This is a genomic window from Thiohalocapsa sp. ML1 (genome assembly GCF_001469165.1).
Lineage (GTDB): Bacteria > Pseudomonadota > Gammaproteobacteria > Chromatiales > Chromatiaceae > Thiohalocapsa.
The window spans coordinates 1-55,778 of record NZ_JABX01000033.1; the positions used below are offsets into that span (position 1 = coordinate 1).

At 68.1% G+C, this 55,778-nt stretch carries 54 protein-coding genes and 1 tRNA gene; 17 read left to right on the forward strand and 38 right to left on the reverse strand.

Annotation, left to right across the window (positions count from 1 at the left end):
* Nucleotides 1-196, forward strand: a 196-nt coding sequence (locus ML01_RS18630; protein WP_156427841.1) for a PEP-CTERM sorting domain-containing protein, incomplete at its 5' end; no start/stop codon positions are given.
* A 46-nt stretch (nt 197-242) separates the two neighbouring features.
* Here the strand turns inward: ML01_RS18630 and ML01_RS29010 are convergent.
* Complete coding sequence (locus ML01_RS29010) at nt 243-599, reverse strand: hypothetical protein (RefSeq protein ID WP_216819228.1); 357 nt, start codon at nt 597-599, stop codon at nt 243-245.
* Between ML01_RS29010 and ML01_RS18635 the strand changes: the two genes are divergently transcribed.
* Entirely contained in the window at nt 571-1,092 is a 522-nt protein-coding gene (locus tag ML01_RS18635) for a DUF6399 domain-containing protein (RefSeq protein ID WP_156427843.1), read from the forward strand. The two genes, ML01_RS29010 and ML01_RS18635, sit on opposite strands and share 29 nt — an antisense overlap.
* A gap of 112 nt (nt 1,093-1,204) precedes the next feature.
* On the opposite strand, the gene ML01_RS18640 is transcribed toward ML01_RS18635, so the two are convergent.
* The gene (locus ML01_RS18640) at nt 1,205-2,041 is read right to left on the reverse strand and encodes a Uma2 family endonuclease (protein ID WP_058556907.1); all 837 of its coding nucleotides are present in this window, start codon (nt 2,039-2,041) and stop codon (nt 1,205-1,207) included.
* Between the two features lie 137 nt (nt 2,042-2,178).
* Here ML01_RS18640 and ML01_RS18645 point away from each other — a divergent pair, with 137 nt between their 5' ends.
* Complete coding sequence (locus ML01_RS18645) at nt 2,179-2,379, forward strand: hypothetical protein (RefSeq protein ID WP_058556908.1); 201 nt, start codon at nt 2,179-2,181, stop codon at nt 2,377-2,379.
* 277 nt (nt 2,380-2,656) lie between these two features.
* Here ML01_RS18645 and ML01_RS18650 read toward each other — a convergent pair whose 3' ends face one another.
* The 11 genes from ML01_RS18650 to ML01_RS18690 all read right to left on the reverse strand — a co-directional run bounded on the left by ML01_RS18650 (nt 2,657) and on the right by ML01_RS18690 (nt 9,988).
* Nucleotides 2,657-3,271, reverse strand: coding sequence for a 2OG-Fe(II) oxygenase (locus tag ML01_RS18650; protein ID WP_058556909.1), 615 nt, complete (start codon nt 3,269-3,271; stop codon nt 2,657-2,659).
* Nucleotides 3,268-4,077, reverse strand: a complete 810-nt coding sequence (locus ML01_RS18655; protein ID WP_058556910.1) for an NRDE family protein — start codon at nt 4,075-4,077, stop codon at nt 3,268-3,270. The genes ML01_RS18650 and ML01_RS18655 overlap by 4 nt, the downstream gene beginning before the upstream one ends.
* 93 nt (nt 4,078-4,170) lie before the next feature.
* The gene (secF, locus tag ML01_RS18660) at nt 4,171-5,127 is read right to left on the reverse strand and encodes a protein translocase subunit SecF (RefSeq protein WP_058556911.1); all 957 of its coding nucleotides are present in this window, start codon (nt 5,125-5,127) and stop codon (nt 4,171-4,173) included.
* A 12-nt stretch (nt 5,128-5,139) separates the two neighbouring features.
* Nucleotides 5,140-6,996: a protein translocase subunit SecD gene (gene secD, locus ML01_RS18665; protein WP_058556912.1), complete on the reverse strand. Its 1,857-nt coding sequence runs from the start codon at nt 6,994-6,996 to the stop codon at nt 5,140-5,142.
* A 142-nt stretch (nt 6,997-7,138) separates the two neighbouring features.
* The gene (yajC, locus tag ML01_RS18670; protein ID WP_058556913.1) at nt 7,139-7,468 is read right to left on the reverse strand and encodes a preprotein translocase subunit YajC; all 330 of its coding nucleotides are present in this window, start codon (nt 7,466-7,468) and stop codon (nt 7,139-7,141) included.
* A gap of 337 nt (nt 7,469-7,805) precedes the next feature.
* Nucleotides 7,806-7,949 (reverse strand): hypothetical protein, encoded by a 144-nt coding sequence (locus ML01_RS29015; protein WP_156427844.1) that lies wholly within the window; start codon nt 7,947-7,949, stop codon nt 7,806-7,808.
* 144 nt (nt 7,950-8,093) lie between these two features.
* Complete coding sequence (locus ML01_RS18675) at nt 8,094-8,534, reverse strand: DUF29 domain-containing protein (RefSeq protein ID WP_058556914.1); 441 nt, start codon at nt 8,532-8,534, stop codon at nt 8,094-8,096.
* A 159-nt stretch (nt 8,535-8,693) separates the two neighbouring features.
* Entirely contained in the window at nt 8,694-8,912 is a 219-nt protein-coding gene (locus ML01_RS27600; protein WP_082674430.1) for a type II toxin-antitoxin system VapC family toxin, read from the reverse strand.
* Nucleotides 8,913-9,055: 143 nt separating this feature from the next.
* Complete coding sequence (locus tag ML01_RS27605) at nt 9,056-9,235, reverse strand: type II toxin-antitoxin system VapC family toxin (RefSeq protein WP_082674431.1); 180 nt, start codon at nt 9,233-9,235, stop codon at nt 9,056-9,058.
* Nucleotides 9,232-9,423, reverse strand: a complete 192-nt coding sequence (locus ML01_RS18685; protein ID WP_254045310.1) for a type II toxin-antitoxin system VapB family antitoxin — start codon at nt 9,421-9,423, stop codon at nt 9,232-9,234. The genes ML01_RS27605 and ML01_RS18685 overlap by 4 nt, the downstream gene beginning before the upstream one ends.
* Before the next feature lie 301 nt (nt 9,424-9,724).
* Nucleotides 9,725-9,988: a hypothetical protein gene (locus ML01_RS18690; RefSeq protein WP_058556915.1), complete on the reverse strand. Its 264-nt coding sequence runs from the start codon at nt 9,986-9,988 to the stop codon at nt 9,725-9,727.
* A gap of 889 nt (nt 9,989-10,877) precedes the next feature.
* Here ML01_RS18690 and ML01_RS31440 point away from each other — a divergent pair.
* The 3 genes from ML01_RS31440 (at nt 10,878) to ML01_RS29020 (ending at nt 13,208) form a co-directional block, all read left to right on the forward strand.
* A complete protein-coding gene (locus ML01_RS31440; RefSeq protein ID WP_371258224.1) occupies nt 10,878-11,141 on the forward strand; it encodes a UPF0175 family protein in 264 nt (87 codons plus the stop codon).
* A gap of 86 nt (nt 11,142-11,227) precedes the next feature.
* Nucleotides 11,228-11,641, forward strand: a complete 414-nt coding sequence (locus ML01_RS18695) for a DUF3368 domain-containing protein (protein ID WP_162268059.1) — start codon at nt 11,228-11,230, stop codon at nt 11,639-11,641.
* A gap of 760 nt (nt 11,642-12,401) precedes the next feature.
* The gene (locus tag ML01_RS29020) at nt 12,402-13,208 is read left to right on the forward strand and encodes a hypothetical protein (RefSeq protein ID WP_058556917.1); all 807 of its coding nucleotides are present in this window, start codon (nt 12,402-12,404) and stop codon (nt 13,206-13,208) included.
* Nucleotides 13,209-13,435: 227 nt separating this feature from the next.
* Here ML01_RS29020 and tgt read toward each other — a convergent pair whose 3' ends face one another.
* Together tgt and ML01_RS18710 are read right to left on the reverse strand one after the other, a co-directional pair.
* Nucleotides 13,436-14,536 (reverse strand): tRNA guanosine(34) transglycosylase Tgt, encoded by a 1,101-nt coding sequence (gene tgt / locus ML01_RS18705; protein ID WP_058556918.1) that lies wholly within the window; start codon nt 14,534-14,536, stop codon nt 13,436-13,438.
* The gene (locus tag ML01_RS18710) at nt 14,526-15,266 is read right to left on the reverse strand and encodes an HAD family hydrolase (protein WP_058556919.1); all 741 of its coding nucleotides are present in this window, start codon (nt 15,264-15,266) and stop codon (nt 14,526-14,528) included. The genes tgt and ML01_RS18710 overlap by 11 nt, the downstream gene beginning before the upstream one ends.
* A 147-nt stretch (nt 15,267-15,413) precedes the next feature.
* On the opposite strand from ML01_RS18710, the gene msrA reads away from it, so the two are divergent.
* Nucleotides 15,414-16,058: a peptide-methionine (S)-S-oxide reductase MsrA gene (gene msrA, locus ML01_RS18715; protein WP_058556920.1), complete on the forward strand. Its 645-nt coding sequence runs from the start codon at nt 15,414-15,416 to the stop codon at nt 16,056-16,058.
* Between the two features lie 340 nt (nt 16,059-16,398).
* Here the strand turns inward: msrA and queA are convergent, their stop codons facing one another.
* The gene (gene queA, locus ML01_RS18720; RefSeq protein WP_058556956.1) at nt 16,399-17,442 is read right to left on the reverse strand and encodes a tRNA preQ1(34) S-adenosylmethionine ribosyltransferase-isomerase QueA; all 1,044 of its coding nucleotides are present in this window, start codon (nt 17,440-17,442) and stop codon (nt 16,399-16,401) included.
* A gap of 295 nt (nt 17,443-17,737) precedes the next feature.
* On the opposite strand from queA, the gene ML01_RS18725 reads away from it, so the two are divergent.
* The 3 genes from ML01_RS18725 (at nt 17,738) to ML01_RS18735 (ending at nt 18,775) form a co-directional block, all read left to right on the forward strand.
* Nucleotides 17,738-17,824 (forward strand) — tRNA-Leu (locus ML01_RS18725).
* 65 nt (nt 17,825-17,889) lie between these two features.
* Nucleotides 17,890-18,306, forward strand: a complete 417-nt coding sequence (locus ML01_RS18730) for a hypothetical protein (protein WP_058556921.1) — start codon at nt 17,890-17,892, stop codon at nt 18,304-18,306.
* A gap of 31 nt (nt 18,307-18,337) precedes the next feature.
* Nucleotides 18,338-18,775, forward strand: a complete 438-nt coding sequence (locus tag ML01_RS18735; RefSeq protein WP_058556922.1) for a nuclear transport factor 2 family protein — start codon at nt 18,338-18,340, stop codon at nt 18,773-18,775.
* A gap of 153 nt (nt 18,776-18,928) precedes the next feature.
* On the opposite strand, the gene bchJ is transcribed toward ML01_RS18735, so the two are convergent.
* From bchJ to bchF, 13 genes are all read right to left on the reverse strand, one after another.
* Nucleotides 18,929-19,546, reverse strand: coding sequence for a bacteriochlorophyll 4-vinyl reductase (gene bchJ, locus ML01_RS18740; protein ID WP_058556923.1), 618 nt, complete (start codon nt 19,544-19,546; stop codon nt 18,929-18,931).
* Between the two features lie 142 nt (nt 19,547-19,688).
* Entirely contained in the window at nt 19,689-21,062 is a 1,374-nt protein-coding gene (hemN, locus tag ML01_RS18745; RefSeq protein WP_058556924.1) for an oxygen-independent coproporphyrinogen III oxidase, read from the reverse strand.
* Between the two features lie 483 nt (nt 21,063-21,545).
* Nucleotides 21,546-22,469, reverse strand: a complete 924-nt coding sequence (puhE, locus tag ML01_RS18750) for a putative photosynthetic complex assembly protein PuhE (protein ID WP_254045312.1) — start codon at nt 22,467-22,469, stop codon at nt 21,546-21,548.
* Between the two features lie 309 nt (nt 22,470-22,778).
* Complete coding sequence (gene puhC, locus ML01_RS29700; protein ID WP_162268060.1) at nt 22,779-23,237, reverse strand: photosynthetic complex assembly protein PuhC; 459 nt, start codon at nt 23,235-23,237, stop codon at nt 22,779-22,781.
* Between the two features lie 64 nt (nt 23,238-23,301).
* The gene (gene puhB, locus ML01_RS18760) at nt 23,302-23,991 is read right to left on the reverse strand and encodes a photosynthetic complex putative assembly protein PuhB (protein ID WP_058556926.1); all 690 of its coding nucleotides are present in this window, start codon (nt 23,989-23,991) and stop codon (nt 23,302-23,304) included.
* Nucleotides 23,988-24,758, reverse strand: coding sequence for a photosynthetic reaction center subunit H (puhA, locus tag ML01_RS18765; protein WP_058556927.1), 771 nt, complete (start codon nt 24,756-24,758; stop codon nt 23,988-23,990). The genes puhB and puhA overlap by 4 nt, the downstream gene beginning before the upstream one ends.
* A gap of 24 nt (nt 24,759-24,782) precedes the next feature.
* Nucleotides 24,783-26,237: a PucC family protein gene (locus tag ML01_RS18770; protein ID WP_058556928.1), complete on the reverse strand. Its 1,455-nt coding sequence runs from the start codon at nt 26,235-26,237 to the stop codon at nt 24,783-24,785.
* Nucleotides 26,234-26,947, reverse strand: coding sequence for a magnesium protoporphyrin IX methyltransferase (gene bchM / locus ML01_RS18775; RefSeq protein WP_058556929.1), 714 nt, complete (start codon nt 26,945-26,947; stop codon nt 26,234-26,236). Before bchM ends, ML01_RS18770 begins: the two co-directional genes overlap by 4 nt.
* A gap of 45 nt (nt 26,948-26,992) precedes the next feature.
* Entirely contained in the window at nt 26,993-27,952 is a 960-nt protein-coding gene (gene bchL, locus ML01_RS18780) for a ferredoxin:protochlorophyllide reductase (ATP-dependent) iron-sulfur ATP-binding protein (RefSeq protein ID WP_216819229.1), read from the reverse strand.
* Nucleotides 27,949-31,695 (reverse strand): magnesium chelatase subunit H, encoded by a 3,747-nt coding sequence (locus ML01_RS18785; RefSeq protein ID WP_058556930.1) that lies wholly within the window; start codon nt 31,693-31,695, stop codon nt 27,949-27,951. Before ML01_RS18785 ends, bchL begins: the two co-directional genes overlap by 4 nt.
* The gene (gene bchB / locus ML01_RS18790) at nt 31,670-33,229 is read right to left on the reverse strand and encodes a ferredoxin:protochlorophyllide reductase (ATP-dependent) subunit B (RefSeq protein ID WP_058556931.1); all 1,560 of its coding nucleotides are present in this window, start codon (nt 33,227-33,229) and stop codon (nt 31,670-31,672) included. The genes ML01_RS18785 and bchB overlap by 26 nt, the downstream gene beginning before the upstream one ends.
* Before the next feature lie 10 nt (nt 33,230-33,239).
* Nucleotides 33,240-34,469 carry a ferredoxin:protochlorophyllide reductase (ATP-dependent) subunit N gene (locus ML01_RS18795; protein WP_058556958.1) on the reverse strand — a complete coding sequence of 410 codons (1,230 nt, stop codon included), beginning with the start codon at nt 34,467-34,469 and terminating at the stop codon, nt 33,240-33,242.
* Nucleotides 34,470-34,537: 68 nt separating this feature from the next.
* On the reverse strand, nt 34,538-35,062 hold the full coding sequence (gene bchF, locus ML01_RS18800) for a 2-vinyl bacteriochlorophyllide hydratase (RefSeq protein ID WP_058556932.1): 525 nt from the start codon (nt 35,060-35,062) through the stop codon (nt 34,538-34,540).
* Between the two features lie 382 nt (nt 35,063-35,444).
* Here bchF and ppsR point away from each other — a divergent pair, with 382 nt between their 5' ends.
* Nucleotides 35,445-36,857: a transcriptional regulator PpsR gene (ppsR, locus tag ML01_RS18805; protein ID WP_254045313.1), complete on the forward strand. Its 1,413-nt coding sequence runs from the start codon at nt 35,445-35,447 to the stop codon at nt 36,855-36,857.
* A 138-nt stretch (nt 36,858-36,995) separates the two neighbouring features.
* Here ppsR and ML01_RS18810 read toward each other — a convergent pair whose 3' ends face one another.
* Together ML01_RS18810 and ML01_RS18815 are read right to left on the reverse strand one after the other, a co-directional pair.
* Complete coding sequence (locus ML01_RS18810; protein ID WP_082674435.1) at nt 36,996-37,580, reverse strand: Uma2 family endonuclease; 585 nt, start codon at nt 37,578-37,580, stop codon at nt 36,996-36,998.
* 713 nt (nt 37,581-38,293) lie between these two features.
* On the reverse strand, nt 38,294-41,926 hold the full coding sequence (locus ML01_RS18815) for a DNA methyltransferase (protein ID WP_058556934.1): 3,633 nt from the start codon (nt 41,924-41,926) through the stop codon (nt 38,294-38,296).
* Nucleotides 41,927-42,114: 188 nt separating this feature from the next.
* On the opposite strand from ML01_RS18815, the gene ML01_RS18820 reads away from it, so the two are divergent.
* The 3 genes from ML01_RS18820 (at nt 42,115) to ML01_RS18830 (ending at nt 46,572) form a co-directional block, all read left to right on the forward strand.
* A complete protein-coding gene (locus tag ML01_RS18820) occupies nt 42,115-43,968 on the forward strand; it encodes a diguanylate cyclase (RefSeq protein ID WP_082674436.1) in 1,854 nt (617 codons plus the stop codon).
* A 303-nt stretch (nt 43,969-44,271) separates the two neighbouring features.
* Entirely contained in the window at nt 44,272-45,216 is a 945-nt protein-coding gene (chlG, locus tag ML01_RS18825; protein WP_058556936.1) for a chlorophyll synthase ChlG, read from the forward strand.
* Between the two features lie 90 nt (nt 45,217-45,306).
* A complete protein-coding gene (locus ML01_RS18830; RefSeq protein ID WP_058556937.1) occupies nt 45,307-46,572 on the forward strand; it encodes a geranylgeranyl diphosphate reductase in 1,266 nt (421 codons plus the stop codon).
* Between the two features lie 212 nt (nt 46,573-46,784).
* Here ML01_RS18830 and ML01_RS18835 read toward each other — a convergent pair whose 3' ends face one another.
* Entirely contained in the window at nt 46,785-46,997 is a 213-nt protein-coding gene (locus ML01_RS18835) for a DUF2892 domain-containing protein (protein ID WP_058556938.1), read from the reverse strand.
* A 131-nt stretch (nt 46,998-47,128) separates the two neighbouring features.
* Here ML01_RS18835 and ML01_RS29705 point away from each other — a divergent pair, with 131 nt between their 5' ends.
* Together ML01_RS29705 and ML01_RS18840 are read left to right on the forward strand one after the other, a co-directional pair.
* On the forward strand, nt 47,129-47,284 hold the full coding sequence (locus ML01_RS29705) for a hypothetical protein (protein ID WP_162268061.1): 156 nt from the start codon (nt 47,129-47,131) through the stop codon (nt 47,282-47,284).
* Nucleotides 47,285-47,449: 165 nt separating this feature from the next.
* A complete protein-coding gene (locus tag ML01_RS18840) occupies nt 47,450-48,868 on the forward strand; it encodes a BCD family MFS transporter (RefSeq protein WP_058556939.1) in 1,419 nt (472 codons plus the stop codon).
* 1,201 nt (nt 48,869-50,069) lie between these two features.
* Here the strand turns inward: ML01_RS18840 and pufA (ML01_RS18845) are convergent.
* The 3 genes from pufA (ML01_RS18845) to ML01_RS18855 form a co-directional block, all read right to left on the reverse strand.
* Nucleotides 50,070-50,342 (reverse strand): light-harvesting antenna LH1, alpha subunit, encoded by a 273-nt coding sequence (gene pufA, locus ML01_RS18845; protein WP_058556940.1) that lies wholly within the window; start codon nt 50,340-50,342, stop codon nt 50,070-50,072.
* Between the two features lie 65 nt (nt 50,343-50,407).
* Entirely contained in the window at nt 50,408-50,554 is a 147-nt protein-coding gene (pufB, locus tag ML01_RS18850) for a light-harvesting antenna LH1, beta subunit (RefSeq protein WP_058556941.1), read from the reverse strand.
* A 403-nt stretch (nt 50,555-50,957) separates the two neighbouring features.
* Nucleotides 50,958-52,874, reverse strand: a complete 1,917-nt coding sequence (locus ML01_RS18855) for an FAD-dependent oxidoreductase (RefSeq protein ID WP_058556942.1) — start codon at nt 52,872-52,874, stop codon at nt 50,958-50,960.
* A gap of 334 nt (nt 52,875-53,208) precedes the next feature.
* Here ML01_RS18855 and crtY point away from each other — a divergent pair, with 334 nt between their 5' ends.
* Nucleotides 53,209-54,390: a lycopene beta-cyclase CrtY gene (gene crtY, locus ML01_RS18860; RefSeq protein ID WP_058556943.1), complete on the forward strand. Its 1,182-nt coding sequence runs from the start codon at nt 53,209-53,211 to the stop codon at nt 54,388-54,390.
* Nucleotides 54,391-54,594: 204 nt separating this feature from the next.
* Here the strand turns inward: crtY and pufA (ML01_RS18865) are convergent, their stop codons facing one another.
* The 3 genes from pufA (ML01_RS18865) to ML01_RS18875 form a co-directional block, all read right to left on the reverse strand.
* Complete coding sequence (pufA, locus tag ML01_RS18865) at nt 54,595-54,849, reverse strand: light-harvesting antenna LH1, alpha subunit (protein WP_058556944.1); 255 nt, start codon at nt 54,847-54,849, stop codon at nt 54,595-54,597.
* Between the two features lie 26 nt (nt 54,850-54,875).
* Nucleotides 54,876-55,019 (reverse strand): light-harvesting antenna LH1, beta subunit, encoded by a 144-nt coding sequence (pufB, locus tag ML01_RS18870; RefSeq protein WP_058556945.1) that lies wholly within the window; start codon nt 55,017-55,019, stop codon nt 54,876-54,878.
* A gap of 222 nt (nt 55,020-55,241) precedes the next feature.
* Nucleotides 55,242-55,688 (reverse strand): hypothetical protein, encoded by a 447-nt coding sequence (locus ML01_RS18875; RefSeq protein ID WP_058556946.1) that lies wholly within the window; start codon nt 55,686-55,688, stop codon nt 55,242-55,244.
* Nucleotides 55,689-55,778: the final 90 nt, after the last annotated feature.

Below are 55,778 nucleotides of genomic sequence, written 5' to 3' on the forward strand. Positions count from 1 at the left end.
TACCTACAATAACGGCTTCTTCAGCACGTCCGGGGGCTCGACGTTCGAGACTGGCGGCAATCTTCAGTACACGTTCCAACTGACCGGCGCCGAGCCCACGCCAGCACCCGCGCCGCCCACGTTGGCCTTGCTTGCGCTCGGCGCCTTGGTCGCAGGCGTCACGCGCCGCCGGCATCGCCGCGCCGCGGCGCGCTGATCCACGCGTGAAAGGCCGGCTGCGGAGCGCTGGCTTTCCAGCCGGCTCACCGCCGACGCGGCGCACTGGGATCGCCGGCTTTCCAGCCGGCTCGCCGCCAGCGCGGCTCGATGCCGCGTCGGCGGCGTCTGCGCTGATAAGAGGGCACATGCGCGGTCGTCCGCCCGGCCGCGCGGCATGAGCAACCGCCCGGCTCCAGCGCCGCAGATCGCGCGCCGGGGGCATCGAGCCCCCGGCACGCGAAGCCGGCTGAAAGCCGGCGCTCCCAGTCCGTGCCGGCGCGGTGTCGAGCCCGCTTGTCGGGCATATCGCGCGGCGTCAGTTCCTTGGCCTTGTCCATCGCCCATTGCAGGGCTTTGCGTGCGATCGTCTCGTTGGCGACACTGACCTTCTTCTTCGCCACCATCCAGGCCAAGGTCGAGGCCTTGGGATTGGCCCCCGAGCTCGAAACGCTCGTGCACCAACAGCTCGTCCCGGCGATCTATCTGGAGCGGGTGGCGGCGCGCGGCACCCGCGCCGAGCGGCGCCACGAGCTGCACCGCCGCTCCCGCGAGCTGTCGGCGCCGTTGCGCCAGCCCGACTCGCCGCTGCAACACCTCGACGCCGAGCGGCGCCGCGAGATCGAGACCGTCGCCGCCGAGTGCGGCGACCTCTTCCAGCGCAACAGTTCCTGCGTGGAAGGGCGCAATGGCCAACTCGCCCTGCATCACCACGGCAAGCACCGCCTGAGCAACCGCAAACTCGACGTGCTCACCGCCGTGCACAACTACTTCATCCGCCGACCCGATGGCACGACCGCGGCGGAACGGGGTACGCAGGCCGGACCGTTTGCCGCGGAATTGCGTCAGGTCGGCTTAGATGCCGAACTGCTCCGGTTGGGCTACAACGGCCCATAGCAGGCGGCGGCCATCCGCACGCTGCTCGCACGGCTGGCGGCACCAGGCAGCGAGCTGACCACGCATCAATGGCTGCAGCAGCGCGGCGCCCCGGGGGAATTGGCGGTGACGTTCAGCGGCCGTCGCTGAGCTGAGCCCGCAATCGGGCCAGCTCGGCCTCGGCGGCGTCCGCACGCTGCTTCGCGAGCGCCGCGCGTTGCGTCTCTGCTTCAGCGCGTTCCCTCTCGGCGTCAGCCCGTTCCCTCTCGGCTTTAGCGCGTTCGGTCTCGGCCAGCGCGCGGGCTTGCGCGACTTCGGCGGCCTGCTCGGCGCGCTGTGCCTGGTCCAGAGCCCGCTCCTGGCGCAGCAGCAGCAGGTTGCCTTGGGCATCCATCCAGCGCAGCCAGTCCATGGTGACGCCGCGATAGTCGCCGTGCCAGAGGCCGAGATTGAGGCCCAGGCTTGGCACCGGCAGGCGACCGCCGGCGTCCGGCAGCAGCGGCAAGTACCGGGTGCCCTGGAGCAGGAAGCCGGCGCGGTCTTCGGCATTGTAGGGGTCGAACCAGTAGTAGTTCGGCACCCGCAACTGGTCGCGGTAGACCTGCTTCTTGACGCCCTTGTCGATCTGCGCAGTGCTTTCCGACAGTAATTCGATGATGACGTCGGGGGCCTTGCCCTCCTGCCAGACCACCCAGCTCTTGCGCTCGCCGGGGCGCACACCGACGGCGACGTAGACATCGGGGCCGCGGAAGTCGCGGGCACGCATGTGCTGGGTGTTGAAGTACAGGAACTGGTTGCCGTTGACAACAACGTCGTCGCGCTCGGCGGCCCAGGGCTCCAACCCTTGGAGTAGGAGGTCCATTTGCAGCAGGTGGCGTTGTGACTCCATCGGCATCCCGTCGTCGTAGGGGAGGTCGTCCTGAGTCGGGAGTCGCGGCAGCTCCTCGACCTGTTCGGCGAGGGTGGACATGGTGGTGGACGTGCCTGGTGATCCGTGGTTGCCGTAAATTATCAACCAAACCCTGGCTGTTTTCATCGCCGAGGCGCCGGGAACGCGAATGTGCCGAGACCGTCTCCGCCCTGGCTGGCGCGAGCTTCCACGAGCGCATGGCCGCGAGCCCGCTCACGGCGGCGGGGCTGCCGGAGCTAATCGCCACCGACGCGGCGGGCTATGTCGCGCTGGCGGCCGGATTGGCGCAGAACCCCCAAGCGCCTCGCCGAGCTGCGTGCGACGAGGCGGGCTTCACGGCAGCGCTGGAGGCGAGCTACCGGCAGGTCTGGCGGCCCCTGCTGCGGCGGCTTGGCTGACCGCGGGCGGATGCATCGCGCGCATTCGGCACGTCGTCGTACTCCCTACTCCGTACTCCGTACTCCGTACTTCCCACTCCGTACTTCCCACTCCGCACTCCGTACTCCGTACTTCCCACTCCGTACTCCGTACTCCGTACTCCGTACTCCGTACTTCCCACTCCGTACTTCCCACTCCGTACTTCCCACTCCGTACTTCCCACTCCGTACTTCCCACTCCGTACTTCCCACTCCGTACTTCCCACTCCGTACTTCCCACTCCGTACTCCGCACTTCTTCACGCAAACACAACCCAAGTGGTGGCGATGTACTTGACGCCCGCATCGAGCCGATTCGCCCGATGCTCATGCGTCCAAAAGGGCGGAAACAGCACGAGCTTGCCCCGCTCGGGCCGGACGCTCAAGTGCTGGTAGAGAAACTGGGTCTCGCCGCCGGGACCCGGCACGTCGTTCAGGTACCACAGGGCCACGAGCTGGCGCTGGCTCAGCTCGTGGCTGCCGCCATCCACATGCCAATGGTAGAACTGGCCCGGCAGGTAGCGCTGTACCTGGTAGCCGAGATCCTTGAATGGCCCCTTGAAGTACGGATAGGTCTCGCGAAACTCCCGCATCGCCGCCGCCAGCGACTGGAACAGCATCCGGTCGACGTCCTTCCAGTCCTCCTTGTTGCTGACGACGAGGTCCATGGTCTGCTTGATGGAGGCGTTCTCTTCCCGGAGCTGGCCGACGCGACCCGCGTACTGCTGCTCCGGGTTGGCCTCGAAGCGGCTCACCACCTCGTCGCAGAAGCTCGGCGGCAGCGCTCCGCGCCGCTCGAAGATGAAGCTGCCGGGCGCAAGCTCGCGCAGCGTCGGCAGCGGCGGGATGGGGCGGTCCGGGTCGAGCGAGGTCATGGGTATGCTCCGGCTTGGGGTGCGTCCGCGGGGCCGATGTCGACCTGCCGATACGCAACCCGGTCCGGCGGTCCGTCCGCGTGCAGGAAGAGCGGCAGCGCATCGAAGCCCGGGTAGGCTGGGATCGCGACCAGGCTGCTCGCGACGGTGCCGTAATCGGCGCCTGCGACGGCAATGCCGTCCAGGTTCATCGCCGCACGGCGCTCGGCCGGTCCTGCGGTGTCGTCGGCGCGTTGACCAAGCAGCGCGGTCCATGCTTGCCAGTCACCGCCGTCGGGCGCAAGCTCGGGCACTGCGGCAGCACGAAAGGCGGGCAGGAAGCGCGCGATGCGCGGCTCGGCCGGATCATTGAGCTCCGCCGCCGTCAGCATGTGCAGACCGGGCGGCACCGGGTGCACGCGGATCTCGCCGTCGCCACCATGGCGCAGCCAGTAGCAGTCTTTGGGGTCGGCGACGATGAGATTGAACGGCCGGTAGGCGTCCGGATGCAGGTCGGCGAGCGCCCCGGCGGCGGCGCTGGCCTCGGCATGGTCGAGCGCCTCCAGCACCAGCTCGCCGCGGCTGCGCCGGCCCGGCGCCGGCCCGAGCGTGCCGGTACGGTTCAGCACCGTCGCAACGACGCCGTGATCGTTGACGCCGAGCCAGCTACCGTCGGCCTCCAGGTCCAGCCCCGCCACCACCTCCGGCCGATCCGGCCAATGCCGCGCCGGCGGCCGCGACGGCCGCCCGCGCAGCTCGTCCCGGTTGCCCGCCAACAGCAGCGGCCAGACATGCCCGGGGCGGCGAAGGATGAGGACAGAGCACATGGGGGAGAGGTGCTAGGTGCTAGGTGCTAGGTGCTTTGGTTGACCTAGAGCACCCAGCCCCTAGCCCCTAGCCCCTAGCCCCTAGCCCCTTCTTCATGGTCTATCGTCCACCACCTCGCCCTCCTTCACCGGCGGCGGCGGCAGCAGGTCCGTCCTGCTGACACCGAGCCAGACGGCAATGGCCGTGGCGATGTAGATGGTGGAGTAGGTGCCGATGACGATGCCGATGATGAGCGCGAGCGAGAAGGACTCGATGGCCTGCCCGCCGAGGAAATACAGCGCGAGCAACACCAGCAGCGTTGTTCCGGAGGTGATGATGGTGCGCGACAGGGTCTGGTTGATGGATCGGTTCGTGATTTCCATCACCGTGCCCTTGCGCATCTTGCGGAAGTTCTCGCGGATGCGGTCGAAGATCACGATGGTGTCGTTCAGCGAATAGCCGATGACCGCGAGCACCGCGGCAAGCACGGTCAGGTCGAACTCGATCTGGAAGAGCGAGAACATGCCGACGGTAAAGAGCACGTCGTGAATCAGCGCCGCGACCGCGCCCACCGCGAAGCGCCACTCGAAACGCACGGCGACGTAGATCAGGATGCCGATGAGCGCGAACAGCACGGCGAGTCCGCCCTGCTCGCGCAGCTCCTCGCCCACCTGCGGGCCGACGAACTCCACCCGGCGCAGGTCCACCTGGCCGCTGATGGCCTCATCAAGCACGCGAAGGACCTCGTCGCTGCGCTGTGCACTGGCCGCCTCGCCCTCCGCCACCGGCGGCAGGCGGATCAGAATATCCGTGCGGGAGCCGAAGTACTGCACCACCGCCGCCGGGAAGCCGCCCTCGCCCAAGGCGTTGGTGACGGTCGCAATCTCCACCGGCTCCTCGAAGCCGAGCTCGATGACCGTGCCGCCGGTGAAGTCGAGCCCGAAATCGAAACCGCGGAAGAGGATGGAACCGAGACAAATCAGCAGCACGACGCCGGAGAGCACGGCGGCGATGTACCGCTTGCCCATGAAGTCGACATCGAGCTCCTTTAGGATCTGGACGTGGGACATGACTGAGATCCTTCAGATGGCGAGCTTTTGCACGCGGCGACCACCGTAGATCAGATTGATCAACGCGCGGGAGCCGAGAATGGCGGTGAACATGGAGGTCAGGATGCCGATGAAGAGCGTCACGGCGAAGCCCTTGATGGGCCCGGTGCCGAAGCTGAACAGCACGATGGCGGCAATGAGCGTCGTGATGTTGGCGTCCACGATGGTGGACAGAGCCTTGTCGAAACCTGCGTGGATGCTGGCCTGGGGGCTTGAGCCGTTCCTGATCTCCTCGCGGATGCGCTCGAAGATCAGCACGTTGGCGTCCACGGCCATGCCGACGGTGAGCACGATGCCGGCGATGCCGGGCATGGTGAGCGTCGCCTGCAGCATGGACAGGATGGCGACAATGAGCACCAGATTGACCACCAACACCACGTCCGCGATTAAGCCGAAGATGCGGTAGTAAAGCGCCATGAAGACCACGACCAGCGCCAAGCCGATCACGACGGAGCGAAAACCCTGGTCGATGTTGTCCTGCCCCAGGCTCGGGCCGATGGTGCGCTCCTCGACGATCTCGATGGGCGCCGCCAGCGCGCCGGCGCGCAGCAGCAGCGCCAGGTTGTGCGCCTCCTGGGAGCTGTCGAGACCGGTGGTCTGGAAGCGCCGGCCGAAGGGCTCCAGGATGTTGGCGATGCTGATGACCTCCTCGGTCCGCGCCCGTTCCTTGACGGGCTCGCCGTCCACCATGCGGGTCACGGTGCGGCTCTCGATGAACACCACGGCCATGGGTTTGCCGACGTTCTCGGTGGTGACGTTGCGCATGCGCCGGGCGCCCTGGCCATCCAGATTCACGAACACGGCAGGCGAGCCGGACTGCTGGTCGAAACCGGCGGAGGCGTCGGTAATCTGGTCGCCGGTCACGATGACGCGTCGGCTGAGCAGCACGGGCCGGCCGTCGCGTTCCCGATAGAGCGCGGAGCCCACCGGCACACGGCCGTCGAGGGCATCCTGCACGTCGTGCTCGGTGTCGACGAGCCGATACTCCAGCGTCGCCGTGGCGCCGAGCAGCTCCTTGAGCCGGCCCGGGTCCTGCGCGCCGGGAAGCTGCACGATGATGCGCCGGTCGCCCTGGCGGGCGATGATCGGCTCGGCCACGCCGAGCGCGTTGACGCGGTTACGCAGCGTCGTGATGTTCTGCTCCAGCGCGAAGTCCTTCACCTGCTCCTGGATCGCGGGCGGCAACGATGCGTAGGCGAAGAAACTGCCGCCATCCTGCCCAGCCTCGACGGTCAGGTCGCGAAACTCCCGGCGCATGATCTTCTGTGCCTCATCCCGCGCCGCTTGCTCCTTGAAGCGCACGGCGATGCGCCCGCCATCGCGGGTGATGGTGAGGTAGCGAATCTTCTCCTTGCGCAGCTCCGTGCGGATGTCGCCGGCGTAGCGCTCCAGCGACTGGCTCACGGCCGCGTCCATGTCCACGTCGATGAGCACATGAATGCCGCCACGCAGATCAAGGCCGAGGAACATCGGCTGCGCGCCGAGGGCCGAAAGCCAGCCGGGCAGGTCCGGCGACGTGGTCAGCGCGCTGTTGAAGCGGTCGGCCAGCGCCTGCTCCATCACCTCCCGACCGCGCAGTTGCTCGCTCGGGAGCGTGAAGCGCACCAAGAGCTTCTCGCCCTCCAGGGACTCGATGTCCTTCACCGGCACATCGGCGTTCTTCATTGCCGCGGCGATCTCCGGCGCGCTCGCCTCGGTGACCGGGTTGTTGCGCGTGCCGGACACCTCGATGGACGGGTCCTGCGAGAACAGATTCGGCAGCGCGAACAGGAGCCCGCCCAGCACCACGGCCAGGATTAGCAGGTTCTTCCAGAGCGGATAGCGGTTCATCGTTGAGGCTTCTTCGGGGCTTCCATGGAAAGGGAGGACGGTGGCGAGCGCAGGCGTGGCGGCGCGCCGGGCGTCATGCACCCGGCCGTGGCGCAGGCGCCGTCAGGGGGCCGTCACCGAGGCAGAGGCGAGGCGGCGGCGCTCATAGCTCCTTGAGCTGACCCTTTGGCAGCAGGACCTCGACGGCGGAGCGGCGGACCTTGATGCGCACATTATCGGCGACCTCGAGCTGCGCGAAGTTCTCGCCCAGCTCCACGATGCGCCCGGCCACACCGCCCATGGTGATGACCTCGTCGCCCTTCGTGAGGCCTTCCACGAGCTTCTGGTGCGCCTTCTGGCGCTTGATCTGCGGGCGGATCATCAAGAAGTAGAGAATGACGATGAGGCCGATGGGGAACAGCAGCCCCAGCAGCGGATCACCGGCGGGCGCGCCCCCGCCCTGGGCCATGGCGTCGGAGATGAAAAAGCTCATGATATCTTCCTCGGTTACCGCGCACAGCGCGGCTCAGCGGCAAATCGAGCCGCGCATTATCGCATAACCGGCGGCGGCGCCACTGCGGTCGGTGGCGAAGCCGTGGATCGATCCAGGGGCGCGGCGCGCACGCGCCCGAGCTCGCGCAGCGCATCACCGCGATAGGCGTGCCGCAGGGCGGTGTCTTGCGTTTGGACTTGGACATCGGGTTGTCAGGGTCTCGAACAGGGCGCCTGTCAAACCGCCAGGCCCCCACCGCGCAGGTCGCCCCGGCGGCTCGATGGCGACCGTTCAACCCATGGCGCTGCACCGATCGGCGCAACGACCGGCGGCACCTTCAAGGTGTCGTCTCCTCGGTTGGCAGCTCGTCCCCGACCCGCGGCGGCTCGCCCCCGGCCTTGGCCAGGATGCGGTCGAAGTCGGCGAGGTCGGCACGCGCCGCACGCTCGCGGAAATAGGCCTTGGTCCGCAACGCTGCCATCTTCTCCAGCGCGCCGTGGTGGTCCGGGGCGCCTCCAGCACCCCTTGCGCAGCACTCGCCGCGGCGGCCGCGTCGCCCGCGTGGAGACTGGCGAAGCCGCGCTCCAGCACTCGGCGTGGGTCCGCCGGCGCAGGCCGACCTGCATCAATCGGCAGCATCGGGCAGCCAGTCCTCGTTCAGCACGTCGTCGATGGAAAACGGGCAATGCTCGGGGAACCGCTCCGGCGGCAACCCCGTTTGCCTTGCGGCGGCACGCCGCGCCTTGTGGTAACAGACAGCAAGCTGCTCCGCGGGGTAGCCGCGGAGGCTCGGGCTGTCTTCCAGGGCGAGCTGCAACTGCAGACGGGCGTCGGCGATGGAGTCGAGCCAGCTATCGGACCGCCGCTGCGGCTGAAAACGCCACTTCAGCAAGTGGAGCAAGAGCCGCGTGAGCTGACTCGAGACACCGCGCCGCTCGCTCTTGCTCAAGTCTTCCACCTCCTCGGCCAACTGCTCGGCGTCCAGCTCGTCCCAGCGATGCTCGCGGAGCAGCCGCGCGGTGCGCGCCAGCCAGGCGTGGAAATCGGGGGGATGCTCGACGTTCATGGTCTTCGCCTCGGTGGGTAAGACGGTCCCACGGACCATAACGCCGGGGCCGACAGCCGACAAGGCGCCTTACCCACGTCGGGGGTCCATCGGGGCCCGCGGGCCGGACCGGTTCGCCCCGCCATCGCCGATGCGGTCGCCGAGAGCGCAGGCTGCCGCTCAGTCGTCCGAGCACGGCACCCCGACGATGTCGGTACGGGAAAAATCGTCGCCTTTGAACAGCAGGGGCAGACCGCGCACCTTGGCCAGGGCATAGCTGAACACATCGCCGAAATTCAGCCCGGCCGGGCGCCCGCTGCCTTTGCCGTAGGCGACGAAGGCGGCGAACGGCCATGGCGACCAGCGCCACCCCGGAGGATGAAAGGCGCTGCTCGCCATGGCCGTTTCCCTCACCCCGGCCCTTTCCCAGTGGGAGAAGGCGACTACGGCGCGCGCTGCGCGCGACTTTCATGGTAACGCGGCATCGGCTTCCGCCGCTCCGGGCGGCACGATCTCGAAGACCGGCAGCCGCAGCAGATCGTTCAGCAGCACGCCTGCGCGCTCGCCGCGGCGACCGTGCGGGTCTCGACTGCCGAGACGCTGCTGAGCAGAACCTTGTCGGCCTCTTGTATGGTCCGGACGAAGGCTTGGCGCTCTGGCTCGGCAAAGACGATCGCAACCAGCGCCGAGGTATCGGCGACGATGACGCCGGCGGCGCTCACCGGGGCAGGCCCTGACGATCCCAATCCAATGGATCGAAGGCGTCGGCGCGCTCGGGGATGCGGTGGATCTGATCGAGCAGGGCTGTCATCCGGGCGGCCGAGCTCGCCGGCGCGACGGTCTCGGCGAGTAAACGGTCGACGGCGCGCTCGACAGTGGCCGTCTTGGACAGACCGGTCAGCTTCGCCAACTACTCCACCTTCTGGACGACGGTCGGGTTTGCGATCTGAATCGGCATCTGAGCGCCCGGATGTTGAGATCAATGCACTCAACATACAGCCGCGAAGCGGGGTGGGCAATCGGCGATGATCGGGGCTGTAGGGTGGGCACAGCGCCCGTGGGCGCATCGACGAGCGCTCGTCAGTGATGGAGCGACGGACACGCAGCGCGTTTGCCCATCCTCGATTGCGCGACGTTAAAGGGGCAGAACGCCCCTGCCCGATGGCCGGCGAGACGCCGGCAGTCTCGGGGAGCAGCCCCCCGACGACCGTTCAGCCGCGGCGGCGCCGGCGCACCACCGCCAGGCCGAACAGCCTGGCGCCCATCAGCCAGAGCGCGCCGGACACCGGCACGGTCTGCGGTCGGCGCGGCCAGTTGACGATGTTGGCGGTGTCGATGCTGCCGCCGCCGACAGCCGCGAGCAGGCCGGCGTCGGCCAGGGTCTGCAGGTTGGCGAAGGCGTCGGCATTCGCAACGGCCTCGGCGACGTTGGGATAGGGCGTGAACTCGGCCAGAGGCGGACACCCAGCGGACACCCTGACAGGGATTGCACCGACCCACTGTTGGCGACAGCGTCCGCAAGCTGCGCTTGCAGCGTCTCCGCCAAGCTCCGCGGGAGCGCTTCCACCGCCTCGCGGCGCTGCGGTCGCGGGCAAAGAGACCTCGGCACCTTCGCAGGCCGAGGCGCAGGCGCCTTGGCACGCCGGCGCACCGGCACCAGACGCCCAAGGGCCGACGACAGCTACGCTAAGCTTACGCCAGTGCAACCCAGATCTCGCGAAGCTCGACCGCGGCGGCTCCCCAGCCACTCACCAGCGGATTGCCAAGGCACCAAAAGCAGCACGCGTTCCGGCCGGGAGTGCTTGACCCCGCCGAAACGAACCAGCAGCGCGCGGGCCATCAGGCCGCCCGCAGCAGAAACTCCACCCTCCGTCTGGTGACACCGCTCCAGCGGTGTCACCCGTCTGGCGGCGCTCCGCGCCGAGACCGGCCGGGCCGGTGCCACGCGTGCGGATGCGGCGCGGCGGTTTGTTTCCCGGGGCGCGGAGCGCCGGGAGCGCCGTGACACCGCTGGAGCGGTGTCACGAGTAGAATTTTCAATCAACGGCTTATGACCAAGACCCGCGCCCAAGCCGAGCGCCGGCACGCGCCCACGGCACCGTAAGGCATTCCGACAGCCGGCCTTGCCCTCCGCCGCGACCGCGCCGATCACCCCGCCTGGAGCCGCCACGCTGCCGGGGTTATGCTCTGGCCGCGCCAACCTCCCGCGGACCGACCCGCTCGCCGGATTCCGCCAGAGCCGGACACCCTCCCGGGGTTTGCATCGACCCACTGTTGGCGATAGCGTGTGGACTACGCACCGTAGACTAAGCTTGAGAGGGACACCATGCACGCGGTGAACGTTCGCGGTCTGAAACGCAATCCATCCGCCGCGCTCCGGCAAGCCGAAGACGCACCCGTCCTGGTACTGAAGGGGGACCAGCCCCACGCGCTCCTGGTCTACCTGGATGCAGACACCTTGGGCGGCGATCATGGCGTGCGCCCGCCCTCGCCGCCGCCTTGTTCAAGGACGGCGTGCTCTCGCTGGGGGCCGCGGCGCGGGTCAGCGATCTCGCCTTGCAGGACTTTCTCGCTTACCTGACCGACCTCGGCATCGATGTCGTGCAAGCGGATGAGACGACGGATTAAGAGGTCGACGCACTCGATCCATGGCTCGCGTCGTAATCGCCGACGCGGGTCCGCTGATCGCGTTCGCATCCGCGGAGCTGCTGTCGTTGCTGCAAGCCCTGTTCGGGCAGGTCGCCATCACCGAGGCGGTCCGGGCCGAATGCGCGGCGAAGCTGGGCAAGGACGCGCAAGCCATTGTCGACGCCATCGCGGCAGGCTGGATGGAGGTCCGCTCCGCCCGCGCCTTCGGTACCCAGACGCTGTCGCCGAGCCTCGGCGCCGGCGAGTCTGCATCCATCCGACTGGCACTCGAGCAGCCGCGCGACAGCCTGCTGATCCTGGACGACCGCATCGCCCGACGTTACGCCCTCAAGGCCGGACTCGCGGTGGTCGGTACTGTCCGCCTCCTCGACATCGCGCAGCGGCGCGGGCTGATCGATGAGGCGGCAGCGGTGATCGAGCGGATGCCGGACATGGGCTATCGCATTTCCGCGCTGTTGCTCGCGCACATCCGCACGTGACCGCGACGCGCCGTGCGTACATGCTCCGCAGACCCAGCAAGAGCCCGCCGGCGGGTGGAGCACGGGCGGCGGAACGCGCCTGAGCCCGGCGGCCGGCGGGCCGCCGACGCGCCGGGTGCAGGCGCGCAACGACCGGTCAGCCGCGGGGGCGCCGGCGCACCGCGGCCAGACCGAACAACCCGGCACCCGTCAGCCAGAGCGCGCCGGGCACCCGCGGACGTGGCATCGAAACGGCGGCCGAGCCGCTGAATGGTCGCCGCCGAGGCGACAGTCAGCGACCGGCGCCGCAGCAACGCACCCGTGTAGCCGCTGTGCTCACGATGCCGCTGCCGCCTGCCGGGTTCCTCCGGCACCGAGCGGCGCTTGAGCCCTTGCCGCGGTCCCCGCGTGATTGCCACCGCAGAGAAGGAGCGTGCCGGCCGCCCTCGTGGGCGCTGCAGCGTGATCACGCGGATGTGCTCAGCCTAGCGTGCAAGTCGGAAACTGCAAGGCGGCGTGCTCGCTGCCCCAACTGCCGCGCGGACATGCGCATCATCACTTTCGTGACCCGGGCCGCCTCGGTGCAGCACATCCTTGCCCAAGGGCGTCCGGCCGGGGCTGGTCTTGCGGTCCTTGCGGGGTCGGGCCAGCATGGCCCGACTGCACCGGGCGCCGCTGCCTCGACCGGCGGTATGATCAAGACCGCGAAGGGATCAGCCAACGCGGCAAACATGCTGTTGTGTTCATTCTCCAAACCCGGTGCGCCGGGGAGGGTACACCGTTGTCGATCGATCTCGTGTCGAATTACTCGGCCCTGCGCTCCGATCCGCCTGCGAGCGGTGCGCCCATCCCGGGCAGCGGTCCGTTGCGGCACACCGTGGTGCTGTTCGGCGGCTGGGGTGGTGAATGGGCCGGCGGCGATCCGCTGCCGCAGCAATCCGCATCCGGCACCGGCCGTGTGGCGGAGCGGGTACGCCAAGTAGGGCGCAACCAGCGCATGCTCGGTGCCGATCTGCTGGTGCGTGCCTACCACGGCTCGCTCGTGTTTACCTCAGGCGCAACGAGCGCCGATCGGGACATCGCCTCCCGTTTCGACCCGCGTGCGCAGCTGATCGTTTACGGCTACAGTGCAGGCGTATCTGAGGCGCTGTCGCTTGCCTGGAGCCTGTGGCAGAACCGGACCTTCTACGACACCGGCACGGGTCGGTTTCGGGGCAGTTTCAGCGGCGGCCCCTCGGCGACGGCGGGCTACGTGCGCATCGACCGGCTGATCACGGTGGACGGAGCAGCCGGACACTTCTCAAGCCAGATGTTCCGACGCATCCCGCCGAACGTGCGTCGCAACCTCAACCTTTACCAACTTCATCCTTCGCCCATAGGCTCCCACGGCGGTCCCAACGAGGCTCACAACAGGCGCGCTACGGACGTCGTCAACCGCGATCTGAGCAGCTTGTATACCCGGAACCCGGGCGACGCCCACTCCAGCATCGATGAGGACACGACGCTGGAGGTCTTGGAAACCATCTGCAGTGCCATCGGTTGCCAGGCCCTGCCGCGGGTGCTTCCGCAGGGATTGGCTGTAGGCTGAGAGAAGCCCGCGTTGATGGGGTAACGAAACGGGCCATGCGCCGCTGCAGCTCGCGGATGTGCTGCTGCACGCTCGCGCAGCTCGATCTCATACACGGCCGCCGGCTTGCCGAGGCTCTGCTCGACCAGCCAGTCGGCCATGTTGGTCTTGATGAAGTCGATGTCTTCTCGGGTCAGGGTCCTCGGGTCAGGGTCATCGCGCGCTCCTGCGGGTCCACGGCACCTAGTCTAGCGCAGGCACCCGGCTCGCGATCCCGGCAGGTCCGCGGAGCCCAAGGTGCCGGATGCGATGGCGTCGCGCAGCCGCCGCATCAGGTCTTGATAGAAGGCGAGGTTGTGGATGGTATTGAGCCTGGAGCCCAGGATCTCTTTGCACTTGTCGAGATGATGCAGGTAGGCGCGGCTGTAGTTGCGGCACGTGTAGCAGGCGCAGGCAGGGTCGAGCGGGCCGGTGTCGTTGCGGTGCGCGGCGTTCCTAATGCGCACCGTACCCTGGCTGGTGAACAGCCAGCCATTGCGGGCGTGGCGGGTCGGCATGACGCAGTCGAACATGTCGATGCCGCGCTCGACGGCCTTGACGATGTCCGCCGGTGTGCCGACGCCCATCAGGTACCTCGGACGCTCCGCAGGCAAGCCGTCCGCCAGGTGGTCTAGCACCCGGAGCCGGTCTGCCTCGGGCTCGCCGACGGAAAGCCCGCCGACGGCGTAGCCGTCGAAGCCGATCTCCACCAGCCCGTCCAGGGAGCGGGTCCGCAGCTCCGGGTGCATGCCGCCCTGCACGATGCCGAACAGCGCGGACGGGTTGTCGCCGTGCGCCAGCTTGCTCCGCGCGGCCCAGCGCAGCGACAGCTCCATGGACGTGCGCGCCATGTCCTCGTCGGCGGGATACGGCGTGCATTCGTCGAAGATCATGACGATGTCGGAGCCGAGCGCGCGCTGCACCGCCATGGACTCCTCCGGTCCCATGAACACCGGGCTGCCGTCCACCGGCGAGCGAAAGTGCACGCCCTGCTCGGTGATCTTGCGCAAATCGCCCAAGCTGAACACCTGAAAGCCGCCGGAGTCGGTCAGGATCGGCCGTTCCCAGTGCATGAAGCCGTGCAGGCCGCCGTGGGCCTCGATGACGGCGGTGCCGGGCCGGCCCAATAGGTGGAAGGTGTTGCCGAGCACGATCTCGGCGCCGATGGATTCCAGCTCCTCCGGCGTCATGGCCTTGACGGTGCCGTAGGTGCCGACGGGCATGAAGGCCGGCGTCTCCACCGTGCCGCGGGCGAAGGTCAGGCGGCCACGGCGGGCGTGGCCGTCGGTGGCGAGCAGATCAAAGCGCATCGGCGGCTCCGGGGCCGGCGTCGAGCCAACGCACAAGGCCATGCAGATCGCGCACTTCGAGCAGCGGGGGCGGGAGATCCTCGGGCCAGGCCTGGTCGGTGCGGTTCACCCACACCGCCGCGATGCCGAGCCCGCGCGCGGCATGCACGTCGCGCACCGGATCATCGCCCACGTGCAGGGTCGCGTCGGGACCGACACCCGCCCAGTCCATGGCCAGGCGGAAGATGGCGGGGTCCGGCTTCGCGGCGCCGGCCTCGACGGCGGTCAGCGCCCGGTGGAAGGCGTTCCCCAGCGGCGTCTCGGCAAGCTCGGCGTTGCCGTTGGTCACGGCGATGAGGCAATGGCGCTCCCGCAGCCGGGCCAGCACGGGTGCCGCATCCGCATAGGGCTCGACTTGGTTGCGATGGCGGCGGAAATGGTCCATCGCCGCATCGGCGAGCGCGACGTCGTACCGATGCTCTGCCAGCAGCGCCCGCAGCGACAGCAGGCGCACGGCCGTGACGTCGTGCGCGATCTCCGGTCGCGCGGCCATCAGCGCTTGGCGGTGGGCACGCAGCGCCGCGGCATCGAAGCGCTCGATGAGCCGCGGCGCCTGTTCCGCCAGCCAGGCGATGAGCGCCGCTTCCGCGGCCTGGATGGCCGGCGCGCAGGGCCACAGCGTGTCGTCGAGATCGATGGTGATGAGCCGCGGCGCTCCGGGCGCGGGGGCGGCGGCGGCGGGAGCTGGCATGGGCGGCGCTTGCCTTGGGATGCGAGGGACGGCGCCCAATTCTGCACGCGAGCAGAGGTCGGCGAAAGCGCCAAGGCCAGCTTCCGGCCAACGGCAACCCGCGGCGCGCCTCAACCGAACGCCAGCGCCTATCATCGGAGACAGATCATGTTCATGTTCCGCAGCAAGACCGAGATGCCGAACGCCGACAAGGCGTTGCCCGGCCGCGACACGCCGATGCCGATCACCAACCGGCATTTCGTCAACGGCAATCCGATTCGGCCGCCGTTCCCCGACGGCACGGCGCTCGCGCTGTTCGGCATGGGCTGCTTCTGGGGCGCGGAGCGGATGTTCTGGCAGTTGCCGGGCGTCTACAGCACCGCCGTGGGCTATGCCGGCGGCTTCACGCCAAACCCGTCCTATGACGAAGTCTGCTCGGGCATGACCGGCCACAACGAGGTGGTAAGGCTGGCCTACGACCCGGCGGTCGTCGACTATGAGCATCTGCTGGCCACCTTCTGGCAAGGGCACGACCCGACCCAGGGCATGCGCCAGGGCAACGATACGGGCACGCAGTATCGCTCCGGCATCTACTGCGCCGACGAGGCACAGCTCGCCGCCGCCCACGAGAGCCGTGCACGCTATCAGCAGGCCCTGGCGCAGGCGGGTCACGGCACCGCCATCACCACCGAGATCCTGCCCGCGCCGCCGTTCTACTACGCCGAGGAGTATCACCAGCAGTACCTCGCCAAAAACCCGGGCGGCTACTGCGGGCATGGGGGCTGCGGGGTTCGCTACCCGGCCGCGGCCTGAGCCCGGCCGCCGACGCCGGACACGGGCGCCGTTGCGCTTCGTCATTGATGTCCGGTCAATAGATCGACAGCCTTTGCGCAACCCTTGTCAACATCTGGACAACCCGCATGAATGTCCGCCCAGACCCGACAGCGACCGCCTTCACACCGGCAGCACGGGTTGACAAGTCCATCGGTATTTAAGAAACTGTTGATGTACTGAAGATTTGCAGTTCTTCAGTGCACTCCTCCATCCTCCTTTGGTGGTAATTTTGAAGCGCGGCGCCAGCCGCGCTTTTTTTTTGCTCTTTCATCAACGGCTTTTGTCACCGCGCGTGGTCCGGCGACAGACTTGAGCCGAGTCAGCCCTGCGCCTCGCCCGCGTCCCGCCGGGTCAGGAACATCGCATCGCCGTAAGAAAAAAAGCGATAGCGCGCTTCCACCGCGTGTCGATAGGCCGCCATCACCGGCGCGTAGCCGGCGAAGGCGGACACCAGCATCAGCAGCGTCGACTCCGGCAGATGGAAATTCGTCAGCAGCGCCTCGACGACGCGAAAGCGATAGCCCGGACGGATGAACAGCCTGCTGTCGCCGCGATAGGGCTGGAGTTGGCCCGACGCGGCGGCGGTCTCGAGGCTCCGCACCGTCGTCGTGCCCACCGCCACGACCCGTCCGCCGCGCGAACGGGCCGCGGCGACCTGTGCGCAGACCTCCTCGCTCACCTCCAGCCACTCGGCATGCATCAGATGCTTGTCGAGATCGTCCTCGCGCACGGGCTGGAAGGTGCCGGCGCCGACGTGCAGGGTCACGTGCGCGCGCGCGACCCCCATGCGCTGCAGGCGCTCCATCATGGCGCTGTCGAAGTGCAAACCGGCCGTCGGTGCCGCAACGGCGCCATCGCGGCGGCTGTAGACGGTCTGATAGCGCTCGCGATCCGCTGCGTCGTCCGCGCGGTCGATGTACGGCGGCAGCGGCATGTGTCCGTGGCGCCGCATGAGCTCGGCGAGCTCCACCGTCTCGCTTGAGAGCTCAAACAGCCCCTCGCTGCGACCGACCACCAGCAGCGACTCGCCATCCGGCAAGCGCAGCCGCGTGCCGGGCCGCGGCGCCTTGCTCGCCCGCACGTGCGCGACGACCCGCGTCGGCGCGAGCACCCGCTCCACCAGGATCTCCACCCGCCCGCCCGTGTCCTTGTGCGCAAAGAGCCGCGCCGGCAGGACGCGGGTGTCGTTGAAGACGACCAAGTCCTCCGCGCGCAGCAGCGCCGGCAGGTCCGTAAAGAGCCGGTCTTGGTGTTCGCCGCTCGGGCCGTCGAGCACCAAGAGCCGGCTGGCGCTGCGCTCCGGCAACGGGCGCTGTGCGATGAGCTCGGCGGGCAGGTCGAAATGGAAGTCGCTGCGTTGCATGATCGTAGATTGCTTGACGGCGCCGAATGTTTGCAGATGAATCGAGTTTCGACGGGCGTCGGACTGGCGAGGCGCGTCGGGATTGGGATTGGGATCGGGATCGGGATCGCGATCGGGATCGGGATCGGGATCGGGATCGAAATCGAAATCGAAATCGAACCACATGCCAACCGATCCCGATCCCGATAGCGATTTCGATAGCGATGAGCGCCACGCGTCGGTGGAGGTGAAGCTGAGGTGAAGCCTCGCTAGATTGCTTGCGCGCCGTCGGGCGCGCTATTATGTGCCGTTTAGCGCCGGGGTGGCGGAATTGGTAGACGCAGTGGACTCAAAATCCACCGGTGGTAACACCTTACGAGTTCGAGTCTCGTCCCCGGTACCATTTCGACGGCAACCTGCAAGCGTTGCGGCTCGCCGGCGCCAGCCGAGTCCGAGTCCGCGTCCGCAATGAAACAGCAGGCACTCGAAGACCCGACGCTCGCCCCCTACACACGGGCAGTGCTCGGCCGGATCGATCCGGACGTCCTGGCGTCGCTGACGGAGCATCAGTTTCGCAGCATCCGCGATGCCATTGACCTGAGCCGCCCCATCAGACGGCACAGCATCGATTTCCGCGGTGTCGTGCCCTTGGGCTTCGCGCGCTGGTACTTCGTGCTGCTCGCGGGTCGTGACCGCCGCGGCGACACCCGCACCGAGGAGGCTCGCCTCAGGCAACGGCTCCAGAGCGCCTTGGGCACGCTGCTGTTCATCGGCGCCCTGCTGATCCCGCTGGCGGCGCTGCTGCTGCTGTTCGGCTACGCGCTGAAGAGCTTCATGGGCGTGGACATCATCACCGACGCCCACCTCATCGACATGGTGCGCTGAGGTCCAACGGCACCGCCTCCCGGAGCGAGTCATGTCCGCCAGCTTGAAGACACCTGAAGCGGCGGAGCACGCCTTCTATCTGGCCTTTGCGAACACCGATCTCGGTGCCATGGCCCGGGTCTGGGACGCCGACGACGTGCGCTGCATCCACCCCGGCGGCGATGTGCTGACGGGCGCCGCGGCCGTGCTCGAGAGTTGGCGCGAGATCTTCGCCGGTGCGGCGGCCCCCACGGTGCGCCACCGTCTGCTGCACCACGCCGACGCGGGCGCCATCAGCATCCACCTCGTGGAAGAGCGCATTGGCCCGCCGGGCGCCGATGCCGCGGGATTGACGCGGGTGCTGGCAACCAATGTCTATCGGCACACGGCCAGGGGCTGGCGGATGGTGCTGCACCACGCCACGTTGCCGCTGGTGGAGGAGCAGCCCGACGCCCCACGAGGCGACGAGCACCATCGACTGCTGCACTGAGGGGCTCCGGCACTCGATTGCTTGACGGCGCCGACTATTTGCAGGCGCGTCCAGTTTCACGTCGACACGGCGCTTGCAGGCAAACGGGCCAAGGGCCAAGGGAGCCCTCCTCGGCCCTCGGCCCTCGGCCCTCGGCCCTCGGCCCTACCGCAGCTACCAGCGCATCTCGAACAGGCAGGCAGGCGCACCTTGCGCCTGGCAGGCCACCTCGCGCACCTCGGTGCGCCGGTGCACCAGGGTCCGAAACAGGCGCTCGAAGGCGCCCGTGTAGAAGTCGCAGACCGGTTCCTGCGCCTGGCTGCCGCGACAAATTGGACAGCCCGCGATGCTGACCTGCACGCTCCGGCCCGCGGGCTTGCTGAACGCGAACTCGCCGCTGCCCGAGAAGGTCCACGCGTGCCGCGCAACGGCCTTGAGCAACATGCGGCTCGCCGGCGCCGCCGGCAGCAGCCGCAGCACCCGCTGCGCCGGCCCCGGGATGCGATGGGCCAGCAGATAATCGCCAGTGCGCAGCCCCGCATCGAATGACACCGCCCGCGCCTCCGTGAGGCCGAGTCGCAGCCGCAACGCGCGCTGCAACGCAATCACCTCCCGCTCGTCGACCATCTGCTCCGGCGGCGCGGCCAGGTAGTGCGCGAGCCCCGCGTCGGCGAACACATCGATCGCGCTGCCGAAGCGGGCGTTCAGCGCCTCGGCGACACGGGTAATGGCGTTCGGACCGATGCGCGCGGGGCTCGCGGCGTTGTTGTCGGGCTGGTGCGGGGTGTTCAACGTGTTGTGGGGCGTCGGTCGGGCTGGTGGCGGCGGTGATGGATGGGCGAGCGCGCAGCCGGGCGGGCGCGGTCGAACAACGACGCCGAACCGCCGCCCGGCATGAGGCCGGCGTCGCGCAGGCGGCGGCAGCCGCGCCGCTTCAGTCGGAATGAGAGAAATGCCAACGCGCTCGGTCCCAGTGGAAATACGCGTCCTGCTCGGTGCAGAGCTCGCGCAGGAAGAACCGACCCGCTTCCGTCACGCGCAACCCGTCCGGCAGCACATCCACAAGACCGTCGCCGGCATAGGCGGCGAGCCGCTTGTACTCGTCGTCGAGGCAGCCGCTGGCCATGGCCAGCGGCAGCTCGAGGTTGCAGATCAGGTGCGAGAGGGCATCGCGCCGACGCCGGTCCAGGTCGCTCAGCTTGTGACCACGATCAACGGCGAGCCGCCCCGCATCGACGCGCTGCTGCCAAAGGGCCAGATCCGGCTGGTTCTGCAAGCAGGTGCCCATGATCTCGCCCACCGCGCCAGCGCCGAGTCCGATCAGGTGCGTGCTCGGCATCGAGGTATAGCCGATGCAGTTGCGATGCAGGCGCCCTTCTGCCTGGGCCTGCGCCAGATCGTCGGTCTCGAGCGCAAAGGTGTCGAGGCCGATCCAGCGATAGCCGGCCTCGGTGAAGCGGGACACGGCGTAGCGGAACAGGTGCTCGCGCTCGGCATTGGTCGGTAGCTCGTGCACGTCGATGGCGTACTGGTGCGCGCCGTCGAGGGTCTGCCGAGCGTAGCCGAAACAGGCGACGCGGTCGGGTGACAGCTCCAGCACCGCCTCGATAGTGCGGGTAAAGGCCGCCTCGGTCTGCAGCGGGAGGCCGTAGATCAGGTCGAAGTTGATGCTGTCGAAGCCGATCTCCCGCGCAAGCCAATACACGTCTCGGATCAGCTCTTCGGACTGGATGCGGCCGATGGCCCGCTGCACATCCGGGTCCAAGTCCTGCACGCCGAAGCTGATGGTGCGATAGCCGAGCGCGTGCAGCAGCTCGAGCTGACCAGCCGAGGCCCGGCGCGGATCGCACTCAATGGAGAGCTCCGTATCGGCAACGATGTGGAAGCGCCGCTCCAGCATCTCGGTGAGCCGGCTCAACTGGGCCTCGCTCAAATAGTTGGGCGTGCCGCCGGCGAGGTGCACCTGAAGCAGGTCGCGGTTGCCGTCGCCGTCGCCGTCAATGCGCGCTGCGATCATCGCCATCTCGCGATCAAGCGTATCCAGGTAGGCATCCATGCGGGCGCTGTCATGGGTGACGGTCGTATTGCACCCGCAATAGAGGCAACGGCCGGCACAGAAAGGGATGTGCACGTAGAGCGACAGCGTGTCCGCGGGCTGTGCCGCGACCTGGGCGAGCGCCCGCGCGTACTCCGCGGGATCGTATTCATGCGCGCCGAGGGCTGGGGGCTGTACGGCATCGAATCGCCTCCCCCTGCCCGTCAGCCGTTGCACAAGATCCGGAGACAGGTGGGCGGAAGCAGTGGACATGGATGGACGGCCTCTGTGGTTGCGGGTGGCTGATAGGCAGGCGCCGCTGGCGCTGCACCCAAAGCACACGAAGTCGGGGCCTTCCTGGCCCGGGAGCGACCCGCCGACACACTCCGTGGCGAAAGCCGCCTGGGCGGCAGCCACATGCCGCCTACGCGCAGAGGGCGGCGGAGTCTTGAGCCGGTATTGTGGACCCTGTCGTCATTCGTCGTTCGCGTTTTTCCCTCACCCGCTCGACTTCCGGCGATGCTGAGCGGGCAGCCCGGAGGCATTCGACCGGGCGCGTGACCGTCCTTCGTTTTGTTGTTGTCGCCGTGAGTCGGCCGCACGGATTGCCGCATGCGGCGAGTGCGCCGGCTGCCACGCCGTCGTGGGGTCGTGGCGATCTAAACTTAGACAAGCCTGGGGGAAGCGTCGTTGATGCAAATCAAGGGGTTTGCCCAAGGCACGCCAACGCGGCGGATCTGGCGATGACCACCACGGTTATGCCCTCCCGGAACCCAAGGCAATCCCGGGGCTCGCATCAGGAAAACCACTAGACGCGACCTGGGCGCGCTTCGCGCTCGACCACCTGGCCGTTCGTCCCGGGTTGTCGGACTCGGTCGGCGGCATCGGCTCCTCCCTCGCACTTGCCGTCGCCGCGGATGCGTCCGCCTCGCTCGGCCCGAGCGCCCAGCGCCAGAGCGCACCATCGGCCACCGGCAACACCAAGAGCCAGTGCTCAAGGATCGCCAGCGCCAGCAGCGTCGCAACGAGCAGCAGGGCGCTTGCGCCGAAGCCCCCCGCCGGCAACGCGAGCGCCCGGTCCACGAGCAGGCACATGATCACCGTCGCGACGCTGACCGATACCGGGAACAGCAGGTTCATCGGGCGCTTCGGCAGATAGCTCGTCAGGAACCGGATGCGCTCCGGCAGCCATTCCTCGTTCAGGTTCGGCACGCCCAGGAACAGGTTCAGCTTGGCGCTCCAGCGCATCAGCCACAGGACCACGAAGGTCCAGGTGCCGACCGGATTCACGCTGCCCCAGGTGATCCAGATCATGAGCGCGCAGGCGGCGACGATGGCCAGCTCGTGGTAGATGCTGGTCGAAAGCGCGAGGCCGAAGCGCCGCCAAAGCGTGCAGCCGTCCGGGCAGGGCGCTTTGCGCGGGCCGGTGATGAAGCCCATGAAGTAGCTCATCTCCATCCAGCCCCAGATGACCACACCCGCTGTAAACGATACATAGACGGCCAGCACCGTCGCCACATCGCGCATGACGAGCAGCACGCCGAAGGCCGCAACCATGGCCAGCGTCGCACCCGCCAAGCTCCACGGATAGGTGCGCTCCGGGCGCTGATCGAGATACAGGATCACGCCGGTGCTGAACCACCAGAGGAACAGCGCGTAGCCGACCGCGATCCCGTACATCAACATCGCGGTGGCGTTTACCGACCCGGCGCGAGGCGCAGACCCGCCCGCGCCGCGGTAGGCTTGGCGGCGGGCAGCGCTCCAGCGGCAGGCAGCGGCGCACGCCAGCTCGTGGCCAAGCTGCAAAGCGTGCGGCAGCCCGCCGACGGCGAAGCCCCATACGGACGGTGCCGCAGCGGGCTATGCGCCGGCAAGGTCGCTTTGGTCATCCGGTTCGTCCTCCAAAATCCGATGCTTGTAGTTATGGACCGCGCAGCAGTGACGAGCACCGCCACCCGCAAGCGCCAACGCCGCGTGGTCAGCACCACCTCACTGCGGGTCTGGCTCCGCGCGGAGCAGGCGGGCGAATGCCTCGGTATTGGTGGGGCCGAAGGCGCGCAGGTCGATGCGCCGGCCGGTCAGCGGATCTTCGAACAACAGCACCCCGCCTTCGCGCAGCGACAGGAGGTAGGGCGCGTCGATCGGCGCGTCGTAGGCCTTGCGCTCACGCACCATGCCGCGCATGACACCGAGCACGAAGCCGTCGATACCGGAGCGCAGCTCGGCGACGGTACCGTTCTCGCCGGCGATCCGCACCACCGCGCCACCGGCGCCGTCGTCGATGAAGACGAGCTCGCGAAGCTCTACCACCGGCGGCAGCGGCGTCTCCGTGCCGCCGACGCCGGTCACCCGAACCAGCGCCGCAGCCAGGATAACGAAGCCGATGAGCAGCGCGGCACCGATCAGGACAGCCCGCGGGAACGGTCGCCCCTCGAAGGGATCACTCACGGACACCCCCTTGCGCTCTGCGCGATCAGGTCCCCCGGCCCACCGGACAGCGCTCGCAGGCTCGTCATCGGCCGGCTGCTTGCGCGGCGTTGAGCGGCGGCGCATGACCACCGCCGTCCTCCGCGGCCGTCCCGCTCGCGGGGTCCCCTTCCCCGGCCTTTTCCATCTGCTCCTCCGCCGTCGCCGCGCGCAGCGCCTCGGCGAGGATGTCTGCGGCCTTGTCAACATCCGGCACGCAACGCAACATCGGTTGCGCGTCGAAGAAGCGCCACGGTCGCACATTCGGCCACATGATCAGGAAATTCACGCTGTGGCCGTCACCCAGCACCATGGGGATGTCTCCGACGCCGTTCGCGTAGCGTCGCAGGCCCGCACTCACGACCGCCTTAAACGGGATGTTGACCGCCATCGGCACGGCGACGCCGAAGCGGATCACGACCCGCCGATCGGTGATGCTGTAGATGGTCGAGCGCGCAAACGCCCACGCCATCAGTGCGAGGATGCCGACTGCCATCAGGCACAGCAAGAGCAACCACAACCCCGACAGCAAAGCCACCTTCACCGACTCGCCCGCTGCCAGCACATAGCCGATGCGGAAGACGATCAGAAGCCCGAAGTAGACGGCGACCGTGCGGACATGAAATGCCCGCACGGCAAGCGCGCCCCACTGGGGCGCGCCCTGCCAAAGGAGCTTCTCACCGTCCGGGAGATGCCCCGGCAAGCCGGGAACCGGCTCATACTCGAACTCACTCACAGATACGGCTCCACCCGATCCGGCGTGGCATACAGCTTGCCGCCGCCCAGATACGCGGAGACCTTATCCTCTTCGGCCAGCGTAATCTGGTCGTAGCTCTTCAGCGTCGGCGCATCCTTGAACTGCGCACCGGTGATGCTCGCGACCTCGATGACGCCCTTCTTGCCGCGCACGTTGCACAGCGGCATCGGGGCCAGCACGCGCTTGCCGCCGGCGTCGATCTCGACGTAGCGGACCTGCGGCTCGGCCGTATCCACCCAGAGCTCCTTGCAGACACCGCCCTGCTGGCCGTCGCAGCCGATGACCGGCCAGCCGCGCGGATCTGGGTCACTCTTGGCGACGCTGAAATGCTTGGCAACCCGCAACGGGCGGATACGCGGCTCGCCGGCCTCGGTCAGGTCGGGCGAGTCCGCACGCACGGCGTAGGAGCCGGGGCCGACGGCGGCCAGCATCGGGTTGCCGGTGGGCGTCAACGCAGCACCAGGGAAGGGGGCGATGGGCTTGGCGTTCAGCTTGTACTGCGCAGGCTCCGGACCCGGCTTGATCACAACGGCGCCGGTGTGTTGCAGCTTGAAGGTTTTCGGCTTCGGCAGCGGCGGGAAGCCCTCCATCAGCGTCGTGCGACCCATCCGCTGCGACTCCACCGGATAGCCTTCCCGCTTGTCTTCCTGGCGGATGTAGAAGATCAGCGCGAAGAAGAAGAACCAAAACACATACAGCACGAGCTGCGCGACATCGATGTAGTTGGTGATGGCACCGACAGGCATGGGATACCTCCATTGGCCGGATGACTAGGGCAGCTCGGTAATGCCGAACCGCGATGATGACCGCGCACCATTGCCGCCGCCGTGGGTGACCAGCGGCCCGATTGCGATCAGGGTAGCGAACAGTAAGACGATCTCCAGGTGATAGACGACGGCGTAGCCCACGGCCGGACCCATCAGCACGGGTCCGAAAACCCCTTCGGCGGCGAACATCCCGATCAGGTCGCGCAACGCCCCGCCGAAGGCGACCGCGACACCGTACGCAGTGGCCTGCACCGCGCCCCAAGCGCCGAGCGCAAGACCGCTGTGCCCGCCTTCGGCCAGTTCCATGGCCGCGGTGAGCGTACCGACGGCGAAGAGTCCGCCGCCGAAACCGATGAGCAGGGTGCCGACCCGGAACAGCCAAGATGAGCCCAGCGGATCGGAAAAGATGACGGCCGTGAACGCGACGATGCCGATCAACACGCCGTTGGCGGCGAGCCGGTGGGTCTCGGCACCGCGCGTCAGCGAGCGCGCCGCCAGGCCGAAGGCCACGAGCGTCCCGAAGGCCCAGATGGCCGTGAGCCGCGTCGTCTCCGCCACGGTGAGCCCGAGCACCTGCGCGCCGTAGGGCTCGAGCAGGATCTCCTGCATCGTAAAACCCGCGGTGCCCAGGCCGAGCGCGATCAAGAGCCGCTTGGATCGACCGGCCGCCAGGAAGGCGCGCCAGGTGGCGAGGAAGCGCGGCCGCGGCTTGCCCGACTCGCGCTCGCGCCGCATCTCCGCCGCGCGCTCCCGATCCCAGCGCTCCTGCTTCCAGAGTGCCACCACGTTGAGCACGATGGTGAGCACCGCGGCGCCCTGGATGACCTGGATCAGGCGCATCTCGCTAAAGTCCGTCAGCAGCAGGCCGAACAGCAGCGCACTGGCGAGCATGCTGAGCTGAAGCGCGACGAACAGCAGCGCCACCACGCGCGGGCGGCTCATCTTCGGCGCGATATCGGTGGCGAGCGCGAGCCCCGCGGTCTGTGTGGTGTGCAGTCCCGCGCCGGCGAGCAGGAAGGCCATGGCAGCGCCGAGCTGGCCGACGATGGGCGGCGCATTGCCACCCTCCGAGAGCAGCAGCAGCGCAAAGGGCATGCAGGCGAGGCCGCCGAACTGCATCAGGCTGCCGAACCAAAGGTACGGAATCCGGCGCAGCCCAAAGGCGGAGCGATGGTGATCGGACCGGAAGCCGATGAGCGCGCGCATCGGCGCAAACAGCACCGGCAGCGCCACCATCAGCGACACCAGCCACACCGGCACGCCCATCTCGACGACCATGACCCGGTTCAGTGTGCCGTAGAGCAGCACCATGGTCATGCCGACGGAGCCCTGGAACAGCGCGAGTCGCAGCAGCCGCGGCAGCGGCAGCTCGGCGGTGGCGGCATCCGAGAAGGGCAGGATCCGCGGCACCAGATCCCGCATCAGCCAGCGCCTGAGCTCGGCCGGATAGGCGGTCATGGGCCGATCAGCTCCATCGCCTGCGAGGTGTAGAAGCCGCGCTGGATCAGCCGCGTGCGACCGACCTGCCAGCCCTGCGGACCGAGCTTGGCCTCGATGCCGCGGCGCAACGTGCGCTCCGCGACGGGCACGATGGCCGGCGAGCGGTCACCGCGCGGGAACCACTGCCCGACCGCGTGCATCAGCGCCAACAGCGGCGTGCGCGGTGCAAAGGTGAAGAGGCAGCGCTCCGTGGCGCGGGACGCGAGCCCGGCGATGGCCCCCAGGGCATCCGCGCGCTCGTAATGGATGACGCTGTCCATGGACACAACATAGTCGAAGTGCGCGGCGGCGGTAGGTCCGCCCGACGCGAGCATGTCGCCGACGAGGAAGTCCACCTGCCCGGCAAACTCCGCCGGCAACCGCTCGCGGGCGTTCTCGACCAGCGTCGGCGATAGATCCACGGCCGTGACCTCCGCCCCGCGCCGCGCCGCCTCCAGCGACAGCATGCCGGTGCCGCAGCCCGCGTCCAGGAGCCGCTTGCCGGTCAGGTCGGCGGGCAGCCAGCCGAGCAGCGTCGCGCGCATCTCGTCGCGCCCGGCGCGCACAGTGGCGCGGATGCCGCTGACGGGGGCATCGGATGTGAGGCGCTTCCAGGTCTCGGCCGCGGTGCGGTCGAAATAGGCCTCCACTTCGCTACGGCGCGCTGTGTAAGACGTGCTTTGTTGCATCGGTGTCTTGTCTGGCGCGGATGGCTGGTCGCTCAAGCGCTGCCCTCAGTCGAAGCCCAGGAAATCGAACAGGTCGCGGTCGCGCATCGGGGTCACCGACATGGGCTCGGTGCCCGCCAGCAGCGCCGCGGCGAGCTGTAGGTATTGCTGCTGCGCCAGCTCCACGTCCGGGCAGCGCTCCATCTCAAACAGCGTCGCCTTCTTGAGCCGGGAGCGGCGGATCACATCGAGATTCGGCAGGTGCGCCATGGTCCGCAGGCCCACCGCCTCGTTGAAGCGATCGATCTGATCCGTCTCGGCGCTGCGGTTGGCGATGACGCCGCCGATGCGGACCTTGTAGTTCTTGGCCTTGGCCAGGATGGCCGTGGCGATGCGGTTCATCGCGAAGATCGAGTCAAAGTCGTTGGCCGTGACGATGAGCGCGCGGTCGGCGTGCTGCAGCGGGGCGGCAAAGCCGCCGCAGACCACGTCGCCGAGCACATCGAAAATCACGACGTCGGTATCGTCGAGCAGGTGGTGCTGCTTGAGGAGCTTTACGGTCTGGCCGACCACGTAGCCGCCACAGCCGGTGCCGGCCGGCGGCCCCCCCGCCTCCACGCACATGACGCCGTTGTAGCCCTCGTAGACGAAGTCGTCGAGGCGCAGCTCCTCGGGGTGAAAATTCACGGACTCCAGCACGTCGATGACCGTCGGCACCAGGCACTTGGTCAGCGTGAAGGTGCTGTCGTGCTTCGGGTCGCAGCCGATCTGCAAGACGCGCTGGCCGAGCTTCGAGAAGGCCACGGACAGGTTCGAGCTGGTGGTGCTCTTGCCGATGCCGCCCTTGCCGTAGACGGCGAAGACCTTGGCCTTGCCGATGTTCACGTCCGGGTCGAGCTGTACCTGCAGGCTACCCTCGCCGTCCAGGCGCGGGTCGAGCTTCGGCCTGGCGGCGGCGCGGCCCGCCGCGGCGGCAGCGCCGCCGCCGCCGCCGAAAATGGTGCTTGGAAGGTCGTCTAAGGTCACGCGGCCACCCCTTCGGTGATGCCTTCCAGGCGGTCTTCGAGCTCTTCACCGGCGCGACGCAGGGCCTCCAGCGTCGCGGCATCCGGCTGCCAGTAGTTGCGCTCGTGCGCCTCCAGAAGCCGGTTCGCGACCTTTGCGGACGCGGTGGGGTTGAGCGCCGCGAGCCGCTCGCGCATCTGCTCGTCCAGCACGAAGGTCTCGGTCATGCGCTGATAGACCCAAGGCGCCACCTGGCCCGTGGTCGCGGACCAGCCCATGGTGTTGGTGACATGCACCTCGATCTCGCGCACGCCCTCGTAACCGTGCTTTAGCATACCCTCATACCACTTGGGATTGAGCATGCGGGTGCGCGTCTCGAGCGCCACCTGCTCGGCCAGCGTGCGCACCTTGCCGTCGCCGCGGGTCTGATCGCCGATGTAGACCGGCACGGACTTGCCCTTCGATGAGCTCACCGCGCGGCTGATGCCGCCCAAGGTGTCGAAGTAGTGATCGACCGTGGTGACGCCGAGCTCGACGGAGTCGAGGTTCTGATACGCCAACTGCACGTCGCCGAGCACGGACTTGAGCAGATCGGTCTGCTTCACCGGCACGCCGGAGCGCCCGTAGGCGAAGCACTTGCGCCTGGTGTAGGTCTCGGCCAGCTCGTCCTCGTCGTCCCAGCCGCTGTTGTCGATGAGATGGTTGACGTTGGAGCCGTAGGCACCGTCGGCGTTGCTGAACACGCGCAGCGCCGCCGTCTCCATGTCGCAGCCGTTGGCCTCCTGGTAGGCCAGCGCATGCTTGCGCACATAGTTCTGCTCGACGGGCTCCTCGGCGATCGCTGCGAAGTACGACGCCTCGGCCAGCATCTGGGTCTGCAACGGCAGCAGATCGCGGAAGATGCCCGACAGCGTCATCACCACATCGATGCGCGGGCGGCCGAGCACCTCAAGCGGGATCAGCTCCGCGCCGCAGACGCGCCCGTAGCTGTCGAGCCTGGGCTTGGCGCCGATCAGCGCCAGCGCCTGGGCGATGGGGCCACCCTCGGTCTTTAGGTTATCGGTGCCCCAGAGCACCAGGGCAATAGACTCCGGCAGCGGGTTGCCGTCCTCGCGGTGGCGGTCGAGCAGGAGCTGGGCATGCTTCGCGCCTTCCCGCACCGCGAAGACGCTCGGCAGGCGGAACGGGTCGAAGCCGTGCAGATTGCGCCCGGTGGGCAGGATCTCCGGCGTGCGCAGCAGGTCGCCGCCCGGCGCCGGGCGCACGAAGCGGCCTTCGAGCGCGCGCAGGATTGCGGGCGTTTCGTGATCCTCGGACATGAGCTTGTCATAGCCGGCCAAGTCGGCCATGAGCTTCATGTTGTCCTCGGTGACATCCATGCCGCCCTTCTGCAAGGCCAGCGCCGGCGCGCCGCCGCCGACCAGCGCGGCGACGGCCTCGCGGGTCACCTGGCGCGGCACGCAACCCTCGGTCCTGCCCTCGGCGACGGCCAGCAGCAGATCCACGCGCTCCTCGGCGCTCGGCGGCTCGCCGACCACGTGCAGGCCGTGCGGGATCAGCGTGTACTCCAGCTCCAGCAGCTCGTCGTTGAGCCTGGTGATGCGGGCCTCGGACTCGGCGTTCCAGTCGGCCTCCCCGTCGGCAGCCAGCTCGGCGAGATCCACCTCGGCGGCCTGCGCCTGGATCAGGGCAGCCAGCTCGTTGCGCTCCGCCACCGGCGCGTCCGGCCCCAGCGTGCGCCAGCGCTCGATGGACGCCTTGAGATCCGACAGCCCGCGATAGAGCCCGGCGTTGGCGATGGGCGGCGTCAGGTAGCTCACCAGCGTGGCGGCGGCGCGGCGCTTCGCGATGGTGCCCTCGGAGGGGTTGTTCGACGCGTACAGATACAGGTTCGGCAGATCGGCGATGAGCCGGTCCGGCCAGCACGCCCCGGACAGGCCCGCCTGCTTGCCGGGCATGAACTCCAGCGCCCCGTGGGTGCCGAAGTGCAGCACGGCGTTGGCGCCGAAGTCCTCGCGCAGGAAGCGATAAAAGGCGCTGAAGGCGTGCGTCGGCGTGAAGCCCTTATCGAAAAGCAACCGCATCGGGTCGCCCTCGTAGCCGAAGCTCGGCTGCACGCCGACGAAGACGTTGCCGAACTGCTCCCCGAGCACGAACAGCGACGCGCCGTCGGAGAGCTGCTTGCCGGGCGCCGGCCCCCACTGACCCTCGATCTCGGCGAGGTAGGGCTCGCGCTGCACATGGTCATCGGTCGGGATGCGCGTGTAGACGTTGGCATGGGCGCCGAACTGCGCGCCGTTGCCGTTGATGATGCGCTCGCGCAGCTCATCCACGTCCGTCGGCAGATCAACGCTGTAGCCCGCCCGCTGCATCGCTCTGAGCGTGTTGAACACAGACGCGAACACGGCGAGATAGGCCGCGGTGCCGGTGTTGCCCGCGTTGGGCGGGAAGTTGAACAGCACCAGCGCCACCTTGCGCTGCGACGTCGGCGTCATGCGCAGCGCCACCAGCCGCTCGACGCGGCCCGCCAGCGCGTTGGCGCGCTCCGGATGCGGCTGCATGTCGCGGGAGTGGTCCGCCGGGGCCTCCGCCGAGCGACCGCCGAAGACCATGGGGCCGGTGGAGCCGTCGAGCTCGGGGATGGCGACCATCATCGTCGCTTCCACCGGCATCAGCCCGCGCTCGGAGGCCTGCCACTGCTCCAGGGTCTGGAACTCCACCGGATGCGCGGCCAGGTAGGGCACGTCCAGCTCGGCGAGCACCTCCTGCGCGGCGGCGGCGTCGTTATAGGCGGGACCGCCCACCAGCGAGAAGCCGGTCAGCGACACGACCGCATCGACGCAGGGCTTGCCGCCCTTCAAGAAGAACTGCTGCACCGCCGGGCGCGCATCAAGGCCGCTCGCGAAGGCCGGGATCACCCGCAGCCCGCGCGCCTCCAGCGCATCGATGACGCCGTCGTAATGGCCGGTGTTGCCGGCGAGCACGTAGGAGCGCATGACCAGCAGCCCAACCGTGCCCTTGACGTTCTTCTTGGTGGGCAGGCGACTCACCTGGTCGGTGATGCGGCCCTTCATGCGCGGGTGGAACAGGCCCACGTCCGGGTACTCGGCGGGGGCCTCGGCCTTGACCTTGCCGCGCAGCACCGCGCGCGGGCCGTCCGCGAAGCGCCCGACGAGGTGGCGGACCAGGTTCGCGATGTTCTCATCGGAGCCCGCGAGCCAGTATTGGAGCACCAGGAAGTAGCTGCGCACGTCCTGGGCGGTGCCCGGGATGAAGCGCAGGATCTTCGGAATGCGCCGCAGCATCGCCATCTGCTTGGCGCCGTCGCTGGCGTTCTTCTCGGTGCTCTTCTTGGTCCCGCGCAGGCGCTTGAGCAGCGCCATGGGCCCGCTCTGGGAGCCGTCCATCGTGAACTTGCCAATGCGCGTCAAGCGCATGACCTCGCCCGCGGACATGCAGCCGACCATGGCGTCGCAGAGGTCACGACGCGCCTGCAGCGCCGGCAGCACCGCTTTGATGTGATCGTCCATGAACAGCATGCTGGCGATGATGATGTCGCCCTGGGCGATGTCCGCCTTGCATTCTTCCAACAGCCTCGGGTCGTCGTCCCATTCCGCCGCGGCGTGCAGCGTCAGGTTCAGCCCCGGCATGTCTTTGCGCAGCGACGGGCGTGCGCGCTCGACGGCGCCGGCCAGATGGCTGTCCAGCGTGACGATGACGACGTTGACGGGTGGGTTGTCAGCGGCCGAAGTGGGCTTTGGCATCGTACAGGGTCTCAATCGTTATGGTCGCCACGCCGCTTTCCCGGGCGTAGCGCTCTGTGTTTCGGCGGGCCTTGCCGCGGACGAAGAAGGGAATCTTCCGGAGCTCGCGCTCCGCATCCATGTCCCAGATCAGTTCTTCGTCGCTCACGTCCGCCGGCGCATCATCGGCGGGCGCAGTAGCCCTAGTTTCGGCACCGCCCCGCGTTGCCGCGGGCCCCAGATGCGACGGTGCCGCCTCGTCGTGAAACTCGATGTCCTCGCGGAACATCGTGATCAGGTGCTCCTCCAGACCCATCATCAGCGGGTGGACCCAGGTGTCGAAGAGCACGTTGGCGCCCTCGAAGCCCATTTGCGGGGCATAGCGCGCCGGAAAGTCCTGCACGTGCACGGGCGCCGAGATCACCGCGCACGGGATCCCCGCGCGTTTGGCGATGTGGCGCTCCATCTGCGTGCCGAGGACCAGCTCCGGGGCCAGCTCCAGCACCCGCGCCTCGACCTCCAGATAGTCGTCGGTGATCAGCGGCTCGAGGCCGTATTGCTCCGCCGCTGCCCTAAGCTCGCGGGTGAATTCGCGCGAATAGGTGCCGAGCCCCACCACGTCGAAGGCGAGCTCTTCGGTGGCGACGCGGGCCGCGGCGATGGCGTGGGTCGCGTCGCCGAAGATGAACACGCGCTTGCCCGTGAGATAGGTCGAATCCACCGAGCGCGAGTACCAGGGCAGCCGCGTCTGCGCGGCGGCCAAGGCCGGGGCCGGGTCGACGCCGGCCAGCGCCGCCGCCTCGCGCAGGAAGTCCACGGTGGCGCCGACGCCGATGGGCACGATGCGCGTCCACGGTTGCTTGAACATGCGCTCCAGCCAAGCGCAGGTCTCGTGCGCGATCTCCGGATACAGGCAGACATTGAAGTCCGCCTCCGGCAGCCGCAGCAGGTCCGCCGGCGAAGCACCAGCCGGCGCGACGACGTTGACCTCAATGCCCAGAGAGCCGAGCAGCTTCGTCACCTCGGTGATGTCGTCGCGGCAGCGAAAGCCGAGCGCCGTGGGGCCAAGCAGGTTCGCCTTCGGCGCGCCCTGCCCGCGCTCCGGCAGCGGACGCCCGCGCAGCAGCGCGCGCACCAGCGAGAAGAAGGTCTCGGCCGCGCCCCAGTTCTCCTTGCGCGTGTAGGCCGGCAGCTCCAGCGGCACCACCGGGATGCCCAAGTCCATGCCCTCGGCCAGCGCGCCCGGCTGGTCCTGGATCAGCTCCGCGGTGCAGGCCTCGCCCACCAGCAGGGCCTGCGGCCGAAACCGCTCCACCGTCTCCCGCAGGGTCCGCTGCACCAGTCCGGCCGTGTCGCCGCCGAGGTCCCGGGCCTGGAAGCTGGTATAGGTCACGGGTGGGCGCTTGGCATTGCGCGCGATCATCGTGAACAACAGGTCCGCGTAGGTGTCGCCCTGCGGTGCGTGCAGCACGCAGTGCACATCGCGCATGGAGGCCGCAATGCGCATCGCGCCCATGTGCGGCGGTCCTTCGTAGGTCCAGACAGTAAGCTGCATGGCCGGGACCTCAGAACGCGAGCCGCGCACGGCGATTGAGCGGGCGGGCGAACAGCTCCGCCAAGTCCGGCGCCTGGTCGAAGCCGTGCACCGGCGAGAACACCAGCTCGATGGACCACTTGGTCGTGAGCCCCTCGGCCTCCAGCGGATTCGCGAGGCCGAGGCCACACACGGTCAGGTCCGGCCGGTCGGCGCGCAGGCGATCGAGCTGCGCCTCCACGTCCTGGCCTTCGGACAGGCGCTCAGGTGCCGGCAACAGCGCCAGCTCCGGCCCCAGCATGCGCCGATCCAGATAGGGCACGGCCACCTCGACGAGCTGCATGCCGCACTCTCTGGCCAGGAAGCGCCCGAGCGGGATCTCAAGCTGCGAGTCCGGCAGGAAGCTGATGCGCTTGCCGGCGAGCTGCTCGCGATAGCGCGCGAGGCCGCGCTCGGCCCGGGCCATCGGCGCCGCGCAGACGTCCTGCACGCGGGCGTCCGGGATGTCGAAGGCGGCTGCGGCGGCGCCGAGCCAGGCGCGGGTGCCCTCGACGCCGAAGGGATAGGGCGCCTCAATCAGCGTCGCCCCACGTTCGGCGAGCGCGGCGACGGTGTCGCCGACGAAGGGCTGCGCCGCCAGCACCCGGGTGCCCGCCCCCACCGGCGGCAGCTCGGACGCCCGGCGCGGGGGCAGGAAGTGCACCGGCGCGATGCCGATGGCGTCGAACAGCCGGCAGAATTGATCTTCGACGATATCCGGCAACGTGCCGACGACGAGCAGTGCCGGCGCATCGGCTGCGGGCATCTCGCGCACCAGCGCCGTGAGGCAGGTGTCTTCGCCCTGGGTGAAAGTGGTCTCGATGCCGCTGCCGGAGTAGGCCAGGATGCGCACGCGGCCCTGCTGGTTGCGGCTCAGGCGCTCGGCGGCGGTGTCGAGGTCGAGCTTGATGACCTCCGACGGGCAGGAGCCCACCAGGAACAGCGTGCCGATGTCCGGGCGGCGCGCCAGCAGCTCGGCGACGACGCGGTCCAGCTCATCGTTGCAGTCCGCCATGCCGGCGAGGTCGCGGTCCTGAAGAATGGCCGTGGCGAAGCGCGGCTCCGCGAAGATCATGACGCCCGCCGCGGATTGCAGCAGATGGGCGCAGGTGCGCGAGCCGACGACCAGGAAGAACGCGTCTTGGATCTTGCGATGCAGCCAGACGATGCCGGCCAGGCCGCAGAACACTTGCCGCTGGCCGCGCTCGCGCAGCAGCGGCACCGCACCGCCGCCGACGGCGAGCGTGCACTGCGCCGGATCGACGCTCGCCGCAACAGCACCGGAACTGCTCACTCGGCGCCCCCCAGCGCCTCGGCGGGGCGGCCGGCACCCTCGCGCGCCTGCTGCAGCCGTGCCGCACGCAGCTTGAGTAGGAACTGCGTTGCGTTGATGACATAGGCGGCATAGGCCGCGAGCGCCAGCAGCATCTGCCCGCGCACATCGAGCCAGCCCGTGAACAACACGATCAGATAGGCCGTGTGCAGCGCCAGCACCAGCATGCTGAACACGTCCTCCCAGAAAAAGGCATGGGCAAACAGCCACTTGCCGAAGACCACCTTCTCCCAGATGGAGCCGGTGATCATGATGGTGTAGAGGGTCAACGTCTTGACGACAATCGATACCGTCGCCGCCAGTTCACCGTTGCCGGTGGCCAGGTAACGCAGAACCAGAATCAGGCTTACGATAAAGATGAGGAACTGGAGCGGCGCAAGCACGCCCTGCACCAGCGTCCAGACGCTTCTATCGCGACGCTCACGTTCGGCCGGTGTATAGAGCGGCTGATCCCGGTCATGCCGCGCCTCGCGCTGACGCATTACCCTCCCCTCTCAGTTCTGAGCGTGCCTTGATGTTCTCAGGAATCTAGTCCGCTTAACCGCTGCTGTCAACTCGGCTTAACGTAAACCGAACTTGACATATCCCTCCAACGCGTCTAACTAATACAGGGTGTCGCTGCACCGGGCCGCGGACTGTTCCGCGCAGCCCTGGTTGCGGCCGATGGCATCGCGCCCAGCGCCGCCGAGGTCCCTGTGCCCTGCTGCATCGCGGCCGCTTTACCACAGTTTTTGCACGGAATTGGATGCCGTGTCGGCGCCGCCCCGTCGGCCGTCTGCGTGAGGAACGGGTCGACCGGCGGCATCCCGCCGCGGGCTTTCGCGGCCCGCTCGCGCGGCTTACAGCATAGGGTCGGGAGTTATCGTGAAGCCCTTTGATGCCCCAGAGGCGGCCCTTGGCGACATCGGCAGCGACTTCATGGCGGCCTTGCTGGGGGCCGCGGCGGACATCTCGATCATCCTCGACAACGAGGGCACCATCCGTGACCTCGCCTACGGCAGCGACGAGCTGTCGTCGGAGATCGGGGACGATTGGATCGGCCGCCGCTGGGCCGACACCGTCACGGCCGAGAGCCGTCCGCGCGCGCTGTCGCTGCTCGCCGAGGCCTCGCCCGATCCGACGGCGCCGCAGCGCCAGCAGGTAAGCCACGTCTCGCGCAGCGGCGCCGAGCTGCCGGTGCGCTATTTCGTCGCCAGGCTCGATGCGCGGCACCTCATCGCCGTCGGGCACAACCTGCAAGGCATCGCCGCGCTGCAGCAGCGTTTGGTTGACGCCCAGCAATCTTTGGAGCGCGACTACTGGCGGCTGCGCCAGCTCGAGACGCGCTACCGGCTCCTGTTCCGCTCCGCCACCGATGCCATCGTCATCCTGGACCCCGACAGCGGCAAGGTCGTCGAGGCCAACCCGGCAGCGTCGCTGCTGCTGGCCGCGGACTCGCGCCGCCTGGTGGGGCGCGCCTTCCCGGACGGCTTTGACGAGGCCGGCACGCGGGCCATCCAATCGCTGATCGCGGGCGTGCGCGCCGCCGGCCGCGCCAACGACGTGCGCGCGCGCCAACGCTCCGGCACGGAGTTCCAGGTGAGCGGTGCGCCGGTGCGCCAGGAGAGCGCGTCGCTGATCCTGCTCCGGCTCTCGCCGGTGGACGCCGAGGGGCACAAACAGGCCGCCGCGGAGCCGCGCTCGCGGCTCGCCCGCATGGTCGAAAAGGCCCCGGACGGCATCGTGCTGACCGGCCAGGACGGGCGCATCCTGAGCGCCAACACCGCCTTTTTGGACCTGGCCCAGCTCACCACCGAGGATCAGGCGCGCGGTGAGTCGCTGGACCGCTGGCTCGGGCGCCCGGGCGTGGACCTCAACGTGCTCATCGCCAATCTGCGCCAGCACGGCGCCGTGCGGCTCTTTGCGACACAGGTCCGCTCGGAGCTCGGCGCGAGCAGCGAGGTGGAGATCTCCGCCGTCTCCATCCACAACGGCGAGCAGCCGAGCTTCGGCTTCATCATCCGCAACGTGGACCGGCGCGTGTCCGCCGACGGCGGCGGCGAACGCGCGCTGCCGAGCTCCATCGAGCACCTGACGGAGCTCGTCGGCCGCGTGCCGCTCAAGGAGGTCGTGCGCGAATCCACGGACATGATCGAGCGCCTCTGCATCGAGGCCGCGCTGGAGCTCACCGGCGACAACCGCGCCAGCGCCGCCGAGCTGCTGGGCCTGAGCCGCCAGAGCCTGTACGTGAAGCTCCGCCGCTACGGCCTGAGCGAGCCCGGCGTGGAAAGCGACTAGCGAGGCAGAGCCTCAGACCGACCAGGGCACGGCGCCTCTGGCCAAGGGCCAAGGGCCAAGGGCCAAGGGCCGAGGGCCAAGGGCCAAGGGCCGAGGCGGGCTCCCTTGGCCCTCGGCCCTTTTGCCTGCAAGCGCCGTCTACCAGATCGCTGCGACCGCCAGCCGCAGGCCCGGCAACAGCACCGGGCTTACAACCTCCGACGGCTCCGGCCGCAGGATCAGCCGGTAGCCATCCGGCCCGGGCTCCCGGTACATCTCCAGGCGGCGATGTTGCAAGTCGATGAGCCAGACCTCCGGGACGCCGTGGGCAGCGTACAGCGGCACCTTGACCTCCCGGTCATAGCGCAACGAGGTATCGCAGATCTCGATGACCAAGAGCGTGTCGGCGGGTGTTGGATTCGCACCCGCGTAGAAGTCTTCGCGGGGGCGCAGCAGCATGAGATCCGGCTCGGGCTCCGAATCCGGGTGCAGCGTGAGCGGGTCCTGCACGGCGACGAGGGCATCGCTCCCGGCAGCCAGGGTCAGCACGCGGTTCAGCCGTTTGTTCTTGCCGGTATGCTCCGACTTGATGGGCGGCAGCGCGCGCAGCTCTCCTTCGATCAGCTCGACGCGATCGTCTTCATCGAAGATTCCGGCATCGATCATCCGGTGGTAAGCGTCCACCCCCAAGCGGAACGCCGAACGCAGCTCCGCCATGGTTTGGCGCGTGTGGACAGCGGGCATGCTGGAAACTTCCGGGGATCATGGCGGGCACAACCCACGGCTTGGCGCGACCCGCGTCGGATGACCGAAACGATAGCATGAGGGCCGAGGGCCAAGGCCGAAGGCGAATTCCGCGAACATCCATTCCCAACTCGTGACACCGCTCCTGCGGTGTCACGGCCTCTTGGCGCTCTGCGCCGCTCCACCGAGGCAACTTTTGGTGTCCGCCTCAAGCGCGGTGGGCGCAGAGCGCCGAAGACCGCGTGACGCCGCGGGCGGTGCGATGGGCACGCTATCGATGGCACGGTAGGAACGCATCGGGAAATCGCCTAAGGCCCAAGGCAGACCTCCTCGGCCCTTGGCCCTCGGCCCTTTGGTTCGCTTGCGGCAACGAGCGGGCGGCGCAAGACGACGCTCCGGAGTGGCGAGTGTTGACTGGAGTGCTGACTGGAGTGCTGACTGGAGTGTTGACTGGAGTGTTGACCTCCAGGTCAACACGGCGACAGCGCGGGATGCACCAAATGGCTTGACGGCGCCGAATGTTTGCAGATGACTCAAGTTTCAGGATCGACACGGCGGTTGCAGGCAAAAGGGCCGAGGGCCGAGGGCCAAGGGAGCCCTCCTCGGCCCTTGGCCCTTCGGTCCGGTTGCCACGAGTGCGGAGCCGACCGGGAGGTCGGCTCTGCGGCCCGGCTCCGGGTCCGCCGACCAGTCCGCCCCTTGCGCGACTGCGCTCAAACCGCAAACCGCCCAGGCTCGGGCTGCTGCACCTGGCCGAGGGCGGCCAGCGTCTCCAACAGCTCGGCGACCTGCTTGGTGCGGGCGCGCTGGAAGCGCCGCGCGATCTGCTCCGCGGCGGCCGGCGCGGGCTCGCCGGCGAGCACGTCGCGCACGGCCTGGAACTGCGCCGGCAGGGTCTTGGGCCAGGGTGCCTTGGCCGCGGCGGCGGGCTCCGGGGTGCCGACGGCGACCGCGGCGGCGGCCTGCTCGGCGCCTTCGCCCGCCGGGTTCTGGAAGTCCGGCCGCAGCCAGCGCACGCGACCGCGGGCCTCCTCGGCCGCGCGCTCGCGGTTCAGCGCCACCAAGCGGCTCAGCAGCGCCTCTTCCGCCGCGGCCTGTTCGGCGGGCTTGTCCGGATAGGGCGTGGTGCCGCCGGGCTTGCCCACCAGGGCCGGGGCGAGGTCGGCCCAGCCGTAGGCATCGAGCACGGCGGCGTCGAGCTCGTCGTGCAACTGCGCGAGCACGGACACAAGGCCCTGGTCGTGGATCTCGCGCTCCTTGGCCGACAGCGGCGGCTCGCCCGGGATGTGCGCGATGCGCCGCAGCCGCTCCAGGACGTTGTAGGCGTTGGTGAGCGTCAGCCCCGGATGCAGCCCCTGCTGGCGCTTGCGGTGGGCGTCGATGTGCTCGGCGCGCTGCGCGATGGGCGAGAAGTTTGAAGTTTGAAGGGTGAAGTTTGAAAGGGGCTCCCCAGGGGAAAAGTTTGAAGTGTGAAGTTTGAAGGGTGAAGGGTGAAGTTTGAAGTTTGAAAGGGGCGCCGGGGGTTGCTGCGGGGTGCCTGGGGCGGGGGAAGCGTTGTCGGCGTCCGGGCGAGGTGGGAATGGGAAGGTTTCGAAGCAGCGGGTTTTCACGTAGACCGAGTCGTTGCCGACGCCGAGCCAACTGCCGGCGCGCATGGACCAGGCGATGTGCGCGCGGCTCGACAGGACGCCGAGATGCCAGGGGCTGTCGACGGCGATGTTGATGAGCTTGTTGTCCGGCAGGATGCTGTCATCCAGGAAGACGAAGAAGCGGTGCCGGCTGGTTTCGATCGTCGTGAGATACCGCGCCAAGCGGTGCATTGCTGGTCGCAGCTCGCTGCGCGGTTCACCGAAGATCCACCAGTTATCGCGGTACGTCGCCCGCCGATTCTGCGCACGCTCCGGCTTTACCCGCTGCAAGACCCACTGGTACACCTCCGGAAACCGCCCTCGCACATCCTCGGCTTCCAGCCCGAACAGATCGATGACAAGCACGTCGCGCGGCAGCGACGTCACGTCGCGGCCGTTGCGATATTCGCGGATGTGCCGCTCCGATCCGTGAATCCGTCCGAGCCCGAGCGCTTTGGCCTCTTCGCGGGTGACGATGAAGCCGGCGCCATGCAGCTTCACGCCGGGTGAGCTGATGCCCATGTTCGCCCGCAGCGGCACGGCGGACGCGACATCGGCCCCGATGGTCAGGTCCGAAAAGACCACGCCTGCGCGCGGTTTGATCTGCACATCCAATCCCTCGCCACCAACGGCCTGCTCTGCGACGACGGTGCGCAGCTCGCCCGGCTCGCTGCCCGGCTGCCCCACGGTCATCGCAATGCGCACCTGCGCGCCGTCGGCAGCATCCACCCAAGGATGATCCGGGATCGCAAAGGCCAGCGATAGCGGCGCCTTGTCGTCCAGGTGCCGGGCGATGACGCGGCGGTTGAAGGTCTGGCGCAGGCTGTTGGTGGTGATGAGGCCGAAGCGCTGCGCCTTGCCGGTGCGCACCAGCTCGGCGGCCTTGTGCCACCAGTGCATCACGTAGTCGGCGGACTCCGGAACCTCCGGATAGGTGGCGCGCAGGGCCTCGACGTAGCCGTCGCCGAGCGCCCGGCGCATGCTGCTGGCGCCGATAAACGGCGGATTACCGACCACAAAGTCGGCCTCGGGCCAGGCCGCCGGCCGCGGCTTGACATAGCGCTCCACGGGGATGCGCGCGGCCTCGTCCGGCACCGGCTCGCCGGTGACGGGGTGCGGCTTCATGCTGCGGCCGTCCCAGCGGGTGATGGGGCGGCCGGCTGGGTCGGTGATCAGCTCGATGTCGTCCCAGGCGAGCACGGCGTCGCGACATTGGATGTTGTGGGCGTCTTTCAGCAGCGGCTCGCGCGGCGGGGTCTTGGCGTAGGTGCGAAAGTGCCACTGGAGATAGCCGATCCAGAGCACGGTCTCGGCGATGCGCGCGGCGCGGGGGTTGGTCTCCAGGCCGAGCATCTGCTCGGGGCTGACGGTGCCGCCCTCCAATTCCAGGCCCTGCTGCGTGAAGCCGAGATCGGCCAGCGCGGCCAGCACCTCGCCCTCCAGGCGCTTTAGGTGCTCCAGCGTCACGTAGAGAAAGTTGCCGCTGCCGCAGGCGGGGTCCAGCACGCGCACGGTGCACAGGCGCCGGTGAAAGCCGCGCACCTCGTCGATGGCGCGGTCGCGCTTGCCGTCCTGGTCCAGCCGGTAGGCGCTGGCCTGCACGTTGGCCCAGTCCTCGCGCAGGGGCTCGATGACGGTGGGCAGCACGAGCCGCTCCACGTAGGCGCGCGGCGTGTAGTGGGCGCCGAGCTTGTGGCGCTCCACGGGGTCGAGCGCGCGCTCCAGCAGCGTGCCGAAGATGGCGGGCTCCACCTCGCGCCAGTCGGCGCGGGCGGCGTCGCAGAGCAGGTCGATCTGCGCCGTGCTGAGCGTCGGCGCCGCGGGCTCGGCAAACAGGCCGCCGTTGAAGTGCGGGATGGGCGCGCGCAGCACGCCGGAGAAGGCCGAGCCGGTGTTCATGTCCGCCCAGAGCTGGCGCAGCAGGTGCGGCAGGTGCGCGGGATCGGCGCGCATGTCTTTCAGCAGTTGGCTGAAGGAGCGCTCCGGCAGCAGGCCGACGTCTTCGGCGAACATCGTGAACAGGCAGCGCATCAAAAAGCCCGCGACCTGCTCCGGGTCATTGGCGCTGCCGGCCTCCAGGGACTTGGCCAGCTCGGCGAGCTTGGCGGAGATGGCGCGCGTGACCCGGGCGCTGCGCCGGGCCGGGTCCAGCGATAGCGGGTCGAGCCAGATGGCCCGCAGGCGCTCGCGAATGGCGGGCTGGCGCAGGTCGTCGAGGTAGATGCGGTGGCTCAGCGCATCCGGAAACGGGATGTAGTTGGCCCCGGAGCGGGTGAAATCGGCATAGACGCCGATGTGCCGGCCGACGTCCGTGACCAGCAGGAAGGGCGGGCGGCCCTCCTCCGGCGGCAGGGCGCGGGCGTAGTTGCTGCCCTGGGCGTGCGCCTTGAGCATGGCCGCATCCCAGGCGGTGGACTGGATGGCGAGCCCGGATTGCTTGGATTCGAGCACGTAGCAGGCGCGGCGGTAGCAGTCGATGCGCCCGCTACTGCTGCTGCCGTCGGCGTGGCGGAAGGTGACGCGGCGCTCGAAGACGTAGGCGTTCTCGGTGTCGTCGGCGCTGGCCGGGTCCGGCGGCGGCAGGCCCAGGAGCGCCGTCAGCTCGGTGACGAAGAGCTGGTAGTTGGCGAGCTCCGAGCCGCTCGCCTTCTGCCAGCGCGCGAGGAAGGCGTCGACGGCGTCGGCCGTGGTGGCATCGCTGGTCGTGTTATCAGGCATGATCCTGTGCTCCTTAGCCGGGGCAGGCGCCGATCGTACACGATTACCCACGATTGTGCAGGTTTGCGTGGCGTTTGGCCCCACTCAAGGCCGCGCTTCGGCACGCACGCAGGCCAGCCGACCAAAGGCCTTGTATCCAGCTCCGATAATGCTGGTGACAGGGCGCGGCTTCGCTTACCGTTTGCGCCATGAGTGCGCGGGAGCAGATCAAATCGTGTATGGCGCTGGCGGCCGCTTGGCTCGCCGGCGTGCTGTTGCTGTTGCCCGGCGTTGCGACGGCGCTGCCGATGGACGGCGGCGTCTCCCGCTGGTCGCCGCAGACCGGCGTGGAGCTGCTGCGGGACCCGAGCGGAACCCTGAGCGTGGAGCAGGCCCTGGCCGCGGACGGCTGGCAGCCGAATCCCGCGGGCACGGACTCGCTCGGCATGACCGCGGACACGCTTTGGGTGCGACTGCGCCTGGAGCCCGCGCCCGGCGCACCGGCCGCCGCGGTGCTGGAGGTCGGCTATCCGCTGCTGGACACGGTGTCGCTGACCCTGATCCCGGACCACGGCCCCCGCACCCGCTACAAGGCGGGGGACAAGCGGCCGTTTCGGGAGCGCGTGCTGCTGCTGACCAACCCGGCCTTTCCGGTGCCGCTGGACCAGCCGGTGACGCTGCTGCTGCGCCTCGAGACCTCGGGCTCGCTGCAGTTCCCGCTGGTGCTGTGGGCGCCCGAGGCCTTCATCGGCGCAATCAGCCTGCGGGAGCTGACGTTAGGGCTCTACTTCGGCGGCTTTGCGGTACTGGTGCTGATGTCGCTGGCGGCCTATCCCTATGTGCGCGATCGGCTGTTCCTGCTCTACGGCCTGTATCTGGGCAGCTATGTGCTGCTGCAGCTCTCGCTGAACGGCCTGCTGTTCCGCTTCATCGTGCCGGAGGGCGGGGCCTGGGTGAGCCGCCTGCCGCCGCTGCTGACCGGGGTCACGATGCTGATGATGCTGGCCTTCGGCATCCGCTTCCTGGACTTCTGGCGCCACAGCCGGGCGCTGCGCTGGGCCTTCGGCGCCTTTCGCAGCGTCGCCGCGCTGGTGGTGATGAGCGCCCTGTGGCTGCCGGTGGGCGTCGCCATCCGGCTGGCGTCGGTGACGGGCATCTTTCTATTGCCGCTGATGCTGGCGGCGGGCGTCTATTCCATGCGCCGCGGCCACCTGGCGGCGCGCTATTTCACGCTGGCCTGGGGCATCTTTCTGTTCGGCACCTCGGTCACGGGGCTGACGCTGGTCGGGCTGTTGCCGAGCCGCTTCTTCACCACCTATGCGATGCAGATCGGCTCGCTGCTGGAGGTGGTCGTGCTGGGTCTGGCGCTGTTCGAGCGCTTCAATACGCTGCACCGGCAGAAGGAGGCGGCGGTGGCGGAGGCCAACGGCTACCTGTGGCAGTTGAACGAGGAGTTGGAGCGCATGGTGGCGAAGCGCACGCGGGAGCTTGAGTTGACCAACGCCCGGCTTGCGCACATGGCGCGTCAGGACAGCATGACCGGGCTGCTCAACCACGGCGCTGGACTCGCGATGCTCGCCGAGCGGCTCGCGGCGGATGCGGCCGGCGGCGCCGGCACCGCGGTGCTGATGCTGGACCTGGATCATTTCAAGCAGATCAACGACCGCCACGGCCATCAGGTCGGCGACGAGGTGCTGCGGGCGGTCGCCGCGGCGCTGCAGGCGCACGCCGGCGCCTACGGCATCTGCTCGCGCTACGGCGGCGAGGAGTTCCTGCTGGTGCGCCGGGTGCTGACGATGGATGAGGCGCGGCAGTTCGCGGAGGGCGTGCGCCAGGCCGTCAATCGCCTGCGCTTCGCGCAGGGGCCGGAGCAGGTGACCGGCAGCTTGGGCGTCGCCGTCGCCCGGGCCGACACCGGCGAGCGCGACACGCCGGAGCAGTTGATTGCACGGGCGGACGAGGCCCTGTACCAGGCCAAGCGGGCGGGGCGCGATTGTGTCGTGCTCGCGGGCCAGCCGACCCTGCTGCAGTCGGTGTACAGTGTCGCGGCGCATCCGCAGTGATGCCGGCGGCAGAGCTGCCGGCGCGCTCGCGGCTGCTGCCGCTTGCGCGCGGGCCGGCTGAACCCGGCATCCCCGCCACGGTCCCTAGTCGCCCTCGCCTGCTCTCCCCGCTCGCCGTCCCGCCCGCTTGACGTCAAGCAGTCTTGACGCCGGTCAGCCGAGTTGCAGGCCACCGCCGACACCCCCCGGCGTTCGGGCTAGACTCGCGAGTCAGCCTGCACGCCGCGCTGCTGCAACCGCGAAGGCCCGCCTCGGGCGGCCCGCGAAACCCCGGAGCGCCTTCGCCCGCAAGAGATTTTTCGCATGACAGAGACCGCCACCGATCCATCCCTGAGCAGCCCCCGCCCGGCCCCGGCCGCCCGTCCGCAGCCGAAGGCGATGCTGGAGGTGCTGCACCCCATTACGTGGTTCCCGCCCATGTGGGCGTTCACCTGCGGCGTGGTGTCCTCGGGCGCGAGCATCATGGAGAACTGGCTCCTGCTCGTCGCGGGCGTCATCTTGACCGGGCCCTTGGTGTGCGCAACGAGTCAGGTGGTCAACGATTGGTACGACCGCGACGTGGACGCCATCAACGAGCCGAACCGGCCCATCCCGTCCGGCCGGCTGCCGGGGCGCTGGGGCTGGTGGATGGCGCTAACGGGCACCGGGCTGTCGCTGCTGCTGGGCGCCGTGCTCGGGCCTTGGGTCTTCCTTGCCACCATCGTCGGGCTCGTGTTTGCGTGGATCTACTCGGCACCGCCGCTGCGGCTCAAGAACAACGGCTGGTACGGCAACGCGGCCGTCGGTTTTTCTTATGAATCCCTGGCCTGGATCACCGGCGCCGCGGTGATGCTGGGCGGCGCCATGCCGGATGCGCGCATCCTGTTGCTCGCGTTCCTGTACGGCCTGGGTGCCCACGGCATCATGACCCTGAACGACTTCAAGGCCATCGACGGCGACCGGCAGATGGGCATCCGCACACTGCCGGTGCAGCTCGGCGTGCAGAACGCGGCCCGCGTGGCCTGCGCGGTGATGCTGGTGCCGCAGTTCCTGGTCGTCTGGCTGCTGTTCGACTGGGTGCAGCCGGTGCATGCGGCGGCGGTGGCCTCGCTGGCGATGGTGCAGGCCGTGCTGATGGTGCGCTTCCTGGAGAACCCAATCGCGCGGGCCACCTGGCTCAGCGGCCTGGGCGTGACCGTTTATGTCAGCGGCATGATGATCAGTGCCTTTGCCGTGCGGGCGGCGATTGCGGGGCAAACACCTTTATGAGGGGCTAGGGGCTAGGGGCTAGGGGCTAGGCGCGCCCGCCCCCTAGCTCCTAGCTCCTAGCTCCTAGCTCCTGAACACCGAGGCGAAACGATGAGCGACACCACCGAATTTGATGCGGTCGTTATAGGTGGCGGCCCGGCCGGCGCCACCGCGGCCACGGATCTTGCTCGGCGCGGGCGCCGGGTGCTGCTGCTCGACCGGCCGGGGCGCATCAAGCCCTGCGGCGGGGCCATCCCGCCGAAGGCCATCGAGGAGTTCGAGATCCCGGACGAGCAGCTTGTGGCCAAGATCAATTCCGCGCGCATGGTGGCGCCGAGCGACCGGCACGTGGACATGCCCATCGACGGCGGCTTCGTCGGCATGGTGGATCGGGAGCCCTTCGACGAGTGGCTGCGCGAGCGTGCCGCCGCCGCCGGTGCCGAGCGCCGCAACGGCACCTTTACGAAGCTCACCCGCGACACCGACGGCACCGCGCTGATCCACTACCGCCCGGCCGAGGCGCAGGACCGCGGTGCGGAGGTGACGGTGCGCGCGAAGACCGTGATCGGCGCCGATGGCGCCATGTCGTCGGTGGCCAAGCAGTGCATCCCGGGTGCGAAGGAGCTGCCGCACGTGGCGGCCTACCACGAGATCGTGCGCTCGCCGGCGCCGACCTCGGGCAAGGGCCTGCACGACTTCGACCCCACCCGCTGCGATGTCTACTACCAGGGCAAGCTGTCGCCGGACTTCTACGCCTGGATCTTCCCGCACGGCGACACCACCAGCATCGGCGTCGGCACGGAGCTGAAGGGCTTCTCGCTGCACGACGCGGTGGATCAGTTGCGCAAGGAGACGGGCCTCGATCAGTGCGAGACCATCCGCCGCGAGGGCGCGCCCATCCCGCTGCACCCGCTGCCCAAATGGGACAACGGCCGCGACGTGGTGCTGGCGGGCGATGCCGCCGGCGTGGTCGCGCCGGCCTCCGGCGAGGGCATCTACTACGCGCTGGTGGGCGGCCGGCTGGCCGCGGACGCGGTCGAGGAGCTGCTGGTCACCGGCAAGGCGCAAGCGCTCGCCAACGCGCGCAAGCGCTTCATGAAGCAGCACGGGCGGGTGTTCTGGATCCTCGGGATCATGCAGCGGTTCTGGTACAAGAACGACAAGCGCCGCGAGCGCTTCGTCAGCCTCTGCGACGACCCGGACATCCAGCACCTGACCTGGCAGGCCTACATGCACAAGAAGCTGGTCAAGGCCAAGCCGGCGGCGCACCTGCGCATCTTTGTGAAGGACATGGCGCACCTACTCGGCGTGGTGGCGCCCTGGCAGAAAAGAGACGCGGCGCCCGGGCGCCGAGGGGCCGACCTGCGCTCGTCCTGACATCGCTCCACGCATCCGCGCCTGACGGAGTCAGCACCGCGCTGCGGTCGCTGGACAACGCATGCGCGGGACCGGAAGACGCAGTCTCCTAGTCCCGCTTGTTCAGCGCCTTGGGGGCTCTGACTGCTGCCGACCCCCTTCCTCGGAGCAACCGCCGAATAACGGCGTTTGCCTCGGCCTTGCCGGTGCCGGAGACCGCGTCGGGAGAGAGCTCAGCCAGCGCCAGGCTTCGTGGTGTCGATCTTGAGCGGGATGTAGGCGAGGCAAGTCCGGGTCCAGCTCGTGAAGAGCAGCACCAGCGCGATCACGGTCAGGAGCATCTGCAGGGCAACACCCGGCACAAAGAAGCTGAGGGTGATGATGACGGCGGCGGCGATCATGCGGACATTTCGGTCGCGCTCGCCGACGTTCTTGGGGAGGGCCATGTTGAGTTCTCCAAATCTTGGTCGAAGGCGTCAGCTCGGGGCGAGTCGCCGTCCGCGCGCGGCACCGCGCATGGGTCGGAAACAGGCCGGCGCGTCCCGAACCCCGGATGACCTGCTCAGGGTGCACTGACATGGAGCATTTCGCAAGTAGCGATGCCATTCCTGCTGCGCGCGAGATTCAGGAGGCCGCCGCGATTCCGCGGCCGCACGGCGCCTGGGCGCTGCCACGAACCGGCTGTACGCCGGCCTGCGGATTCGCGGTTTCAACGGCAGGCCGGATCGCCTAATATCCCCGCCCTTGCGTTGGTATTTCGAGCGATTGCGGCGCCCGACGCATACCGCCGGCCGGACAACCATGAGGCGCTGCCGACCCGGCACGCGCCATCGGCCCACGACTTCAACACGACCAAATTAGGTTCTGCGCTGCACGAGGCATCTGGAGATCTGCTGACATGAAGAGCGTGATGAATTACATCGTCCACCTTCCCTTTGCCGACGCCGGCACGGAGCAGTTGCCGCTGCCGCGGTTGCTTAGGCTGTCGCTGTTCCAGGTGTCCGTAGGCATCGCGATGGTGCTGCTCTACGGCACATTGAACCGCGTCATGGTGGTGGAGCTCGGCGTCTCGGCCTGGCTGGTATCGCTGATGGTGGCGCTGCCCTTGGTGTTCGCACCCTTCCGCGCCCTCATTGGCCACCGTTCGGATTATCACCATTCCGCCTTCGGCTGGCGGCGGGTACCCTATATCGCGCTCGGCAGCATGCTCCAGTACGCGGGCTTCGCGATAATGCCGTACTCCATCCTGATCCTTTCGGACGACACCAACCAACTCGTCTTCGTCGGTCAATTCTTCGCGGCCGCCTCCTTCCTGCTGGTAGGCGCCGGCCTGCACACCGTGCAGACCGCGGGCCTCGCACTGGCCACGGACCTAGCGCCCAAGGAGAAGCGCCCGCGCGTCGTGGCCCTGCTTTACGCGACGCTGCTGCTCGGCATGGGGGCCAGTGCGCTGCTGTTCGGGCATCTGCTCGAGGACTTTTCGCATAAGCGCTTGGTGGAAGTGGTGCACACCGCGGCGCTTGCGACGCTGGTGCTGAACTTCATCGCCGCCTGGAAGCAGGAGTCCATCGATATCAAGCGCGCCGTCGCCAACATCCCGCGTCCGCCGTTCAAGGAGACTTGGCGGGAATTCCTCAAGGGCGGGCACTCGACGGAGCTCCTTATCGCCGTTGGTCTCGGCACCGCGGGTTTCAGCATGCAGGAGATCCTGCTTGAGCCCTACGGCGCGCAAGTGCTCGGGCTCACGGTGTCGCAGACGACCCAGCTCACGGCGATTCTGGCCGCGGGCACATTCCTCGCCTTCGTGCTCGCCGGCTACTCGCTGAGCCGCGGTGGCAACGCTTACCGGCTCGCGGCCATCGGCACCGTCGTCGGTATCGGCGGCTTTGTACTGGTGATCACGGCAGCGACGCTGGAGTCGCCGTTGGTGTTCCGCATCGGCACGGGCTTCATCGGCTTCGGCAACGGCCTGCTCGGCGTCGGCACGCTGACCGCCGCCATGGGCCTCGCCCAGCGCGGCCAGGCGGGACTGGCACTCGGCGCCTGGGGCGCGGTACAGGCGACCTCCCAGGGCATCGCCATCGCACTCGGCGGGGCACTGCGCGACGTCACGACCGGGCTCGCCGTCGCCGGCTCGCTCGGGCCGAATCTCACGGAGATCTCCGTTGGCTACCGCTTCGTTTACATAATTGAGGTGGTGCTGCTGATCGCCGCCTTCGCTGTGCTGGTCCGGATGGTGCTGCGCACGCCGCGGGACGAAAACGACACACTGCCGCAGCCGACTGATCCGCGCTTCGGACTCGACCAGATGCCTTAGGTTGCTTGACGGCGCGAAATGCGAGCAGATGAGTCAAGCTTCATGGCGGCAAGGCGCGGGCGTGCAAAAGGACCAAGGGCGGAGGGCCAAGGGCGGAGGGCCGAAGGGCGGAGGGCCAAGGGCCGAAACGCCCTCCTCGGCCCTTTGATTCACTTGCGCCAACGAACGGGTTGCACAACAAGCCGTTCTCTTCCCAGGTCGGTCTAAGGCCTCGCATCCCTGGCTCGCTTGACGGCGCCAAATGCGTGCAGATGACTCAAGTTTCATGGCGACAAGGCGCTTGAGGGCAATAGGGTCAAGGGCCGAGGGCGCCCGCCTCGGCCCTCGGCCCTCGGCCCTTCGGTTCACTTGAGTCAACGAGCGGGTCGCGCAACCTGCGCTTGTCGCTCTGAGGCTCCGCCGCGCTCGGCTATCGCCCCGCTGCTGCGCGTGGTGAGGCCGTGTCATCGAACCAACGCCACATCGGCGGGAGCGGGAGCGGGAGCGGGATGCTGCCCCGACCCGCAGCAGGCTCAAGCGATGCCGGAGTGAGAGGCGCGTGGGTCGTGCGATGTCGCTCACCGTCGACCGCGATGTCCCGAAGCGCTGCGACTTTGTTCGATTATCGACCCTCGCGGGCTCACCCCCCCCTGGCCACTACAGCCATTCTTGAGCGCCCCGGATGCGCGCAAGGACAAGCCAGCGCCTTGAGCAGCACCTCCCGCGAACCGCGTGCGTCCACAGCTATAAGCACCGCACCGCGGCAGGATCTTCCGCGATACGGCCCCCGGCGGCCCGGGGAGGCTCGCGCGCTCGCCCCCGGCACGGGGGTGTCACGGGTAAGCACAATGTTAAATAAGGGAGGGAGGGCGCCGTATCCCGGGTCGCACCGCCATTCGCCGTGGCGACCTGCAACGCCGCGATAGTCGGCCTCGGCGGGCTTCGTGCCGAGCCGGGAGAGATGCGGACGGATCAGCCCAATCGAAGCTCGGGCCAGCAGCACCGCTACCGATGCGGGTCGCGTGGCGAGCCTCGGAAAAAGTCAACCCGGCGCCGACTCGGACACCACTCCGGCTTGATCAGCCGAGGTGACACCTAACCGGCGCCGGGCCTTTTCGATCGGTGCACGTGTGGGAATGCACCGCTGGCGACCCAGGCTCAGGTCCGAAGGACCGGCACTGGGCCGCGAAGGATCGGCCGACACCTCAGCCGATGGCGCTGCTTACTCGGCAGCCGGGGCCGGAGCCGGAGCCGGGGCCGGAGCCGGAGCCGGAGCCGTGACAGCCGCAGGCGCCGCAACCCGCACGCTGTCCTTGAAGCCGTAGCCCGGCAGACTCAGCGCGTAGGTGTGGACCATCCACATCTGGATAAACAGGATGAAGAAGAACGGGACCATCCAAGTGGCCGGGTTGATCACGGTCCAGATCTTCCAGTCTTCTTCCGGATGATCAGGCGTGGTGACGGACGGATCGGCCATTAGATACGGTACTTTCATCGGGAATCTCCGCGTTGCAAGAGCTTAGACGCTTGGTGTTTGGGGCGTTCGGAATCGAATCGCGATCAGAACCAGGGCTGGTAGACCCAGGTGACCACATGCACGACAGTGGCGATCATGACCCAGCTCCACGTGCCATGCTTCCAATGCTCGTGGAATTCCTTCGCTTGCGCGTCGGTGAGGCCCGACAGGTTCTTGGTGGGTTCGGCCATCTGAATAACCTCCAGCTAAGGGATTGGTACGAGTGCCGCCCGGCGTTTTCGAACGGACCACTCCTAAGCGTGGAAGGCGCTGTCTTCTCGCCGTCGAATCCGGGCAACCCCGGGGCGATGCGCGATCCACGGGTGTTAGTGTAACCTGACAGTCGCAGGTGTCAAGATCGATTTACAGATTATTCTTGTGGTCGCCCGCGGCAGTCGTCGCCGCCGCGCGCGCGCGCCGCATCGAGCGGGGCGCTGACCGCTGTTTCGTCGGTCTTTGGCTTGACTCCGACACGCAGCACCGTGTCGACAAGACGCCTTCGCGCGCGTCCGGGCGCTGCCCGCGCGCGGAGCCGCGCGCGTCGGTTCCGGCCGGGCTTGGCAGTCGGCAGTCGGCAGTCGGCAGTCGGCAGCATCAGAGGACCAGCGGTCCGGTCAGGTCCACCGTTGGAATCGGATTCTCGCGCAGCCCTTCGGCAGCGAGCACCCGATTGGCCGCGATGCGCCCGGTCATCGTGGCCGCCTCCATCAGATTCGCGGGCACCTCCAGCCGCACGAAGTCGCCCGCGAGAAACAGGTTCGGCAGCCCGGTGTCGATGCCCGGCCTCCCGGCGTAGTCGCCCGGAGCCCAGCGCGGAAAGTTCTGCTGCATCGTGTAGATGTCATACAGGACAGTGGCGCCCTGCAACTGTGGGATCAGGTCATCGAGCTCCGCGCGCATGACGCGCTTGATCTCGGCCTCGTCGATGACGTTCTCGGGCTCGACGGCGTAGGCGTGCAGCTCGATGACGGAGCCCTTGTGGCGGCGGCCCCAGTCCTCGTAGGCCGGCTGCATCTGCGAGTAGATGGCGATGGAGTCCGTGTAGCGCCAGCCGCTCACGGTGTAGAAGGGCACGGCCATGGGCGGGCACTCGCGGTCCAGCCACAGCCGCCAGACGATATAGGGGTCGGCGACGCCCAGATTCGCAACGCCGGTGCCAAACGCCTCCTGCGGGCCTTGCTGCCCGAGCCCCGAGCGGCCCACGATCTCCTGCAGCCCCGGCACGTCGCAGGCGAGCACGAAATAATCCGCCGTGAGCTCCGGCGTGTTTTGCTGCGCCCGCGGCATCAGCGCGACTTGCGTGCCGCCGTCCGCGACGGCGTCGAGCGCCACCAGCGGCACCACCGTGGGGCCTGCCGTCGGGCTCCCATCGGCGTCGTACTTGGCGCCGTGGCAGGGACAGGCGAAGCCGCCGGTGGCTGCATCGAGCCCCACCGGGCAGCCCATGTGCGTGCAGCGCCCGGACAGGGCCCGGTAGCCCCCGTCCGCCTCGCGCCGCGCGTAGAACAGGTTCGTGCCTTGCCAGAACGCCGTCCAATCGGTGCCGATGTCGGCGGCGGGCACGCTGAGCGGTGCGTCCTGGATATCGCCCGGACGCTTCATGACGAGTTTCTCGATGCGCCCGTCGCGCAGCACGAGTCGATCCGCCTCGACGCCGGTGATGACGCGCCCGCCGAGCGCGTGGAGCTGCTGCGTCATCGGCGTGACCACGGACGTCATCGCGTCGTCGATGGTCTGGTCGTATCCCATGCCGTCCGGGTTGCCGAGGAAGAAGAAGTGGAAGAACTTCATGCCCTCGGCCGTCGAGTAGCGGTGGAACTGGTTGAACGAGGTGTGCGCGAAAGGCTCGATGATGGTGTCCACCATCGGCTGGTTGACCCGCTTGCAGAAGGTCTTGAAATCGACGTCGTCGAAGCGCGCAAAGGTGCGCTCGGGATCGTAGCGCATCAGCTCGTAAAGCCGGCCGAAGGGATTGTTGAAATCCAGGATCGAGACGGACCGCGCCTGGTTCACGACGGCGAAGAGGTTGAACGGAAAGATCGTCGTCGTGTTCGTGAAGCTCTCCGTCCCCTTGGCCGGGTCCTTGAAGATAACGGGATAGTCCAGCACCGGTTTGAAGTTCCCGCCGAGGCCCATCTCCTCCAGCAGCCCTTTCAGGTTGTAGTACTGGTTGAAAAAGCCGTGAAAGCCATGTTCCATGGCCATGATTTCGCCGTTGACATCCACGTTCCAACCGGTGAGGCGGCCGCCCAGATTGTCCGCACGCTCCACCAGCGTGACATCGAAGCCGCGCTTCAGGAGCTCGTAGCTCGCCGCGATGCCGGCGAGCCCACCGCCCACAACGACGACACGCTTCTTCACGGACGGACTCAACGGCAGCGCATCATTGTCCGCGGCAGCAAAGGGCAGCACCCCGCGGCGCGGCTGAATGGCGGAGAGTCCGGCGGCCCCCAACGCGGTACCGGCCGCGGCGGCGAGGCCCAGATTGCGGATGAAGTGACGACGTTGCATAGGCTTGAGTCCTTGACTGGGAGACGGCGCCGCAGCGGCGGCGCGGAACGCGAGCCGGGGCCGCCGCCCGCGCAACCACCCCTGCTCATCGCAGCAGTTTAAGCCGCGCTAGGTCACTGACGCGCTGACAGCCATCAAACACGACGACCCGGACCGGCCAGCACCTGGTGCAGCTAGGCGCAACCTTGATGGCGAGCAAGCAACCGGTACGGATCAGCCCATCGGCCGCCGGCACCGCCGCGGATCGGCACTATTGCCATGGTAGGCTTGCGGTGACGTCGCGCCACCCTTACTCGGCCTACCATTCCACCGCTCAGCGCTCCCGGAGCCCCACATGACCACAGCATCGCCCGCCTTGGACGTCGACTATCTGCTCGTCGGCGGTGGCCTGCAGAACGCCCTGATCCTCCTCGCGCTGGCCGCGCGTAAACCCCGGGCGTCGGTACTGTTGCTGGAACAGGGCGAAGTCATCGGCGGCAACCACATCTGGTCGTTTCAGACACTGGATCTGCCGAATTCCGCGCTGGATTGGGCGCGCCCTCTCATCGAGTACGAATGGCCCGGCTATCAGCTCTACTTCGACGACGCGGCGCGCTGGGTGAAGGGGGCCTACCGCTCCTTGAGCTCCGAGCACCTGCACCGGCTCGTGATGGACGCGGCGGCCGCGTCGCCGTGCATTGAGGTCAGGCTCGGCAGCGCCGTGACAGCCGTGCACGGCGATGTCGCGATCCTTGCCGATGGCGCGCGGCTGCGCGGGCAGGTGGTCGTCGACGCCCGCGGCCCCGAAGCGGCGCAACCCATGGGGCGGGGGCGATTCAGCGGGGGCTATCAGAAGTTCGTGGGGCTTGAGTGCCTGCTCACCACACCGACGAACCTAAACACACCGATCCTGATGGACAGCCGCTGCGCGCAGCGCGACGGCTTTCGCTTTCATTACATCCTGCCGTTCGCGCCGGATCGGGTTCTCATCGAAGATACCTATTTCTCCGACGCGCCCGAGTTGGATGTACCGGCACTCAGCGACGGCATCGTTGCCGACGCCGCGGGCCTCGGGCTCGCCGTCGCCGAGGTGCTGCGCACCGAGGCGGGCGTGCTGCCAATGCCGGCCCGGAGCCATTTCCGCGCGGCGATGACGAACCCAATCATCGGCGGCTATGCCGGCGGCTGGTTCAATCCGGGCACGGGCTACTCGCTGGCGGCGGCCGTGCGCCTCGCCGAGCACCTATCCTCGGTGCCGGTCGGCGATACCTTTGGGCCGCAATGGCGCCGCCTCATCCGCGGCATGGGTATCCAGGCGCGTTTCCTCGCGTTTCTGAATCTGTTGATGTTCGGATTCTTTCATGGTCCGAAACGCCAACGCCTGATGCAGCGCTTCTATCTGGCTTCGGACCCGGTCATCCACCGCTTTTTCGCGATGCGAAACAACCCCGTCGACATGTGGCGGATCATGTATGTCGGCGCCCCATGGACGCCGAAGGGCTGGGCCAAGCGCGCAACGCACTCGGCGGCGAGTTGATTCTCATCGTGTCTGGATAGAAGGCGGCGGCGCTCGCGGGCTCCCGCTCGCTTGAGCGTGCTCGAAACACAGCCGGATCGACGCAGTATCTGCGACCACGCACAAACACAGCCCGCAGCCCAGCGCGAGAAGCGCTGGGTTACGGGCCGATCCAGCCGGGCCGCACCGCGAAACGGTGGCGGCGCGGCCGGGACGCCGGAGTCCTTACTGGACCTGCGCGATCTGCGCTTGCGGAAGCGTCTCCACGACGGCCGCGGTCTTCACCTGCACGCTGTCCTTGAAGCCGTAGCCCGGCAAGCTCAGCGCATAGGAGTGGACCATCCACATCTGGATGAACAGGATGAAGAAGAACGGAACCATCCAGGTCGCCGGGTTGATCACGGTCCAGATCTTCCAGTCTTCTTCCGGGTGCTCGGGCTGCGCGACGGAGGGGTCGGCCATCAAATACGGGACTTTCATCGATTTTCTCCTAGTCGATCAGAGCTTCAGAACCAGGGCTGGTAGACCCAGGTGACCACGTGCACGACCGTAGCGATCATGACCCAGCTCCACGTGCCATGCTTCCAATGCTCGTGGAATTCTTTCGCTTGCTCGTCGGTGAGACCCGACAGATTCTTGGATTCGGCCATCGAAATAACCTCCGGTTACGGAACGTCAGTTCGGCACATGAGCGTGCCGCCAAGGCCTGCCGCCGGAGAAGCCAGTGGTTTAGCCCGAAGGCGTTTGACCAACCCGACGACGTGGCACAGGTGTTAGTCTAACCTGACAGCATCAGGTGTCAAGAGTGATTTACAGATTTTCTTGTGTGAATTTGCATGACACCGCACCAGCGTCCCCGCGGCGCCCGGCCCTCACCAAGCGTTGAACCACCATTTGGCCAGGAAGACGGCCGTGACGAACAGCAGCAACGCCGTCCCGCCGACCTTGCCGAAGAACAGCGCGTTGCCGAACATCGCTCGCCAGACGCCGGCGATGGCCTCAACGCCGCCATCCATGGCTCTCGCGCCTAGGACACCGGATGTGCCCGCGTCGGCGCCGCTCTCGGCGGGAGCCGGGTTCGACGCCGACTCCACACGCGGCTCAGCGGCGACGAGCGCATAAGGTTCCGTGCGGGTCACCTTGAAGAACTCGATCTCGGACTCGGCGCCCGCCTTCTCGATCACGACGAACTCGGTGTCCGCCGGCAGGCGCTTATCCTCGGCGAACATCAGCGCGAAGTCCTGCATGTCCTCGGACTCGCCTAGGTACTCCCATGCCTTGATCTTCTCCGGCCAGGTTCGTCTTGCCGCATAGCGCATAGCTCGCTCCTCTTGTACGTGTTGGAAACCTCGAAATTGCCCGACGGACTGCGTCGGCAGCGCCCGGCCGTGCCGCCCCGCAGCGGGCGC

What these genes read in the sequence shown, in the direction of transcription:
- ML01_RS18640 (WP_058556907.1), bottom strand. Translation starts at nt 2,041, where the DNA reads ATGTCCACCCTCGCCGAACAGGTCGAGGAGCTGCCGCGACTCCCGACT.
- ML01_RS18645 (WP_058556908.1), top strand. Translation starts at nt 2,179, where the DNA reads ATGGCCGCGAGCCCGCTCACGGCGGCGGGGCTGCCGGAGCTAATCGCC.
- ML01_RS18650 (WP_058556909.1), bottom strand. Translation starts at nt 3,271, where the DNA reads ATGACCTCGCTCGACCCGGACCGCCCCATCCCGCCGCTGCCGACGCTG.
- ML01_RS18655 (WP_058556910.1), bottom strand. Translation starts at nt 4,077, where the DNA reads ATGTGCTCTGTCCTCATCCTTCGCCGCCCCGGGCATGTCTGGCCGCTG.
- secF (WP_058556911.1), bottom strand. Translation starts at nt 5,127, where the DNA reads ATGTCCCACGTCCAGATCCTAAAGGAGCTCGATGTCGACTTCATGGGC.
- secD (WP_058556912.1), bottom strand. Translation starts at nt 6,996, where the DNA reads ATGAACCGCTATCCGCTCTGGAAGAACCTGCTAATCCTGGCCGTGGTG.
- yajC (WP_058556913.1), bottom strand. Translation starts at nt 7,468, where the DNA reads ATGAGCTTTTTCATCTCCGACGCCATGGCCCAGGGCGGGGGCGCGCCC.
- ML01_RS29015 (WP_156427844.1), bottom strand. Translation starts at nt 7,949, where the DNA reads ATGGCAGCGTTGCGGACCAAGGCCTATTTCCGCGAGCGTGCGGCGCGT.
- ML01_RS18675 (WP_058556914.1), bottom strand. Translation starts at nt 8,534, where the DNA reads ATGAACGTCGAGCATCCCCCCGATTTCCACGCCTGGCTGGCGCGCACC.
- ML01_RS27600 (WP_082674430.1), bottom strand. Translation starts at nt 8,912, where the DNA reads ATGGCGAGCAGCGCCTTTCATCCTCCGGGGTGGCGCTGGTCGCCATGG.
- tgt (WP_058556918.1), bottom strand. Translation starts at nt 14,536, where the DNA reads ATGCGCTTTGATCTGCTCGCCACCGACGGCCACGCCCGCCGTGGCCGC.
- ML01_RS18710 (WP_058556919.1), bottom strand. Translation starts at nt 15,266, where the DNA reads ATGCCAGCTCCCGCCGCCGCCGCCCCCGCGCCCGGAGCGCCGCGGCTC.
- msrA (WP_058556920.1), top strand. Translation starts at nt 15,414, where the DNA reads ATGTTCATGTTCCGCAGCAAGACCGAGATGCCGAACGCCGACAAGGCG.
- queA (WP_058556956.1), bottom strand. Translation starts at nt 17,442, where the DNA reads ATGCAACGCAGCGACTTCCATTTCGACCTGCCCGCCGAGCTCATCGCA.
- ML01_RS18730 (WP_058556921.1), top strand. Translation starts at nt 17,890, where the DNA reads ATGAAACAGCAGGCACTCGAAGACCCGACGCTCGCCCCCTACACACGG.
- ML01_RS18735 (WP_058556922.1), top strand. Translation starts at nt 18,338, where the DNA reads ATGTCCGCCAGCTTGAAGACACCTGAAGCGGCGGAGCACGCCTTCTAT.
- hemN (WP_058556924.1), bottom strand. Translation starts at nt 21,062, where the DNA reads ATGTCCACTGCTTCCGCCCACCTGTCTCCGGATCTTGTGCAACGGCTG.
- puhE (WP_254045312.1), bottom strand. Translation starts at nt 22,469, where the DNA reads ATGTACGGGATCGCGGTCGGCTACGCGCTGTTCCTCTGGTGGTTCAGC.
- puhA (WP_058556927.1), bottom strand. Translation starts at nt 24,758, where the DNA reads ATGCCTGTCGGTGCCATCACCAACTACATCGATGTCGCGCAGCTCGTG.
- ML01_RS18770 (WP_058556928.1), bottom strand. Translation starts at nt 26,237, where the DNA reads ATGACCGCCTATCCGGCCGAGCTCAGGCGCTGGCTGATGCGGGATCTG.
- bchM (WP_058556929.1), bottom strand. Translation starts at nt 26,947, where the DNA reads ATGCAACAAAGCACGTCTTACACAGCGCGCCGTAGCGAAGTGGAGGCC.
- ML01_RS18785 (WP_058556930.1), bottom strand. Translation starts at nt 31,695, where the DNA reads ATGCCAAAGCCCACTTCGGCCGCTGACAACCCACCCGTCAACGTCGTC.
- bchB (WP_058556931.1), bottom strand. Translation starts at nt 33,229, where the DNA reads ATGCAGCTTACTGTCTGGACCTACGAAGGACCGCCGCACATGGGCGCG.
- bchF (WP_058556932.1), bottom strand. Translation starts at nt 35,062, where the DNA reads ATGCGTCAGCGCGAGGCGCGGCATGACCGGGATCAGCCGCTCTATACA.
- ML01_RS18810 (WP_082674435.1), bottom strand. Translation starts at nt 37,580, where the DNA reads ATGCCCGCTGTCCACACGCGCCAAACCATGGCGGAGCTGCGTTCGGCG.
- ML01_RS18815 (WP_058556934.1), bottom strand. Translation starts at nt 41,926, where the DNA reads ATGCCTGATAACACGACCAGCGATGCCACCACGGCCGACGCCGTCGAC.
- ML01_RS18820 (WP_082674436.1), top strand. Translation starts at nt 42,115, where the DNA reads ATGAGTGCGCGGGAGCAGATCAAATCGTGTATGGCGCTGGCGGCCGCT.
- chlG (WP_058556936.1), top strand. Translation starts at nt 44,272, where the DNA reads ATGACAGAGACCGCCACCGATCCATCCCTGAGCAGCCCCCGCCCGGCC.
- ML01_RS18830 (WP_058556937.1), top strand. Translation starts at nt 45,307, where the DNA reads ATGAGCGACACCACCGAATTTGATGCGGTCGTTATAGGTGGCGGCCCG.
- ML01_RS18835 (WP_058556938.1), bottom strand. Translation starts at nt 46,997, where the DNA reads ATGGCCCTCCCCAAGAACGTCGGCGAGCGCGACCGAAATGTCCGCATG.
- ML01_RS29705 (WP_162268061.1), top strand. Translation starts at nt 47,129, where the DNA reads ATGGAGCATTTCGCAAGTAGCGATGCCATTCCTGCTGCGCGCGAGATT.
- ML01_RS18840 (WP_058556939.1), top strand. Translation starts at nt 47,450, where the DNA reads ATGAAGAGCGTGATGAATTACATCGTCCACCTTCCCTTTGCCGACGCC.
- pufA (WP_058556940.1), bottom strand. Translation starts at nt 50,342, where the DNA reads ATGAAAGTACCGTATCTAATGGCCGATCCGTCCGTCACCACGCCTGAT.
- pufB (WP_058556941.1), bottom strand. Translation starts at nt 50,554, where the DNA reads ATGGCCGAACCCACCAAGAACCTGTCGGGCCTCACCGACGCGCAAGCG.
- ML01_RS18855 (WP_058556942.1), bottom strand. Translation starts at nt 52,874, where the DNA reads ATGCAACGTCGTCACTTCATCCGCAATCTGGGCCTCGCCGCCGCGGCC.
- crtY (WP_058556943.1), top strand. Translation starts at nt 53,209, where the DNA reads ATGACCACAGCATCGCCCGCCTTGGACGTCGACTATCTGCTCGTCGGC.
- pufA (WP_058556944.1), bottom strand. Translation starts at nt 54,849, where the DNA reads ATGAAAGTCCCGTATTTGATGGCCGACCCCTCCGTCGCGCAGCCCGAG.
- pufB (WP_058556945.1), bottom strand. Translation starts at nt 55,019, where the DNA reads ATGGCCGAATCCAAGAATCTGTCGGGTCTCACCGACGAGCAAGCGAAA.
- ML01_RS18875 (WP_058556946.1), bottom strand. Translation starts at nt 55,688, where the DNA reads ATGCGCTATGCGGCAAGACGAACCTGGCCGGAGAAGATCAAGGCATGG.